The following is a 57,671-nucleotide window of genomic DNA, read 5'->3' as shown; positions in this document are numbered from 1 at the left end:
GCTGATCGCGGACTGGGTCGGCTTCCAGCCGGTGGGGGACTCCTCCGGGGTGGAGACGCTCGTCGGCGTGGACCGGATCCGCGACCGGCTGGCCGAGCTGAGCCGGCACGTCGACCACGAGATCATGGCGTTCGTCCCGGACGCGCCCGTCGAGAGCAACATCGAGGCGGCCAAACCGCTGGACGCGAGGACGCTCGCGCGCGGGATCCGGATGCGCACCCTCTACCCCGAGTCGATCCGCAACAGCCCGGCGGGCATGGCGTACGCGAACTGGCTCGCGTCCAAGGGCGGCGAGGTGCGCACCACCCCCGACGTGCCGGTCCGCATGACCGTCCTCGACCGCCGCGTCGCCGTCCTGCCGGTGTACGGCGAGAACAGCGGGCACAGCGCCGTGCTGCTCAGCGGCGACGGCACCCTCACCGCGCTGTGCACCCTGTTCGACCTCGCCTGGGACCGGGCCGACCGGCTCGGCGCGGCGCGCACGCGCGACCAGCGGGGGCTCACCTCGCAGGAGCGCGAGACCCTGCGGCTCCTGGAGCACGGCCACACCGACGAGACCATCGCGAAGCGGCTCGGCGTCTCCACCCGCACCACGCGCAGGACCGTGGCCGCGATCATGGACATGCTGGGGGCGCGGAGCCGCTTCCAGGCCGGGGCGATGGCCGCGCAGCGGGGCTGGATCGGCACCCCGGGGCACGCGCCGGACGGCCTCCCCGGCGCCCGGGACGCCCCTGCCGGCGGGCCCGCCGGCTGAGGGCCGCCCGGCGGCCTCCGGGCGACGGCGCGTCAGCTCGGCGCGTGGACTCGGGCCTTGCCGCTGCCGCGTCGCGAGCGTTCGACACTTTGGTCGGATAGCTTCCGTTCGTGAACATTCCTGTACGGAAACTGGCGGTGTTCGTTCTTCTGGGCGCCGCTCTCGTCGGCTGCGGCGACGGCGGCGCCCCGTCCCCCGCCCCCGCGCCCGCCCCCGCGGCGAAGACCGGGACCGCCTCCCGCGCCCCCGCGAGCCCCGCGCCCTCCGCGAGCGCCGCGGCCCGGCCGAAGCCCGGCGCCGGCCCCGCCGCGGCCCCGACCCTGGCACCGGCGGCCGGCGGACTCACCCCCGTCTACGCGCGCCGGACGGGCCGGAGCGCCGAGAAGGTCGTCGCGCTCACCTTCGACGCCGACATGACCGCCGACCAGGGCCCCCGGGCGGCGCGCGGCGAGCGCTTCGACAACCCGGAACTCATCGCCACCCTGCGCCGGCTGGAGGTGGACGCGACGATCTTCATGACGGGCCGCTGGGCGGAGGAGTACCCCGACCAGGCCCGGTCCATCGGCCGCGACCCCCGCTTCGAGATCGCCAACCACTCCTACAGCCACTACGCCTTCGCCGAGCCCTGCTACGGCCTCCCGACGGTCGCCGCACCGGACATGGCGGCCGACGTGCGGCGCGCCTTCGACTCCTTCCGCGACGCCGGCGCCGTCAACGTCGTGCCGTACTTCCGCTTCCCCGGCGGCTGCTACGACGACACCGCCCGCCGCGCGCTCGCCCCCGCCAGCGTCACCGCCGTCCAGTGGGACGTGGTCGGCGGCGACGCCTTCGCGAAGGACCCCGACGCGGTGGCCGAGCAGGTGCTCTCCGGCGTCCGCCCCGGCTCCCTCGTCGTGCTCCACTGCACCCGCAGCGCCGCCCCCGCCACCGAGCGGGCGATCCGCCGCGTGGTCCCCGAACTCCGGGCCCGCGGCTACCGCTTCGTGAAGGTGTCCGAGCTGATGCGCGCGGGCTGAGGGCCGGCCGGCTCAGCCGGAGCAGGCGTTGCGCTGGGCCTCCTGCCACTCGCAGACCGGGCACAGCACGATGCCCGGGGCCGACTCCGCGTACTCGGTCGGCTCCAGGCACAGCACGCAGCGGGCGTACGGCCCCTCGGCGGCCTTCGGCGGCCGGGGCGCGGGCTCGGGGGCACAGGAGGCGCCGGATTCCGTGGTCATGTCACCGAGGCTACTGCGGCGGCCCCGGGCGCTCACTCCAGCCGGGCGACGAACCGGCCGGAGAGGGCCGCCGTCACGGCGGCCAGGAGCACCGCCCCGGCGCAGGCCGCCCACGGCGCCGGGACCCCGCCGCCGGCCGTGACCAGGGCGGTGACCGCGTGCTTCGCCGGCGACCCGGTGGTCACCAGCGCGAGCAGGGAACCGAGGAGCAGCGCCGCGACCGACCGGCCCGGCGCCGCGACGAACGGCCGGGAGGCCAGCGCCCCGACGACCCCGCCGGTGAGCGCGCAGGCGGTGGTGGCGAGGAGGCCGGCGAGGGGCGCGGCCGCTCCGCCGGCGCCCGCCGGGTCGCCGGTGGCGGTCACCGCGGCGACCGCGGCCCCGCCCGCGAGCACCGGCCAGCCCGCGCCCGTGAGGAGGGCGGCCAGGTGCGCCCGGGACCGGCCGCCGGCCGCGGCGGTCACCGCCCGCGCGGCGGCCGGCTCCTGCGTCAGACAGATCCGCACCGCCCAGGCCGAGACCGGCACCAGCGCCGCCGCCGCGATCCCCAGCGACCCGGCCACCGGATCGCCCGGCCGGACGCCGACGGCGAGCACCGCCGCGTACAGCAGCAGCGGGGCGAGCCAGCGCTGGGACCGGAAGAAGAGCGCGGAGTGGTAGCGCAGCAGGGCGGTCACGGCGCCTCCCGGGGCGCGGCGGGGGCCGGCGCCGTCTCGGGCTCGACCCGGTGGACGTGCCAGGAGGCGGCCAGCAGCACGCGCAGCAGCGCGTCGGAGGCCGTCCCGTCCACCCGGAACAGCGTGCCCCCGCCGGTCGCCGCCGCCGTGGCCCCGCCGGGCAGCGGGTCGGGCAGCGGCAGGGAGCCGGAGGCGACGACGCGGACCGGCGCGGCGGGCGGCGCCCCCCGCGGCTCGGCCCGGACGCGGCCGGCCTCCACGCGGAGCGCCGTGTGGGCCTCGCCCGCCAGGCGGCGGGGGTCGTGGTCGACGAAGAGGACCGTGGCCCCGGCGGCGACCCGCTCGCGCACCGCGTCGTCGAGGACGGCGCGGGCGCCGGCGTCGAGCCCCGTCCACGCCTCGTCGAGCACCAGCAGGCCGGGCCCGGCGAGCAGGGCCTGGGCGACGGCCACCTTCTGCGCCGTGCCCTTGGAGAGGCCCGCGAGGGCGGTGCCGGCGTACGCGCCCGCGCCGAACCGCTCCAGCCACTCCCCCGCCCGGGCCCGGGCCGCGCCGGTGCGCAGGCCCCGGAGCCGGCCGAGGTGCACCAGGTAGCCGAGGGCCGTGAACGGCAGGGCGGGCGGGAAGCGCTCGGGGACGTACGCCGTCCGGGCCGGCCGGCCGGTGATCCGGCCCTCGGCGGGCGCGTCGACCCCGGCGACCAGCCGCAGCAGCGTCGACTTGCCGGCGCCGTTCGGCCCGCCGGCCCGGACGAGCCGGCCCGGCGGCAGCTCCAGGTCGACGCCGCGCAGCACCCACGGGCCGCGCGGGCCGTACCGGCGCCCGACGCCCGCGAGCCGCACGGGCTCCCGCTCTCCGACGTACGCGCTCATGGACGCGATCCTCGCCCGGCCGCACCCCCGGCCACAAGATCCCCCGGTCCCGGGCGGTGGCAGACTGGCCGGGTGAGCAGCAACGACACCGAGCCCCGCACCGATCCCCGCGACGAGAAGCCGCAGTTCGTCCTGCCCCTGGTGGTGCGCATCGAGAAGGACGCGCCCCCGGCCCGCACCGACGCCCTGGAGACCGCGGCCCGCGCCGTGCTCCGGCTCCTGACCGACGAGCGGGCGCACGGCGAGGGGGAATGGGCGCGGGCCGTCGCCGACTGGGAGGACGCCCGGATCCGCAAGGTCGTCCGGCGGGCGCGCGGCGCGGAGTGGCGGCGGGCCGGCGGCCTGCCCGGCATCACCGAGACCGGCGCGGCGGCGGAGGTGCGTGTCTTCCCGCCGATCCCGCTGGACGGCTGGCCCAAGGACCTGGCCAAGCTCCAGGTGTCGGGAACCGACCTCGACGACCCGGCGGAGCCCGGTCCGGTCCCGGAGGGCGCGGCGGTGCTCTGGATGAACCCCGGGCTCGGCATGTCGGCCGGCAAGGCGATGGCCCAGGCCGGGCACGGCGCGCAGCTGCTCTGGTGGGCCCTGGACGGGGCCGCCCGCACGGCCTGGCGGGAGGCCGGTTTCCCGCTCGCCGTCCGCACCGCGCCGGAGGCGGACTGGCCCGGCCTCGCCGCGAGCGGCCTGCCGGTCGTGCGGGACGCGGGCTTCACGGAGATCGCGCCGGGCAGCGCGACGGTGGTGTCGGCGTACCCCGGCGTCCTGGCCGCTCCGGGAAGCCGGTGACCGGGAACCTCAAATGAAGCTCTGAACCTCCTCCTCTTCGGGTTCGACCGGCTCCGCCGGGGTCATCACGTGGGTGACTGGGGACCGAAGGAGGGGGACATGACGGAACTCGGCATCGGCATCGGCTGGCGTCCCGAGATCGCGGACGCGGTCGAGGAGCTGCCCGGCGTCGACTGGGTGGAGGTCGTCGCGGAGAACGTGTGCGCCGGCCACCTGCCCGACTCGCTGGCCCGGCTGCGGGCCCGGGGCGTCACGGTCGTGCCGCACGGGGTGTCGCTGGGGCTCGGCGGGGCGGACCGGCCGGACCCGGAGCGGCTGGCCGCGCTCGCGGAGAAGGCGGAGGCGCTGGGGGCGCCGCTCGTCACCGAGCACATCGCGTTCGTCCGGGCCGGGGGGCCGCTGACCGCGAGCCCGCGCCTGGAGGCCGGGCACCTGCTGCCGGTCCCGCGCACCCGGGACGCCCTGGACGTGCTCTGCGAGAACGTGCGGATCGCGCAGGAGTCGCTGCCGGTGCCGCTGGCCCTGGAGAACATCGCCGCGCTCTTCTCCTGGCCCGGCGAGGAACTGTCGGAGGGGCGGTTCCTGGCGGAGCTGGTGGAGCGCACGGGGGTGCGGCTCCTCGTCGACGTCGCCAACCTGCACACCAACCACCGCAACCGCGGCGAGGACCCGGCGCGGGCGCTCGCCGAACTGCCGGTGGAGGCCATCGCCTACGTCCACGTGGCGGGCGGCGTCGAGCGGGACGGCGTCTGGCACGACACCCACGCCCACCCGGTCCCGCCGCCGGTCCTCGACATCCTGGCGGACCTCGCCGGCCGGGTCGCCCCGCCGGGCGTCCTGCTGGAGCGCGACGACCACTTCCCGCCCGCCGCCGAGCTGGCCGCCGAACTGACGGCGATCCGCGCGACGGTGACGGCGGCCCGGCGCCGTCCGGCACCCGCCGCCGCGCCGCACGACCGGTCCGCCTCGCGCCACGGCGCCGGCGCCGCCGCCCTGCGGACCGGCCGGGCCCTGACGGGCGGCGGCCCGCTCCTCATCGGCGCGGGCGCCCGCGTCTCCGGCGGCCTGATGCCGGCCGGGGCGCGTACGGCGGCCGCGGCCCCGCCCGCGCCCGCGCAGGCGCCGTCGGGCCGGGCCGCGGCGGAGAACGCTGCGGAGGGCACGCCGGAGGACACCGCCTCGTCCCCGGCCGGGGACGAGGCACGACAGAGAGTGGGGGTGGGGCAGGTGGCGGTGCTGTCGGCGCTGGTGGCGGGGACTCCGGTGCCCGAGGGCTTCGACGTGCGGCGGATGCGGGTGCAGAGCCGGGCGCTCGCGGGGAAGCGGGCCTCGGTCGTGGCGCGGATCGCGCCCGAGCTCCCGGAGATCCTCGGGGCGGGGTTCCGGCCCGCGTTCCTCGCGTACGCCCGGACCCGGCCCATGCCGGGGAGCTACCGGCGGGACGCGCTCGACTTCGTCGAGTCGCTGCTGCTGGACGAGCGGCCCGAACGGCGGGAGCTGACCCGCTGGTGGCGGGAGCGCACCGACAGCCGGCCGGCCGGCCTCGCCGGCCGCGTCGCGCGCGCCGCCCGGCTCGCGTTCGGGGGGCGGTGAACACCATGGGCCTCCTGCTCCTCGCCTTCCACCTGGCCGGTGCCGCCGCCGTCGCCCGGCTGGTGGTGCTCGCCCGCCGCGGTCGCGGCGGGTCCGGCGGTCCGGTCCGGGACGTCTACGAGGCGGCGTTCCTCGGCGGCGGTCCCGGCCGGGTCGCCGACACCGCGCTCGCCGCGATGCACCTGGACGGCCGGATCGTCATCGGCGGCCCCGGCGTGGTCGCCGTCGTCCGCCGGACCGCGCACGACCCGGTGGAGCGGGCGGTGCTCGACCTCCACGCGGCCGCCCCGAGCGGCTCGCTGCGCCTGCTGCGGCTCGGCGTGATGACCCACCCGGCGGTCCAGGAGATCGGCGACGACCTCGCCGCCCGCGGCCTGCTGACCGTGCCGGGCCCGCGCCGGGTCCTGCGGCGCTGGTGCGTCGGCGTGGCCCTGGCGGCGTTCCTGATGCTGCCGGTGTCGGCGGTGATCACCGTCGTGGAGTTCTCGTCGTCCGACGGGCCCTCGGTGCCGTTCTTCGTGAAGCTGCTGCCGCTGTTCTTCGTCTGCTTCGTCACGGCGCTGGTCTGCGGCACCACGTCCACCCGCCGGCTGAGCACGGCGGGGATCGAGGCGCTGGCCGCGTACCGGCGGGCGCACGGGTACGGCGGCGTCCACACCGTGGCGCTGGGCGGCATCCGGGCGCTGTCCGACCGGGACCTGTGGGAGCGGCTGCGGGAGGCGGCGCGCCCCCAGGGGTACGGCACGCCGCGCGCGGGCCGCGCCTCCTCCCCGTCCTCCTCCGACGCGAGCGCCGCCGCGGCCGTGGTGCTGTGGTGCGGGGGCGCGGCGACGGGCGGCGGGGACGGCTGGGGCCCGGACTCCGGGCCGGGGTGCGGCGGGGGCGGGTCGTCCTGCTCGTCCTCGTCGTGCGGCTCGTCCTCGTGCGGCTCCTCGTCGTCCTCGTGCGGCTCCTCGTCGTCCTCCTCGTGCGGTTCGTCGGGAGGCTCGTCCTGCGGGTCCAGCGGCTGAGCCGTACGGGTGGCGGGGGCGGCGGTCCTGCCGTACAACTCGATCATGGTGTGGATCCCGCTCCTCCTCCTCGCGTGCGTCGTGACCGCCGCCGCCTGCGCCCGGCTCTGCCGGGCGGCGATCGCCGCCGGCGGGACCGGCGCCGGGACGGCCGGGGACGCCCGGCTGACCCTGGGCGAGGCCGCGTTCCTCGCCGGCGGGCCGGGACGGGTGACCGATCTGACGCTGGTGTCGATGCACCGGGCCCGGCGGCTGCTGCTCGCGCGCACCGGCTGGGCCACCGTCGTCGACGGCTCCGGCGGCGGCGACGAGCTGGAGCGGGCGGTGCTCGGCGCGATCGGTCCGGAGGGACAGGCGCCGGTGCCGGGGCTGCGGCCCGCCGTGGCCGCCGCCGCGTGCGTGCGCCGGATCGAGGAGGGGCTGGTGGCGCGGGGGCTCGCGGTGCCGGCGCCGGGCCGGCGGGAGGTCGCGGCGGGGGCGCGGGCGGTGCGCGGGGCGTTCCTGCTGGCGCTGGCGCTGGGGGCGGTCGCGGTGCCGCTGGTGGCGGAGGCGGAGCGGATGCGGGTGCTCGCCGGGTTCGCGCTGCCGCTGACGGCCTCGGGGCTCTGTCTGCTGATCGGCCGGGCGGAGTCGTATCCGCGCAGCCCGTGGGCCTCGCACGCCGGTCAGCGGCTGCTCGCGGGGCTGTCGGCGGAGGATCCGCTCACGGCGCTCGCCACCCGGGGGCCGGCGGTGCTGGAGCCGGAGCTGCGGGCCGCGCTGGGGCCGCGGTGAGGGGAGGGGACGCCGGTGCGGCGCGCTCGCGCGCGCCGCACCCGGTGCCGGACCCGGTGTCGCTGGAGCGGCGGGCCATGGCGCGGCCGCCGTCTGATCTTCCGGGTCGAGAGGCGAACGCCCCGGCGGGGTGCCGGGGCGCCACCAGGTCGTGGGGCGGCCGTCAGGCCAGGCCCGCCACCAGGTCCGCGACGCTCTTGCGGCGGCCGGTGTAGAAGGGGACCTCCTCGCGGACGTGCATCCGGGCCTCGGAGGCGCGCAGGTGGCGCATGAGGTCGACGATGCGGTGCAGCTCGTCGGCCTCGAAGGCGAGGATCCACTCGTAGTCGCCGAGCGAGAAGGAGGCGACCGTGTTGGCCCGGACGTCCGGGTAGCCGCGGGCCATCTTGCCGTGGTCGGCGAGCATCCGGCGGCGGTCCTCGTCCGGCAGCAGGTACCAGTCGTAGGAGCGGACGAAGGGGTAGACCGAGACGTAGTCGCGCGGGGTCTCGTCGGCCAGGAAGGCCGGGATGTGCGACTTGTTGAACTCGGCCGGGCGGTGCAGCGCCATGTTCGACCAGACCGGCTCCAGGGCGCGGCCGAGCTTCGTGCGGCGGAAGAGGTTGTACGCCGCCTGGAGCTCGTCGCTCGTCTCGGCGTGCCACCAGATCATGACGTCGGCGTCGGCGCGCAGACCGGAGAGGTCGTACGTGCCCCGGACCGTGATGTCCTTCGCCGCGAGCTGGTCGAACAGCTCCTGGACCTCGTCGGCGTAGCCGGTCCGGTCGGCGGGCAGGACGTCGCGCAGCTTGAAGACGGACCACAGGGTGTAGCGGATGACCTCGTTGAGGTCCTTCGCCTTCTTACCGGCGTTCGGGATCTTTTCGGGCGCACTCATACGCCTATTCTCGCCCGTCACGAGGAGTGCCCCGCACCGGGGTGCCCCGTTTCCGGCGTGGCGATCATCTCGTCGGCCACGGCGTCCGCCGCGCGGTGGGCCGAGGCGACGCAGGCGGGGATGCCGACGCCGTCGTAGGCGGCGCCCGCGAGGCGCAGTCCGGGCAGGCCGGCGAGGGCGGAGCGGATCCGGGCGACCCGCTCCAGGTGCCCGACGGGGTACTGCGGCAGGCCGTCGGCCCAGCGGGTGACGGTGGTGGCGACGGGCCGGGCGGCGAGGCCGGTGGCGGCGGCGAGGTCCTTGAGGGAGGCGGCGGTCAGGTCCTCGTCGTCGCGGTGGAACTGCTCCTCCTCGCCGTGGCGGCCGACGGAGGTGCGGAGGACGAAGAGTTCGGGGGCGGCCTCGCCGACCCAGCGCCACTTCCGGCTGGAGAAGGTGGACGCCTTGATGGTGTGGCCGTCGACGGGCGGGACGAGGAAGCCGGAGCCGGGCAGCTCCGGGAGGTCGGCGCGGCGGAAGGCGAACGTGACCAGGGCCATGGAGGCGTAGTCGATCCCGCCGAGGAGCGCCGCGGCCTCGGGGGCGTGCCCGCCGAGGAGGCCCGCGGCGACGGGGGCGGGGGCGGCGAGGACGACGGCGTCCGCGTCGAGGGTCCGGTCCGGGGTGGCGACCCGCCAGCCGGTGGCGCCGGAGCGGAGCAGCGCGGTGGCCGGGGTGCCGGTGAGGATCGTGCCGCCGGCGGCGCGGACGGCGTCGGCGACGGCGCCGGGGAGGGTGCCGACGCCGCCGTCGAGGCCGGCGAAGACGGATCCGCCGAGGCCGGTGGCGGCGCCCGCGGCGTCGGCGGGGACGGCGGCGCCGGCCGCCTGCACGGCGCGGACGGCGGCGGTGAGGCTGGGGTGGCGGCGGGCGGCCTCGAAGAGGGCGGGGACGGCGGCCTTCATCGAGATGCGGTAGGCGTCGCCGGCGTAGACGCCGCCGAGGAGGGGTTCGACGAGCCGGTCGACGACCTCGTGGCCCATGCGTGCGGCGACGTACGCGCCGATGGCGGTGTCGTCGCCCAGCTCGGTGGGCGGGAGCTCCGGGTCCCGCCCGATCCGGCGCAGGGCCTCCTCGGAGAGGAGTCCCGCGACGGCGTCGGCGCTGCCGGGGACGCCCATGACGTGGCCCTTGGGCATGGGGACGAGCCGGCCGCGGGACCAGACGGAGGCGGTGGTGGTGGCGGGCGGCTGGAGCCGGTCGCCGAGGCCGACGCGCTCGGCGAGGGCGACGGCCTCGGGGCGGCGGGCGAGCAGGGACTCGGCGCCGAGGTCCACGGGGGCGCCGGCGATCTCCCCGGCGAGCAGCTTGCCGCCGAGCCGGCCGCCGGCCTCCAGGAGGGTGACGCGCGCGCCGGCGGCGAGCAGCCGGAGGGCGGCGGCGAGGCCGGTGATGCCGCCGCCGACGACGACGGCATGAGGTCCGGCGTGGGGGCCCGTGGTGTCCGCGTTCATGGCCCCACTCTCTCAAATCGCCTCCGAGCCCCGCTCCGGGGCGGGCGGGCGAGCGCGGCGGGGAGCCGCCGCCCGGCGGGGAGCCGGACGGGACGGCCCCGTAGCGTGGGCGCATGAGCGAACGACTGGTGATCATCGGCGGCGACGCGTCGGGCATGTCCGCCGCGTCGCAGGCGCGCAGGCTCAAGGGGCCCGGGGAGCTGGAGATCACGGCCTTCGAGCGGGGCCGGTTCTCCTCGTACTCGGCCTGCGGGATCCCGTACTGGGTCGGGGGCGACGTGGCCGGGCGCGAGGAACTGATCGCCCGCTCCCCCGAGGAGCACCGGGCGCGCGGGATCGACCTGCGGACGCGGACCGAGGTGACGGAGATCGACCTGGCCGGGCAGCGGGTTCTGGCCAGGGACCTGGCGGCCGGCACGGAGACGTGGACGGGCTTCGACAAGCTGGTGGTCGCGACCGGCGCGCGGCCGTCCCGGCCGGCGGTGCCGGGGATCGACGCGGCGGGCGTGCACGGGGTGCAGACGCTGGAGGACGGGCAGGCGCTGCTGGACTCGCTGGCCGAGGCGGCGGGCCGGCGGGCGGTGGTCGTGGGCGCCGGGTACATCGGCGTGGAGATGGCCGAGGCGCTGCTGAACCGGGGGTACGAGGTGACCGTCCTCAACCGGGGCGAGCAGCCGATGTCCACGCTCGACCCGGACATGGGCCGGCTGGTGCACACGGCGATGGACGGGCTCGGGATCCGGACGGTCGGCTCGGCGGCGGTGACGGAGATCCTCACCGGGGACGACGGGCGGGTCAGGGCGGTGGCCACGGACGACGGCGCGTACCCGGCGGACGTGGTGGTGCTCGGGACGGGCGTGGTTCCGGAGACCTCGCTGGCGAGGGCGGCGGGGCTGCCGGTCGGCGCGCACGGCGGGCTGCTGACCGACCTGGCGATGCGGGTGCGGGGGCAGGAGAACGTGTGGGCCGGCGGGGACTGCGTGGAGGTCCTCGACCTGGTGTCGGGCCGGGAGCGGCACGTGCCGCTGGGCACCCACGCCAACAAGCAGGGGCAGGTCATCGGCTCGAACGTGGGCGGCGACTACGCGACCTTCCCCGGGGTGGTGGGGACGGCGGTGTCGAAGGTCTGCGACCTGGAGATCGCCCGGACGGGGCTGCGCGAGAAGGACGCCCGGGAGGCCGGGCTGCGGTACGTGGCGGTGACCGTGGAGTCGACGAGCCGGGCGGGCTACTACCCCGGGGCGGCGCCGATGACGGTGAAGATGCTGGCCGAGCGGCGGACCGGGCGGCTGCTCGGGGTGCAGATCGTGGGCCGGGAGGGCGCGGCGAAGCGGGTGGACGTCGCGGCGGTGGCGCTGACCGCCGGGATGACGGTGGAGGGGGTGGCGGCGCTGGACCTGGGGTACGCGCCGCCGTTCTCGCCGGTCTGGGACCCGGTGCTGATCGCGGCCCGCAAGGCGGTGGCGGCGGTGCGCTCGTGGACGTACGCGACGAGGCGGGTGAGGGCGTCGGGGTCCATGGACGGCATGACGCCGTGGCCCAGGTTGAAGACGTGCCCCTCCAGGTCCTTCGCGGCGGCCAGGACCTCGTCCGTCTTCGCCTCGACGACCTCGGTGGAGGCGAAGAGGACGGCGGGGTCGAGGTTGCCCTGGAGGGCCTTGCCGGGGCCGACGCGGCGGGCTGCCTCGTCGAGCGGGACGCGCCAGTCGACGCCGACGACGTCCGCCCCGGCCTCGCCCATGAGGCCGAGGAGCTCGCCGGTGCCGACGCCGAAGTGGATGCGCGGGACGCCGTAGCCGGCGACCGCGTCGAAGACCTTGGCGGAGGCCGGGAGGATCGAGCGGCGGTAGTCGGCGGGGGCGAGGGCGCCGACCCAGGAGTCGAAGAGCTGGATCGCGGAGGCGCCGGCCTCGATCTGCACCCTGAGGAAGGCGGAGGTGATCTCGGCGAGGCGGTCGAGCAGGTCGGCCCAGAGCTGCGGGTCGCCGTACATGAGCGCCTTGGTGTGCTCGTGGTTGCGGGACGGGCCGCCCTCGACGAGGTAGCTCGCGAGGGTGAAGGGCGCGCCGGCGAAGCCGATGAGCGGGGTGTCGCCGAGCTCCTCGGTGAGCATGCCGATGGCCTCGGTGACGTAGTGCACGTCGTCGGGGGTGAGGTCGCGCAGCCGGTCGAGGTCGGCGCGGGTGCGGATCGGGTCGGCGACGACGGGGCCCACGCCGGGCTTGATGTCGAGGTCGAGGCCGATGGCCTTGAGCGGGACGACGATGTCGCTGAAGTAGATGGCGGCGTCGACCTCGTGGCGGCGGACGGGCTGGAGGGTGATCTCCTTGACCAGCTCGGGCCGCATGCAGGACTCCAGCATGGGGATGCCCTCGCGGACCTTCAGGTACTCGGGGAGGGAGCGCCCCGCCTGCCGCATGAACCAGACCGGGGTGTGGGGCACGGGCTCGCGCCGGCACGCCTTGAGGAACGCGGAGTCGTAAGTCCGCGACTGCTGCTTCGTCTGCTGGCCCGTCGGGCTGTTCATGGCGCTCACGCCCAAATCTTCGCATGTGGCCGGAAGCCGCTCGTGCCGGGCGGGTGTCCCTCCCCGCATGGCGGCCCCGTTCCGCCTACTCTTCCCCGCATGGCTGCGGCTCAGGGACATTTTTCCGATCATTCCGACGGCATGCGAGGGACGGGCGACGAGGCGGACAGTACGGCGGGGACCCCGGTGCCGCCGGCGTTCCGGCGGGCGGTGGACGCCCTGCGGACGGCACGGCTGCGGTCCGAGATGGAGGTCGAGCCGACCCGCCCGCCGCAGCGGCTCGCGCCGTACGCGTACGCGGTGGAGGCGGCGGTCGTCGACGGCGAGGAGGACCTCGCGGACGGGCGGCTCGTGCTGCTGCACGACCCGGCGGGCCACGAGGCGTGGAAGGGCACCTTCCGGCTGGTGACGCTGGTGCGGGCGGAGCTGGAGCCGGAGATGGCGGCGGACCCGCTGCTGCCGGAGGTGTGCTGGTCGTGGCTGACCGGGGCCCTGGAGGCGCGGGGGCTGGCGTACGGGGAGGCGAGCGGGACGGTCACGATGGCGGGCTCGCACTACTTCGGCGGGCTCGCGGAGCGGCGGCCCGCCACCCAGATCGAGATCCGGGCCTCCTGGACGCCCCGGGAGGGGCTCGGCGGGGTGCCGGACACGGCGGCGCACCTGGCGGCCTGGTCCGACCTGCTGTGCCAGATCGCGGGCCTGCCGCCGGCCCCGGCCGAGCCGCCGGGCGCGCCGGGGCCGGCGGGGTCGCCGGGTCCGGCGGGGACGGTGTCGGGGGCGGGGGTCGTCTCGCTGCCCCAGCGCCGGGGGCCGCAGGGGGCCTGAGCGCGGTGCGGACAGGTGTGTGAGAGGGGCCCTCCGGGGCCCCTCCTCGCGTTCGTACGGGGTCCCCCGTGGGGGTGAGGGAGCGGGGGCCGCTCGTAGGATGATCGATCGCTCGTCCGAATTGCCCTAATTGTTACTCACTAAATCGTGATCTTTCCCTAAAGGCGGGCGGCCCCTCTGCCGAAAGAGTCATTGACCCCTTCGGCAGCGGGGGTCCACCCCCGGCTTCTTCCCCGAGCCGACTCCGTCCCCTCCCCTCACCCTCAGGAGGCCGAGTGTCCGTTCTGCTCGAGCAGCCCGCCAGCCTGGTCGCCTACCGCCCGAACAAGCCGACGGCCATGGTCGTCGTGGCCGACCCGCGCGTCCGCTCCACCGTCACCCGCCACCTGTGGGCGCTCGGCGTGCGGGACGTGATCGAGGCGTCGTCCATCGCGGAGGCCCGTCCCCGCGTCGGCAACCCGCGCGACATCTGCGTGGCCGACGTCCACCTTCCCGACGGCAGCGGCCTCACCCTGCTGTCCGAGACCCGCGCCGCCGGCTGGCCCAACGGCCTCGCCCTCTCGGCCGCCGACGACATCGGCGCGGTGCGCAACGCGCTCGCCGGCGGCGTGAAGGGCTACGTCGTCACCGGCACGCGGACCAATATCGGCCACCCGACGCGCCCCGGCGCCGCGCCCATCGGCGCCGCGGCCGCCCGGCTCGGCCACCGCCGCCCCCCGGGTGCCCCGAGCCACCCGGGCGGCTACCGCGAGCTCTCCGGCCGCGAGGTCGAGGTGCTCCGACTGGTCGCGGAGGGCCAGTCCAACAAGGCCATCGGCGTCTCCATGGGGCTCTCGGCGCTCACCGTGAAGAGCCACCTCGCCCGGATCGCCCGCAAGCTGGGCACCGGCGACCGGGCCGGCATGGTCGCCGTGGCGCTGCGGACCGGGATCATCCACTGACGGCGGCGTGACGGAAACACGACGCCTGGCGACGGAACGTTTCCGTCGGCAGGCGTTCGCCGTCGGGACGTTCCGACGGCGGGCGCTTGCCGTCGGCGGATACCCTTGACAGGTGACCGACGCCCAAGAGACCGCAGCAGACACCGCACTGCGCACCACCGGGGGCGGCCCCCCGGACGACGACGTCCCTGTGAATGGGCTTCCGATCCCGTTGCTGGAGCCCAGGGAGGGCATCCCGCCGGTCGTCGCGAGCGACGAGGCCCTGGCCGGGGTGATCGCGGCCTTCGCCGCCGGGCGCGGACCCGTCGCCGTCGACGCCGAGCGCGCCTCCGGGTACCGCTACGGCCAGCGCGCCTACCTCGTCCAGCTCCGCCGCGAGGGCGCGGGCTCCGCGCTGATCGACCCCGTCGGCTGCCCCGACCTCTCCGGCCTGGGCGAGGCCCTCGGCGGCGCCGAGTGGATCCTGCACGCCGCCACCCAGGACCTGCCCTGCCTGCGCGACATAGGCATGCGCCCCTCCTCCCTCTTCGACACCGAGCTGGCCGGCCGGCTCGCGGGCTTCCCCCGCGTCGGCCTCGGCGCGATGGTCGAGTCCGTCCTCGGCTACGCCCTGGAGAAGGGCCACTCGGCGGTGGACTGGTCGACCCGCCCGCTCCCCGAGCCCTGGCTGCGCTACGCCGCCCTCGACGTCGAGCTCCTGGTCGACCTGCGCGACGCGCTGGAGAAGGAGCTGGACCGGCAGGGGAAGCTGGAGTGGGCCCGCGAGGAGTTCGAGGCCATCGCCGCCGCCCCGCCCGCCCCGCCGCGCAAGGACCCCTGGCGCCGCACCTCCGGCATGCACAAGGTGCGCCGCCGCCGCCAGATGGCGGTCGTGCGGGAGCTGTGGACGGCCCGCGACCGGGTCGCCCAGCGGCGCGACGTCTCCCCCGGCAAGGTGCTGAGCGACGCGGCGATCATCGAGGCCTCGCTCGCCGTGCCGGTGAACGTGGCCGCGCTCACCGCGCTGCCCGGCTTCGGGCACCGGATGGGCCGGCGCCAGCTGGAGCAGTGGCAGGCCGCGATCGACCGCGCCCGGGCGCTGCCCGAGAGCGAGCTGCCGCAGCCGGGCCAGCAGCCGGCCGGCCCCCCGCCGCCGCGCGCCTGGGCCGACAAGGACCCGGCCGCCGCCGCCCGGCTCGCCGCCGCCCGGGCCGGCGTCACGGCCCTGGCCGAGCGGCTGCACCTCCCGCAGGAAAACCTGATCACCCCGGACACCGTCCGCCGGATCTGCTGGGAGCCGCCCGCCGTCGCGGACCCGGACACCGTCGCCGCCGCCCTCGCCTCCCACGGCGCCCGCCGCTGGCAGGTCGGCCTGGTGACGCCCCTGCTGGTGGAGGCGCTGGCGGCGAAGGGCTGAGGCCCGTGCCCCGCCGCGTACGAGAAGCCCCCGGCACCCCCTCGGTGCCGGGGGCTTCGCCCTGCCCGGGGGTGTGACCTTCGCCGCTTGGCCCTCAGGGGGTGGGCAGCCTGGTTACCCACAAGTAGCATGGAGGAAGCAAGCGCACGCTTAGTGGTGTGCGCCGCAGCAGTGCCGTCCCGCACCTGGAGGAGAGCCATCGTGCCTCGTACCGTCAGGGACGTCGTCTTCGTCGACGGCGTCCGCACCCCGTTCGGCAAGGCGGGCCCGAAGGGCATCTACCACGAGACCCGCGCCGACGACCTCGTCGTGAAGGCCATCCGGGAGCTGCTGCGCCGCAACCCGGCCCTCGACCCGGCGAAGATCGACGAGGTCGCGATCGCCGCGACGACCCAGATCGGCGACCAGGGCCTCACCCTCGGCCGCACCGCCGGCATCCTCGCGGGCCTCCCGCAGTCGGTGCCCGGCTACTCCATCGACCGCATGTGCGCCGGTGCCCTCACCGCCGTCACCTCGGTCGCCGGCTCCATCGCCTTCGGCGCCTACGACGCCGTCATCGCCGGCGGTGTCGAGCACATGGGCCGCCACCCCATGGGCGAGGGCGTCGACCCGAACCCGCGCTTCGTCAGCGAGAAGCTGGTCGACGAGTCCGCCCTCTTCATGGGCATGACCGCCGAGAACCTGCACGACCGCTACCCGAGCATCACCAAGCAGCGCGCCGACGAGTACGCCGTGCGCTCGCAGGAGAAGGCCGCCAAGGCCTACGCGGACAACAAGATCCAGCCCGACCTGGTGCCGATCTCCGTCCGCCGCACCAACGCCGAGGCGGGCGAGACCGGCTGGGGCCTGGTCACCGCCGACGAGCCGATGCGCCCGGGCACCACCCTGGAGTCGCTGGCCAACCTGAAGACGCCGTTCCGCGTCCACGGCAACGTCACCGCGGGCAACGCGGCCGGCCTCAACGACGGCGCCACCGCCTCGATCATCGCCTCCGAGGACTTCGCCCGAGAGAACGGCCTCCCGGTCAAGATGCGGCTCGTCTCCTACGCCTTCGCCGGCGTGGAGCCCGAGGTCATGGGCTACGGCCCGATCCCGGCGACCGAGAAGGCCCTCGCCCAGGCCGGCCTGTCCATCGAGGACATCGGCCTCTTCGAGATCAACGAGGCCTTCGCGGTCCAGGTGCTCGCCTTCCTGGAGCACTACGGCATCGCCGACGACGACGCCCGCGTGAACCAGTACGGCGGCGCGATCGCCTACGGTCACCCGCTCGCCTCCTCCGGCGTCCGTCTGATGACGCAGCTGGCCCGCCAGTTCGAGGAGCACCCGGAGGTCCGCTACGGCCTCAACACGATGTGCGTCGGCTTCGGCATGGGCGCCACGGTCATCTGGGAAAACCCCCACTGGGAGGGCAAGTGAGCACCACCGCCGAGCTTCTGAAGGGCGCCGCCGAGCTCTTCCCGGACGAGGTCGTGACCTCGGCCCACGTGCGGCACTTCGAACTGCCCGCGGGCGCGGGCCGGTTCGCGCTGATCACACTGGACAACGGCTTCGACCACACCAAGCCGACCACCTTCGGCCCGCAGTCGCTGGCCAACCTGAACACCGCGATCGACCAGGTCGAGGCCGAGGCCGCGAACGGTGAGATCGTCGCCGCCGGCATCACCGGCAAGCCGTTCATCTTCGCCGTCGGCGCCGACCTCAAGGGCGTCGAGCTGCTGAAGAAGCACGACGAGGCGCTCGCCATCGGCAAGGGCGGCCACGACGTCTTCAAGCGGCTGTCCGCGCTCGCCGTGCCGACCTTCGCGTACTACAACGGCGCGGCCATGGGCGGCGGCGTCGAGGTCGGTCTGCACTGCACCTACCGCACCGTGTCGAAGGCCCTCCCGGCCTTCTCGCTCCCCGAGGTCTTCCTCGGCCTGGTGCCCGGCTGGGGCGGCTGCGCGATCCTCCCGAACCTGATCGGCGCCGAGAAGGCCGTCCAGGTCATCATCGAGAACTCGCTGAACCAGAACCGCCAGCTCAAGGGCAAGCAGGTCTTCGAGCTCGGCATCGCCGACGCCCTCTTCGAGGGCGCCGACTTCCTGGAGCAGTCGCTCGTCTGGACCGCCGGCGTGCTCAACGGCACCGTCGCGGTCGAGCGCCCGGAGATCGACCGGGGCGAGGGCTGGGACGCCGCCGTCGCCAAGGGCCGCGCGATCGCCGACTCCAAGGTGCACGGCGCCGCCCCCGCCGCCTACCGCGCCCTCGACATCATCGAGGCCGCCAAGGACGGCGACCTGCAGAAGGGCTTCGACGCCGAGGACCAGGCCCTCGCGGACCTGATCATGGGCGGCGAGCTCCGCTCCGGCATCTACGCCTTCAACCTGGTGCAGAAGCGCGGCAAGCGCCCCGCCGGCGCCCCGGACAAGTCGCTGGCGCGCCCGGTCACCAAGGTCGGCGTCGTCGGCGCCGGTCTGATGGCCTCCCAGCTCGCCCTGCTCTTCCTGCGCCGCCTGGAGGTGCCGGTCGTCCTGACCGACATCGACCAGGAGCGCGTCGACAAGGGCGTGGGCTACGTCCACGGCGAGATCGACAAGCTGCTCGGCAAGGGCCGCATCAACCAGGACAAGGCCAACCGCCTCAAGGGCCTGGTCTCCGGCGTCCTCGACAAGGCCGAGGGCTTCGCGGACGCGGACTTCGTCATCGAGGCCGTGTTCGAGGAGATGTCCGTCAAGCAGAAGGTGTTCGCGGAGGTCGAGGCGGTCGCCCCGGCGCACGCGATCCTCGCCACCAACACCTCCTCCCTGTCGGTCTCCGAGATGGCGTCGAAGCTGAAGCACCCGGAGCGCGTGGTCGGCTTCCACTTCTTCAACCCGGTCGCCGTCCTGCCGCTCCTGGAGATCGTCAAGGGCGAGCAGACCGACGACGCCTCCCTCGCCACCGCCTTCGGCGTGGCGAAGAAGCTGAAGAAGACCGCGGTCCTCACCAAGGACGCCCCGGCGTTCGTCGTGAACCGCATCCTGACCCGCTTCATGGGCGAGATCCAGAACGTCATCGACGAGGGCACCTCCGTCGAGACGGCGGAGAAGGCGGTGGAGCCGCTCGGCCTGCCGATGTCCCCGCTGGTCCTCCTGGAGCTCGTCGGCCCGGCCATCGGCCTGCACGTCTCCGAGACCCTGAACCGCGCCTTCCCGGAGCGCTTCACGGTCTCCCCCAACCTGAAGGCCGTCGTCGAGGCCGGCAAGCGCGGCTTCTACGTCTACAAGCCGGAGAACGGCTTCAAGCCGGAGCTCGACCCCGAGGTCGCCGCGCTGCTCGAGCAGGGCGACACCGTCCTCACCGAGCAGCAGGTCCGCGACCGCGTCCTCGACGCGGTGGCGCAGGAGATCGGCCTCATGCTGGAGGAGGGTGTCGTCGCCGAGGCGCAGGACATCGACCTCTGCCTGATCACCGGTGCCGGCTGGCCCTTCCACCTGGGCGGCATCACGCCGTACCTGGACCGCGAGGGCGTCTCCGAGCGCGTCAACGGCAAGCGTTTCCTGGCGCAGGGCGTGGCGAGCGTCCCGGCGGCGTAACGGGCCGCACGCACGAGAAGGGGCCGGTGGCACCACGCCACCGGCCCCTTCCGCCGTACCGGGACGCGCGTACTACCAGCGCCCGTCGAAGGGGTAGTGGTCGCACTTCTCGCCGCAGCGCTCGCGGCCGGCGGCGGAGGTGCGCAGGAAGCTGTCCTCCGGGACGCCGAGGACCCGGATGTCGACCGGGGCGGCGTCGGAGTGCCGTGAGCCGGAGACCGACACGAACTCGACGCGGTAGGAGCCGGGCCGCCAGCTGTGCGGGTGGCGCAGGGACCAGGTGCCGTCCTCGGCGACGGCGGCCTCGCCGATCAGCCGCTCGCCCTCCAGGGCCGCCACCTTGGTGACGCCGGGGGCGGCGGTACCGCTGAAGCGGGGGCGCGGGTTGACCCAGGAGCCGTTCACCGGGGCGGTCACCACGGGCGGCGGGACCCGGTCGGTGACCTCGAAGCGGAGCGAGGCGGCCGGGGTGACGCCGCCGGCCGCCGTGACCCCGACGACCTGCACGACGTGCTCGCCGGGCGGCCAGCTCAGCACCCGGCGCCAGAGGAAGCGGCCCCGGCCGTTGGCGGCGGCACCGCCCAGGTAGCCGCCGTTCTCGAAGAAGAGCAGGTACGTGACCTCGGGGCCGGCGTGGCCGGTGAACTTCTGGAGCCGGTCGGCGGGCCGGTCGGGGGCCGGGGCGGTGAGGACCGGGGCGGTTCCCACGCGTTCGGCTGCGTGCAGCGCGCCCTCGGGGCCCACCACCGTGAACTCGGCGGCGACCGGAGGGTACTCGCCCGGGGTGAGGGTGGCCGGTTCGATCGTGCCCGGGGGGACGCCCGGCGCCCGGTCGAGGGCGGAGGCCAGGATCCGGGCCACCTCGCGCGCGCCCTCCGCGTTCAGTCGCGTCGCGTCGGCCACCCCGTCCGGGTGCTCCTCGTACAGTCCGGCGTCGAACCAGCGGAAGTACCGCTTGGCCCGGGCCGGACCCAGCTCCTGGAGGAGCCGGGTGGTGTGCGCGTTCATGTCGACGAGGACCGCTCCGGTCTCGGCCGCTGCCTCCCTGACGGCCCGGGGGTGGCCGTCGCGCGTGTCCTCGACCCTGCCCTCGGCGTCGAAGACGCAGCGCGCGGCGGGGGTGAGCAGGACGGGGACGGCCCCTTCGGCCCGGATGCCCGCCACGAACAGCGCCAGGAACTCCCGGAGTTCCCGTCCGCCGTGGTAGCGGGCCGGGTTCCCGATCCGCTGCTCCGCTCCCCCGAAGTCGAGGACGACCAGGTCGCCCGGCTCCAGCAGGTTGAGCAGGGTGGCGAAGCGCTCGGTGTAGTAGGACCGGGCCGTCATCCCGTCCCGGGCGAAGTTCCGCACCTCCCAGCCGGGGGCGAGGAACTCGTGCAGGTACTGGCCCCAGCCGGCGACCGGCCCCTCGGCCGCCGTCCGCGAGGTGGCGACGGAGGCGCCGAGGACGCAGATCTTGTTCACGACGCGGACCTCCGGTTCACAGGGGCCAGGCGGGCAGCTGCGCCGCGTGGAAGCGCAGGTTGCGCGGCGAACCGGTCTCGAACTGGCTTGCTATGGGGAAGTAGCTGGGCAGGAAGGCGGCCAGGGTGGCGTCCTGCTCGTCCTCCGAGACGTCCCCGTCGTGGAAGTCGTTGAGGCAGAACACGTCGTTCGGGCGGGAGGCCAGCAGCACGTTGAGCTTCTTGACCTGCTCGCTCAGACCGACGTTGACGAAGCCGGAGGAGATCCGGCCGGGCACGCTGCGGCCGGTGTGGTAGCCGAAGTAGTGGTGGAGCGAGGAGGCGACGGAGACGTCGGTGGGGCTGCGCAGCTGGTTGTGGGCCGTGCGGGTCAGCGCCTCGGGGAAGTGGGTCTCCAGGTCCGCCATCACGCTGCGGCGCAGCGGGTGGGGGGCGTGGATGAAGGAGTTCACCAGGGTCTGCCCGAACATGCCCTCGATGAGTTCGCGGTTGTTCTTCGCGGCGATGCGGCTGAACTCGTCGCCCTCCATGGCCGGTCCCATCGGGATGGCGTTGGAGGACATGAAGTGCTTCGAGGCGCCGTTGCCGAGGAAGAAGAGCGAGGGCTGGAGCGGGCGGGCCGCGAACACGTCGTCGTTGAAGTAGAGGAAGTGCTCGGCGAGGCCCTCGATGTGGTGCAGCCGGCTCTCGATGGCGTGCGAGTTGTACGTGGGCAGGGCGCCCTGCCCGGCGAAGATCTCAGTGTGGTCGACCACCCGCACCCGGGGGTGCGAGGTGTCCAGCCACGGGGGCACCTGCCGGTCGGTGACCAGGTAGATGTTGCGGATCCAGGGGGCGTACATGTCGAGGGAGCGCAGCGAGTAGCGCAGCTCGTCGCGGTTGCGGAAGCGGGCGGCGCTGGTGGCGGCGTCCTCGGTGACGATGCCGAGGGAGGCGAGGACCGCGTTCTTGCGCTCCAGCCAGTTCACGTCGGAGCCGTCGACCCAGGTGTAGACGGCGTCGACCGGGAAGGGCACGTCGTGGTGGAGGACGTGGGTGTAGGGCTCGATGGTGGGGTACTGGCGGCCGCCGAGGACCGTCGGGCGGCGGCGCATGGCGTTGCGGGGGACCCGCTGGCCGATGAGGGTGCGGCGCGGCGAGAGGAAGAAGTCCGGCTCCTCCTCGTCGTTGTACCAGAAGGAGACGAGGCAGCCGTAGGTGGCGCCGAGCCGGAGCGTGCCGGTGGCGGAGACGGCCGGGGTGTAGACGCGGACGCCGGAGCACTCGGTGTTCACGTGGTCGCCGGCCAGGCCGGCCAGCGTGGTGACCACGGTGGTGTCGGCGTCGTTCAGCAGGCCCACGTAGACCAGGCCGTCCCGGTACCGGTCGGCGAGGGCCTTGAGGACGGGGCCGCGGTAGTCGGCGTGGACGGCGATGCTGTGCCGGATCTTGGTGTCCCGGACCAGGAAGTACGGGACCCCCGCGGCGTCCAGGGCCTCGGCGGTCATCACCAGGTTGGCGTAGGCGATGTCGAAGGGCGACTCGGAGTCGATCACCCGGCAGACCTGGCCGCCGTTGCGGACGAGGGTGCGGTCGCGCTTGAGCAGGCGCTCCTCCGCCTCCTTGAAGGCGCGGGCGCGGACGGTGCCCCGGGGGGCGGGGGCCGCCGCCCGGGCGGCCCCGTCGTTGCCGCCGAGGAGGGCCTGGGCGGCCGTCCGGGCGGCCCGGTCGCGGGCGCGGCGGCCCGCCGCGCGGTCGGCGGCGAGCTCCTGGAGGAGCCGCTCCCAGCCGGCGGTGGAGTCGGCGGGGGCGAAGCGTCCGGCGTGGCCCGCCGCCTCCGCGCCGAGGCCGAGGCGCAGCCGTTCGTCCTCCATGAGGCGCGTCAGGCGCTCGGCGAGGAGGTCGGTGTCGTCGGCGGGGACGAGCAGGCCGGTGCGGCCGTCGACGACGAGTTCGCGGACGACGCCGGGGGTGTCCTGCGCGAGGACCGGGACGCCGGCCGCCTGGGCCTCCATGAGGGAGTAGCCGACGGCGTCGGTGCGGGCGGTGCTGAGCGCGAGGGAGGCCTTGGCCCACTCCTCGGAGGGGTGCGTGGACTCGCCGACGAGCTGGACGCTGCCGTGCAGGCCGAGCTGGTCGCGGCGGCGACGCAGGGTGCCGCCGAGTGGTCCGTCGCCGAGGATCCGCAGGGTCCAGGTGGGGTGGAGGGGCGCGGCCTTGGCCCAGGCGGCGAGGGCCGTGTCGACGCCGGAGTTCTCCTCCAGCCGGGCGGCGAGGGTGACGATCCGGGTCTGCAGCGTGGAGCGCGGGCGGAAGCCCTCGGGGAGCGAGGGGGCGACGACGTGGAGGCGGGGGGCGGCGGCGCCGAAGGTCTCCTGGTACCACTCGTGGGAGGAGGGGCCGGGCAGGACGACGGCGTCGAAGCCCGCCGTGTGGCGCAGCAGCGGCTCGATCCCGGTGGCGTCCTCGGCGTGGGAGGCGGCCTGCTCCAGGTGGACGAGGAGGGTGTGGGCGGGGGCGAAGCGGGCCGCGAGGGCCATCAGTCCCGGGGTGGTGGTGACCAGGACGTCGGTGTCGAGGGTGGTGAGGGCGTACTCGGTCTCGATGTCGGAGAGCCGGTTGTGGCGGTCGTCCCAGCGGCGCTCGACGAGTTCGCTGGGGCGGGCGGCGAGCGCGGCGGCGAAGGCCTCGTCGGGGCCGTCGGGGCGGACCGCGCGCTGCTGCGGTCCCGCGGCCTCGACGAGGAAGGTGACGGGGACGCGTCCGTCGTACGGGGTGAAGCGGCGGCGCCGCGCCTTGAAGACGCTGAGGACGGCGACCTCGTGGCGCCCGGCGAGTTCGGAGGCCTGGTGGAGGACCGCGCGCTCGGGGTCACCGAGGACGTCGACGGCATGGAGCAGGAACGTTACTTTCACGATGTGCGCTTCCTCAGGCCGTCTCTTCGACACGACGGCAGGTGAAACGGAGGTTGCCCGCGGGGGTGTACCGGGGCTCCACCGACATCAGGCTGTCCTTCCGCGGCGCAACGACGACCGGGCGCATCGCCAGCACGCGCTGGGGGTCGCTCAGGTCGTGCAGCAGCCGTGCCACCCGGTGGGGGCGGCGCTCGCCGGCGTGCAGCAGCACGTCCCAGTGCTCGCGGCGGGCGGAGACGGGGTACATCTCCGCGAGCGGGACCTCCGCCTGCCAGACTCCGGGCCCGGTCTCGGCGAGGCCGACGGGGACCCGCCGGCCGGAGGCGACGAACTCGCACCACGGCTCCTCGGCCGCCATGCCGACCAGCCGGACGCTGACGTCGATCCGGGCGTGCTGGATGTCCACGTCCACGACCTCGGCGCCGGGCACCGCGGGCGAGCGGCGCAGCCGCGCGCTGCCGGTGACCGAGCGGCCGACCCGGTAGCGGTCGCCGCTGATCGGCGAGGCGGACATGGGGCGGGTGGCGCCCTGGTAGGTGTGCGGGCTCTCGACCAGCAGCAGCGCGTAGCTGCGCGAGCGCCGGCCGGAGCCGACGCGGAGCCGGAGCCGGGTGGTCCCGGTGGGGACCGGCACTCCCCCGGCCTCGCCGCCGAGGAGCACGGCGGCGTCGGCGAGGAGCCGGCCGGAGCGGTCCCGGTGGAGCCGGACCGGGCTCGTGTGCGCCGCCCGGCCGCGGCCGAGCAGCAGCTCGGCCCCGTCCGCCGCGTCCGCCGAGGCGGGGAGTTCGGCGTGCAGGTTCATGGTCTGCCCGTCGAGCACCGCCGCGTACAGCAGACGGGCGGAGCGCTTGCCCCGCAGCGGCAGGAAGATCCCCCGCAGCAGGCGTCCGCGCAGCGGTGCCAGCACCCGGAGCCTGGCGGCCCGGCGCACCCGGCCCAGGCGCCTTCGTATCGAGCCCATCAGTCGGTACGTCCTCGTTCGGTCAGTCGGCGGGTGGGGAGCCCCACGGCGTCCGTGCGCTCGTACGGGCTCGGCACCGGGAAGTAGTCGTCGAGGAAGCGCCGCACCATGCGCTCCTGTGCGGCGGGGTCCGCGGGCACGACGGTGTCGTTGATGCAGAAGGTGTCGTAGTCGCGCCGCGCGACGAGCCGGTCGAGGCGCTGCTGGGCCCCCCGGTCGCCGATGTCGATGTAGACGTAGCGCAGGTCGCCGACGGTGGCGCGGGCCGAGTGGTAGGCGAAGTAGTGGTGCAGCGAGGAGGCGATGGGCACGTCCTGCGGCGAGCGGAAGCGCGCGTGCTGGGTGGTCCAGTGGGCGCGCGGGTAGGTGTGCTCGATCTCGGCGAGGACGGAGCGGCGCAGGGCGTGCGGGGTGTGCTTCATCTTCTGCGAGACGAAGGTGCCGAACTGCTGGGCGATCAGGCCCCGGCTGTTCTTTCCTGCGGCGTTGACCGGGAGGTCGTCGGGAAGGGCGCGGCCGGTCGGGATGAGCGCCTTGGACATGAAGAACTTGCTGAGCCCGTTGGCGTGGAAGAAGTGCCCGAGGCCGGTCGGCCGGGCGAAGAACACGTCGTCGTTGAGGTAGAGGAAGTGCTCCGACAGGTCGTGGATGTGGTGGAGCTGGCTCTCGATGGCGTGCGAGTTGAAGGTGGGCAGCGCCGACGGGTCGGAGAAGATCTCCTGGTGGTCGACGACCCGGAGGCCGGGGTGGTCGAGGTCGAGCCAGCCGGGCACCTGGCCGGCCGTGACCAGGAAGACGTTGCGCACCCAGGGCGCGTACTGGTGGATCGAGCGCAGCGAGTAGCGCAGCTCGTCGCGGCTGGTGAAGCGGGCGTCGTTGGCGGCCTGCTCGTGCAGGGCGGGGCCGCCGGCCGTCTCCAGGCCGAGGAGGCGGCGGGTGCTGTCCTTGGTGCCGCGCCAGACCGGGTCGTCGGCGTCCACCCAGGTGTAGACGACGTCCACCGGGAAGGCGTGGTCCTCGGGCAGGTGGGCGGTGAACTCGGGCAGGGTGCGGGCCGTGCCGGTGGTGTACTGCGCGGGCACCGGGCTGAAGAGGGCCTGCGGCGCCTCGACGGTGTGCGGCTCGGCGGTGGTCTCGGTGACCACCCGGTTGGGGCGGGGGGCGACCAGCTCGCCGTCCTCCTCGGCCCAGAACTCCAGGTCGCAGCCGTGCTTGGCGCCGAAGACGAGGCGGCCGGTGGGGTCGCAGACGACCCAGGCGATCCGCAGGACCTTCGAGGAGCGCAGCCGCCGCCAGGTCGCGGCGGCCTCGCCGGGGCGGATGTCGCCGGCGCCCGCGCCGACGTAGCCGGGCTCCTGGCCGAAGGCGTACGCGAGGAGGTCCTCGGTCTCCTCGCGGAGCCGGGCGGGGACGGCGACGGCGGGCACGCCCTGGGCGGTGCCGCGGACGCAGAAGTACGTGATGCCGGCGTCCTCCAGGAGGCCGACGAGGAGGTGGAGGTTGCGGGCGCGGGCGGCCCAGGCGGTGATGCCGGGGACCTCCAGGGCGCGCAGGTGGCGGCCGCCGTCCTGGACCACGCGGAGGAGGCCGCGCTCGGTGTCCGAGCCGCCCCGGCGTCCGCCGATGGCGCGGGCGACGACGGCGGAGCGGGCGGAGTCGACGCCGGCCAGGGTGCGGGCCACCGACTGGCGGACGGGCTGCGGGATGCCGGCGACGATGCGGCGGCGCGCTCGCGCGGGCACGAGGCTGCGGTAGGCGGAAACGAGCGCACTGGACTCGGGGTTGCGAGAGGTCGCCACCGTGCTCAGCCCACCATTTCCACACCCAACGCATGCGAGGCATGCGCCCGGAACCACGCGCGCGCCCGGATCTGATTCAGTCCGGACTCAACGCTGAACTCCGGCCCCCCGAAGTCTCCGGACCACGGCAGGTCCGGAAGAACGTCCCTCGACGCAATCCGCATCGAGGCCGTTCGCACCGGATCTTCACATCCGAGCTACCCCTCAGACAACTTACAGAAGGCTTATTCGACCAGGTGTTATGCAGCTGAGATGTGCACGGCCCTCCCCGCGCACGGTCACCCCGCTTCGCACAGCCGTCCGATCTTCTGCCTATACTCCACGCTCTACCCGCGCGCCACCGTGCCCGCGTTACCGGAGGCGGGGGGCGCCGACGAAGGCGGGGGCGCCGAGGAGCGCCCCGAACCGGTCACCAGGATTCGAGGAACCGCACACGATGAGCCAGGACACCCGCACGCCCGAGGCCGTCGGCGGACGCCGTGGCGCCGCCACCCCGCGCAAGCGCCGCAGGACCGGACGCATCGTCCTCCTGACCCTCCTGGTCCTGCTCCTCGCCGCGGGCGGCACGCTGTACTGGATGTACAGCAGCATCGACGGCAACATCAAGGCCGTCGACATCGACAAGGCGCTGGGCGACGACCGCCCGGAGAAGCTGCCCACCACCGGCCAGAACCTGCTGGTCCTCGGCTCGGACTCGCGCGCCGGCGACAACGGCGACCTGGCCGGCGGCGCGGTCGGCGGCGGCCGCTCCGACACCACCCTCGTGGTGCACATACCCGAGGGCCGCACCCAGGCCGTCGCCGTCAGCATCCCGCGCGACACCCTGGTCACCCGCCCCGAGTGCGTCCGCGGCGACGGCACCACCGCCCCCTCCGCCAAGCGCGTCATGTTCAACTCCATCTACGCGCAGTACGGCCCCACCTGCGTGGCCAAGACCGTGGAGTCGATCTCCGGCGTCCGCCTCGACCACTTCATGGAGATCGACTTCTCCGGCTTCAAGGACCTGGTCGACACCATCGGCGGCGTCACCGTCGACGTGAAGGAGCCGATCGACGACAAGCAGTCCGGCCTCCACCTCGAAGCCGGCCCGCAGAAGCTCGACGGCACCCAGTCCCTCGCCTTCGTCCGCACCCGCCACGGCGTCGGCGACGGCTCCGACCTCGGCCGCATCTCGCTCCAGCAGCAGTTCCTCACCGCGCTGCTCACCGAGGTCAAGAAGCAGGACCTGCTCGGCAGCCCGGCCAAGAGCTACAAGATCGCCGACTCGGCGACCAAGGCGCTCACCACCGACTCCGAACTCGCCTCGCTGACCGCGCTCGGCGACTTCGGCCGCAGCCTCAACGGCGTCGACCCGCAGAACATGGAGACGATCATGCTGCCGGTCGCCTACGACAAGGTCGACCCCAACCGCGTCGTGGCCTACGAGCCCAACGCCTCCCGGCTGTGGAAGGCGATCCGCGAGGACGCCGAGATCCCCGCCTCCGCGAAGAAGTCCCCCGCCACCGGCGGCTGACCTCCCCATACGGCACAGACCGGTGCCCCGGCCCTCGTCCTGAGGGCCGGGGCACCGGTCTGTGCCGTACGGCTCAGAGCCGCTTCCACGGCTCCAGCGCGAGGCCCGGCTCCGCCGTCTGCCGGGTGACGATCACCCCGCCGTCGGCCGCCAGCGCCGCGACCACCGCCGCGCCGCCCGCGTCGGCCGTCAGGGTCGGCGGGCCGAGGACCGGCGGTCCCGACGGGGTCCAGTACAGGCCGGTGTCCTCGCGCTCGGTGAGGTAGGCCGCCAGGGCGGCGCCGCCCTGGCCGTCGCACTGGGCGAGCAGCGTGCAGTCGTACCCGTCGATCAGGCACCGCCCGGCGGTCAGCGGACCCGTGCCGGCCGCCGAGGCGAAGGGCGTGGGCGGCAGGCCGCGGCCCGGGGACCAGGCGCAGATCCGCCCCGAACCGTCCACGTAGTAGGCCGTGACCTGGCCGGACGCGCCGGTCACCGCGGTGAGCGTGCCCGGGACGACCGAGGTCTGCACCAGCGGTTCGACGACCGGACGGGCGCCCGGCTCGGCCTGCGCGTACCGCAGCAGCCCGCGGTCGCTGGACGTGTACAGCTCGACCAGACCGGCGCCGTTCACCGCCGCCACCGGGTTCCGGTCGGTGCGGCCGCCCTTCAGGTCCCACCAGGGGTGCCAGCCGCCGGCGTCCTTCTGGACCCGGGCGCTGACGCCGCCGCCGCGGTTGCGCACGAAGACGTGGGCGCGGCCCTGGCCGTCCACGGCGAGGGCCGGATTGCCGCACCACTCGGCCTTGCCGTTGGAGTGGCCGATGGACTTCCACTCCACGTTGGGCCGGCCGGTCTGGAACTGCACGCTGTGCACCAGCTCGACGTGCGGCTCGCCCGACTCCGCGGCGGTGCCGGTGTGCCGGAGGCCGATCAGGTGCACATAGCGGTCGGGGCCCTGCGCGGCGGCCAGGAAGGGCAGCAGCCCCCCGCCGCCGAGCACGGCCGGGCCGTCGAACCGGCGGTCGGGGCCCTCGGTCCAGCGGAGCACCTCACCGTCCCGGGGGACGTACACGCTGAAACGTCCCTCCACGCCCCGGGCCAACCAGCCGCCGTGCATTCTCGGGGCGCGCGGGGAGGCGTGGGAGGGGTCGGCGGGTGCCTGGGATGGGTTCACCATGGGAGGATCCAGCGCTCCGGGTCGAGTGGGGACGGTTCGCACCGACTGTATCCGCCCGGCCCGGCCGCTCTCCGCGCGCCCGCCGCTTCCCGGTCAGGAGCGCGGGCTCGCGCCCTCCAGACCCAACCGGCTGTGTCGGCGCCCGTACGCGAAGTACACGACGATGCCGATCGCCATCCAGACCGCGAAGCGGAACCAGGTCTCGCCCGGCAGGTTGAGCATCAGCCACAGCGAGGCGGCGATGGAGACGATCGGCAGCACCGGCACCCACGGGGTGCGGAAGGCGCGGTGCAGGTCGGGGCGGGTACGGCGGAGGATGATCACGCCGACGGCGACCATCACGAAGGCGAACAGGGTGCCGATGTTCACCAGCGTCGCCAGCTCGTTGATGCTGGTGAAGCCGGCCACGACCGCGATGATCACGCCGAGCAGGATGGTCGGGCGGTAGGGCGTCTTGAACCGGGGGTGCGTCTTCGAGAAGAAGCGCGGCAGCAGCCCGTCGCGGCTCATCGCGAAGAAGACGCGGGTCTGGCCGAGCAGCAGGATCAGACAGACCGTGGTGAGGCCGACGGCCGCGCCGAAGCTGATCACGCCCGCGTAGAAGGGATGGCCGGCGGCTTTGAAGGCGTCGGCGAGCGGGGCGCTCACGGACAGCTCGGTGTAGTGCTGCATGCCGGTGACGACCAGGGCGACCGCCACGTACAGCACGGTGCAGATGAGCAGCGAGCCCAGGATGCCCCGGGGCATGTCCCGCTGCGGCAGCTTGGTCTCCTCGGCGGCGGTGGCGACCACGTCGAAGCCGATGAAGGCGAAGAAGACGATGGAGGCGGCCGTGAAGATGCCCATGACGCCGAAGTTGGTGGGCTCGTACCCGAAGAGCAGCTGGACGAGCGGGGAGTCCCAGTTGGAGCCGCCGCCCTCCGGGGTCACGGCCGGCGGGATGAACGGCTTGTAGTTGTCGCCGACGATGAAGAACAGGCCCGCGACGATCACGATCATGACGACGGTGACCTTGATCGCCACCACGACGGCGGTGATCCGGGCGGAGAGCTTCATGCCGACGACCAGGATCGCGGTGAGCACCAGGACCAGCAGGAAGGCGAGGATGTCGAAGGTGCCGCCCGGCGCGTCCGGGCCCTCCAGCGAGGCCGGTAGGTGCCATCCGATGTTGTCCATCAGCGAGCGGACGTAGCCGGACCAGCCGACCGCCACCACCGCCGTGCCCAGCGCGAACTCCAGGACCAGGTCCCAGCCGATGATCCAGGCGGGCAGCTCGCCGATGGAGGCGTACGCGAAGGTGTACGCCGATCCCGCCACCGGCACCGTCGAGGCGAACTCCGCGTAGCAGAGGGCGGCCAGGGCGCAGACGATGCCGGCCGCGACGAAGGCGAGGGCGGTGGCCGGCCCGGCGTTCTCCTTGGCGACCTTGCCGGTCAGGACGAAGATGCCGGTGCCGATGATGACGCCGACGCCGAAGACCGTGAGGTCCCAGGCGGAGAGGGACTTGCGGAGCCCGTGCTCCGGTTCCTCGGTGTCCCTGATGGACTGCTCGACCGACTTGGTCCGGAAGATTCCGGAGCTTGCCCTGGGGGGGCGCTGGTCCGTGCTCACCGTCGTACCTCCGCGTCGTCCTTGACGTCGGTATCGCGGCCCCCGCGGACGGGGGGTCGAGGGGACGCTGCCCGCATGGAAGCCAGCATGCACGCGAAAGGGCCGGTCGGCACCCCGGAGGGTGAACCGACCGGCCCAATGCTGACGCGGAGTGACCGTGCCGCCGGGGGCGGGGGTCAGTCGCGGGCGGGCTCCACGGCCTGCCGCGCGGCCTCGAACCGCCCGTCGAGGCGCGAGACCAGGCCGGTGACCTGGCGCGCGATGTCGGGGGCGGTCAGCCCGATCTCGGCCAGGACCTCGCCGCGGGAGGCGTGGTCGAGGAAGACCGGCGGGATGCCGAAGTCACGCAGCGGTACGTCGACGCCGGCGTCGCGCAGCGCCTGGGCGACGGCCGAGCCGACGCCGCCGACGCGGCTGTTGTCCTCGACCGTGACGACGACCCGGTGGTCGGCGGCGAGCGGCGCGAGGGCCTCGTCGACCGGCTTCACCCAGCGGGGGTCGACCACGGTGGTGGAGATGCCCTGCCGGTCGAGGAGGCCGGCGATCTCCAGGCACATCGGGGCGAGCGCGCCGACCGACACCAGGAGGACGTCCGGGCGCTCGGTGCCCGCCTCGCGGAGCACGTCCATGCCGCCGACCCGGCCCACGGCGGGGACGGCGGGGCCGACCGCGCCCTTGGAGAAGCGGACCACGGTGGGCGCGTCGGTGACCTCGACGGCCTCGCGGAGCTGGGCGCGGACCTGGTCGGCGTCGCGCGGGGCGGCGAGCCGCAGACCGGGCACGACCTGGAGGATCGACATGTCCCACATGCCGTTGTGGGAGGCGCCGTCGGTGCCGGTGACGCCGGCCCGGTCGAGGACGAAGGTGACGCCGCACCGGTGCAGGGCCACGTCCATCAGGACCTGGTCGAAGGCGCGGTTGAGGAAGGTCGCGTAGACCGCGAAGACCGGGTGCAGGCCGCCGGTGGCGAGGCCGGCCGCGGAGACGGCGCCGTGCTGCTCGGCGATGCCGACGTCGAAGACCCGCTCGGGGAAGGCCTTGGCGAACTTGTCGAGGCCGACGGGCTGGAGCATGGCCGCGGTGATGGCGACGATGTCCTCGCGCTCCTTGCCGAGCGCCACCATCTCCTCGCCGAAGACGCTGGTCCAGTCGGCTCCGGAGGAGGCGATGGGCAGACCGGTGTCGGGGTGGATCTTGCCGACGGCGTGGAAGCGGTCGGCCTCGTCCTGGAGGGCGGGCTGGTAGCCGCGGCCCTTCTCGGTGAGGCAGTGGACGATCACCGGGCCGCCGAAGCGCTTGGCGCGCGTCAGGGCGGACTCCAGGGCCTCGATGTCGTGGCCGTCGATGGGGCCGACGTACTTGAGCCCGAGGTCCTCGAACATGCCCTGGGGGGCGATGAAGTCCTTGAGGCCCTTCTTGGCGCCGTGCAGGGTCTCGTACAGCGGCTTCCCGACGACCGGGGTGCGCTCCAGGATGTCCTTGCCGCGGGCGAGGAAGCGCTCGTAGCCGTCGGTGGTGCGCAGGGTCGCCAGGTGGTTGGCGAGGCCGCCGATGGTGGGCGCGTAGGAGCGCTCGTTGTCGTTGACGACGATGACGAGCGGGCGGTCCTTGGCGGCCGCGATGTTGTTGAGCGCCTCCCAGGCCATGCCGCCGGTGAGGGCCCCGTCGCCGATGACGGCGACGACGTGGTCGTCCTTCTTCAGGATCTGGTTCGCCTTGGCGAGGCCGTCGGCCCAGCCGAGGACGGTCGAGGCGTGCGAGTTCTCGATGACGTCGTGCTCGGACTCGGCCTGCGAGGGGTAGCCGGAGAGGCCGCCCTTCATCTTGAGCTTCGAGAAGTCCTGGCGGCCGGTGAGCAGCTTGTGCACGTAGCTCTGGTGGCCGGTGTCCCAGAGGACCTTGTCCTTCGGGGAGTCGAAGACGCGGTGCAGGGCGATGGTCAGTTCGACCACGCCGAGGTTGGGGCCGAGGTGGCCGCCGGTCTTGGAGACGGCGTCGACGAGGAAGGTCCGGACCTCCGCGGCCAGCTGGTCCAGCTGTTCCGGGGAGAGCCGGTCCAGGTCGCGCGGTGTCCTGATACGGGTCAGCAGGGCCACCCGTGCCTCCTTGCGTTCTGAGCTGGTCGAGCTTGCCGATTTTGCCGAGTCTAATGTTCCGTCTTGGATCGTGGGCATCGGGCCGGGCGGAGCGGCGTCACCCTCACGGGGGACGTACTGCTCCGGACGCGACGGTGCCCGGCACCGGTTCACCGGTGCCGGGCGATGTGGCCCGTGCCTCATTCGCGCCCGCCGGGGGCTGCGGGTCAGGCGCGTCCCGCGGACTTCTGGGTCTTGCGGGAGACGGAGTCGATGATCACGGCGATGAGGAGCACCGCGCCGGTGATCATGTACTGGATGGCGTTGGACTCCAGGTTGAGCTGGTTGAGGCCCTGGACGATCGACTGGAGCACCAGGATGCCCAGGAGCGCCGACCAGACCTTGCCGCGGCCTCCGAAGAGGGAGGTGCCGCCGATGACCGCCGCGGCGATGCACATCATGAGCTGGTTGCCGCCGCCGAGCGAGCGGTCCGCGCCGCCGGTGGCGGAGGCCAGGAAGAGGCCGCCGACGGCGCCCAGGGTGCCGGAGATCATGAAGACGGAGGTCCGGATCCAGGCGACGTTGATGCCGGCCCGGCGGGCCGCCTCGATGCCGCCGCCGACCGCGAAGACCTGGCGGCCGTAGGTGGTGCGGCGCAGCACGAAGTCGGTGACCAGCAGGATCAGCAGGAAGATCACCAGGGAGAGCGGGAGGCCCTTCTCCTGGTTGAAGCCGTACGCGGCGACCAGGACGAGGACCGCGAGGACGCCGGTGCGCAGCAGGATCTCGCTGTGCGGGCGGTGCGGCAGCTCGGCGGCCCTGCGGCGGCGGGAGTCGCGCAGCTGGGCGAGGTAGAAGGCGGCGATCACCGCGGCGGCGAGGCCGTAGGCGGCGATGACGTCGGAGAAGTAGTACTTGGTGAGGTCGCCGACGAAGCTGCCGATGGGGGTGGGGATGGTGGACCGCTCGCCCATCACCCAGGTCTGCAGGCCGGCCCAGCCGAGGAAGCCGGCGAGGGTGACGACGAAGGCGGGGACGCCGATCTTGGAGAAGACCAGGCCGTGGAAGGCGCCCAGGAGGGTGCCGGAGAGGATGCCGAGGAGGATCGCGAGGGAGTCGGGCATGTCGGTGGCGAGCACGCCCCAGACGGAGCCCGCGAGGCCCGCGACGGAGCCGACGGCGAGGTCGATCTCGCCGAGCAGCAGCACGAAGACGATGCCGACGGCCATGATGCCGGGGCCGGCCGCGTACAGCGTGATCTGGTCGAGGTTGTACGAGGTGATGAAGTTGCCGGTCAGCGCCTGGAAGACGACGCCGATGACGATCAGGCCGACGACGACCGGCAGGGAGCCGATCTCGCCGGAGCGGATCTTGCGCTTGAACTCCTCGACGTAGCCCTTGAAGCCCTGCTCGCGGACGAGCAGGCGGGGGTCGACGGCGGGGATCGCGGCGGCGGCCGGGGTCTCGGTGGCCGCGTCCTCGGAGGTGCGGGGCTCGGGCACGGCCGCCTCGCCGGTGGCCTTGGGGGTGGTGCTCACTGGGCTGCCTCCGCGGTGCGGGCCTGCCGGCGGGTCACGGCGTTGTCCGTGGCGCCGGTGATCGCGGCGATGATCTCTTCGTGCGTGGTGGTGGCGACCGGGAAGGTGCCGTTGTTGCGGCCGAGCCGCAGCACGGCGACGGTGTCGGCGACGGCCTTCACGTCGGCCATGTTGTGGCTGATGAGGATGACGCCGAGGCCCTGCTCGCGGAGCCGCTCGACCAGGTCGAGGACCTGGGCGGTCTGCTCGACGCCGAGCGCGGCGGTCGGCTCGTCCAGGATGACGATCTTGGGGTCGCCGACCAGGGCGCGGGCGATGGCGACGACCTGCCGCTGGCCGCCGGAGAGGGCGGCGACGGGGATGCGGACGCTGGGGATGCGGATGGAGAGCGTGGACAGGAGGTCCTTGGCGCGCTTCTCCATGGCGACCTCGTCGAGGACGCCGCCCTTCTTGAGCTCGCGGCCGAGGAAGAGGTTGGCGACGACGTCGAGGTTGTCGCACAGGGCGAGGTCCTGGTAGACGGTGGCCACGCCGAGGTTCTGGGAGTCCTGCGGGCGGGAGATCTCGACCGGGCGGCCCTCCCACTCGATGACGCCCTCGTCGATCGGGTGGACGCCGGCGATCGTCTTCACCAGGGTGGACTTGCCGGCGCCGTTGTCGCCGACCAGGGCGACGACTTCGCCCGCGTGGACTTCGAGGTCGACGCCGGAGAGGACCTGGACCGCTCCGAATCGCTTGAAGATCCCGCGCAACGCCAGGACAGGCGTCTGGGACACGTGAACCAACTCCTTCGCCGCCCGTGGACGGGGGCAGCGGCATGTCGCGCCGTGGGGCGCCGAGTTCGAGGGGGGCTGTGCTCGTCCGGCCCCGGACCGACAGCGGGGTCTGGGTCGGCCGGGGCCGGACGGGTCTGGGGCGGAACCGCGTCACGGGGACGGGCGCGTTCCGCGTCCCGCCGGGGCTGACGGTCCGGCAGGGGGGTTGCTTGGCCCGGGTTTTCGGGCTGGTGGGGCCTGTCCGGCGGACAGGCCCCGAGGGCTTACTTGATGCCCAGCTCGGCGCACTTGGCGGCGAGGTCCGCGGAGCAGATGTCGGCGGCCTTGTAGATGCCGTCCTTGATCACCGTGGACTGGATGTTGGTCTTGTCGACGACCACCGGCGGGAAGAGGGTGGACTTCACGCCGTCCGTCTCGCCCTGGGCGCCGAGGTCCTTGCCCTGGAGCAGGTTGACCGAGAACTTGGCGGCCTCGGGGGCCAGCTGGAGCGGGCTCTTGTAGATGGTGAAGGTCTGGGTGCCGGCGACGATCCGCTGGATGCCCGCGACCTCGGCGTCCTGGCCGCCGACCGGGATGCCCTTGATGCCGGCGTTCTCCAGGGAGGTGACGATGCCGCCCGCCATGCCGTCGTTGGCGGAGTAGACGGCGCCGATCTTGTCCTTGCCGACGGAGGAGATGGCGGCGGCCATCTTCTCGCCCGCGACCTTCGGGTCCCACTCGCCCGAGGCCTCGTAGGCGATCTTGCCGACCTTGCCGTCGAGGGCGGTGTGCGCGCCCTTCTTGAAGAGACCGGCGTTCGGGTCCTTCTCGTCGCCGTTGATCATGACGATCTGGGCGGAGGCGGCCTTGTCGCCGAGGGCGGCGAGGAGCGCCTGGCCCTGGAGCTCGCCGACCTTGTTGTTGTCGTGGCTGACGTAGGCGTCCGCGCCCTCGATCGCGCGGTCGTACGCGACGACCTTGACGCCCTTGCCCTTCGCCTCGGCGACCCAGCCGGCCGCCTTGGCGGAGTCGACCGGGTCGAGGGCGATGACCTTCACGCCGTCGGCGATGAGCTGGTCGAACTGCTGCTTCTGCTTCACGACGTCGGAGACGGCGTTGTTGTAGACGACCTCGCAGGTGTCGCAGGCGGCCTTGACGGCCTTCTCGAACTGCGGCTTGTCCAGCGACTCGTACCGGGCGGTCTTGTTCTCCGGGAGGAGCAGACCGATCTTGCTCGAACTGCCCTTGTCCTCGCTGTCCCCGCCGCCGGCCTTGCCGCAGGCGGAGAGGGCGAGGGCCATGGAGACCGCGGCCGTACCTATGACGACACGACGGGTCATTGCGTTCATGTTGGAGTGCCTCCCTGACGAGGCCGCGACGGTGCGGCCGAGGTGTCACGAAGTCAACTCGGCCGCAACACCGTCGTCAAGAAGTGAAAACTTAACGAGATGACAACGGTGGTTATTGTTTTCTAAGTGAAGGCAGGCACGGCGGCCGGACCGGCCGCCGGAAACGCCCCTTCTGTCCCGTTGAGCAGGGTCGAATCGCCCATTTCGCTCAGCACCAGGGCCAGCGCGCCCAGGACCTCGGCCCGGCCGCCCAGGGCCCCCTGCACCAGGGAGAGCCGCCGGGCGGCGCTCGGGATCGCGTACCGGCCGACCGAGTCCCGGATCGGGGCGAGCACCAGCTCCCCCGCCTCGGCGAGGTCGCCGCCGAGCACGACCCGGCTCGGGTTCAAGAGATTGCAAAGGTTGGCGACGCCGCTGCCGATGTGGCGGCCCACGTCGGCGATGACCCGGCGGCAGCCCGGATCGCCCTCGCGGGCCAGCTGCACCACGCGCTCCATGGTGAGGTCCGGCCCGTGGCTCGGCTGGAGCAGCGGCAGCACGTACCGGGCGGCCGTGAAGGTCTCCAGGCAGCCGCGGTTGCCGCAGCGGCAGACCGGGCCCGACTCGTCGAGCGTGATGTGGCCGATCTCGCCGGCCGTGCCGCCCGGGCCCCGGTAGACCCGCCCGTCGATCACCAGACCGGCGCCGACGCCGCTCGCCACCTTGATGTACGCCAGGTCCTTGACGCCCCGGCCGCTCCCCCACACCAGCTCGCCGAGCGCGCCCAGGTTGGCGTCGTTGTCGACGTGGACGGGGACCCCGAGCCGGGCGGACAGCTCCTCGGCCGGGTTGATCCCGCTCCACCCCGGCAGGATCGAGGTCGAGCCGAGCGTCCCGGAGGCGACGTCGATGGGCCCCGGCACGCCCAGACCGACGCCGATGACCTTGTCCCGGCCGATGCCGGTGGCCTCGATCAGCCGGTTGACCAGCTGCTCCGCCCGGTCGAAGCCCTCCGCGGCGGAGGCGTCCACGTCGAGCGGCTCGGACTCCTCGGCGAGCACCTGGTGGGCGAGGTTGCCGACCGCGACCCGCAGGTGGGTGTGGCCGAAGTCGACACCGATGACGATGCCCGCGTCGCCGGAGAGCGACACGCTGCGGGCCCGCCGGCCGCCCGCCGAGGTGGGGGTCACCTCGACCGTGCCGCCGTCCTTCAGCTCCCGGACGATGTTGGAGACGGTCGCCGCCGACAGTCCCGTCGCCCGGGCGATCTCCGCCTGGGTCAGCGAACCGGCCATCCGGACGGCCCGCACGACCCGTTCGAGATTGGCCCTGTGCAGAGACGTCTGCGACCCCGGAGTCTCCATCGACTCTTTCACTCCCACCGTTTTCTCCAACATGTGAACTCTAAGGGGACGCTTTCGCCTTCGCTCCCGTCAAGACCCGGAACGGCCGGAGGCCCCCCGCACGCGGACGCGTGCGGGGGGCCTCGGGAGCGTGGGAGCGCTCCAGCTACTTCACGGCGCCGGCGGTGAGTCCGGCCACCACCTGCCGCTGGAAGACGACGTACGCGGCGAGCACCGGGAGCATCGCCATCACCAGGCCGGCGAAGAGCCCGGACCAGTCGCCCTTGTAGCCCTGGCTGACCGCGAGCTGCACCAGGCCCTGCGAGAGCACCTTCTTGTCCGGATCGGTGTTGAGCACCGTCGGCAGCAGGTACTGGTTCCACTGGCCGAGGAAGTTGAAGATGCCGACGCTGATCAGGCCCGGCTTGGCCATCGGCAGCATCACCTGGAAGAAGGTGCGGGTGTGCGAGGCGCCGTCGATGAAGGCCGCCTCCGCCACCGAGGTCGGCAGCGTCCGGAAGAAGGCGGTGAGGAAGAAGACGGTGAAGGGCAGCGAGTACGCGATGTAGACCAGGATCAGGCCGTGGACGGTGTCCAGCAGGGCCATGTTCTGCATCACGTAGAAGAGCGGCACCAGCGCCAGGATGATCGGGAAGCTCATCCCCCCGATGAAGAGGAAGTAGAGGAAGCGGTTCCCGGGGAACTCGAAGCGGGCCAGGACGTACGCCGCCATCGAGCCGAACAGCAGGGTGCCGATCAGCGAGCCGCCGACCACCAGGACCGTGTTCAGGAAGTACTCGCTCATGTGCGCCTGGGTCCAGGCACGCGACCAGTTGTCGAAGTGCAGCGCGTCCGGCAGCGACCAGGGCGAGGTGAAGATCGCCCGGTCGGTCTTGAAGGAGGTCATGACCGCCCAGAGCAGCGGCAGCACCACCATGATCGCCCAGATGATCAGCACGCCGTGCGAGAAGACGTTGAGGACGCCGCCCTCGCCCTTCTCCTCGACCGGGGCCGCGGCCTTGGTCACCGCGGGGCCCCCGGCCGCGCGGGGGGCGGGGATCTGCGCGTCGCCGGTCGGCGGGGTGTCGGTGGTCTTCATCAGAACTCCAGCCGCTCGCGCCGGCCCAGCTTCATCACGACCGCCGCGAAGGCGAGCGTGACGAGGAGGAGCGCGACGCCGATGGTCGTGGCGTAGGCGGCCTGGCCGTCCCGGAACGCCTTCTGGTACACGTACAGCGGGAGGACGATGGTCGAGTAGTCGGGCCCGCCGCCGCTCGGTCCGACGGTCATGATCTGCACCACCGCGAAGGACTCGGCGCCGAGCGCGAGGATGCCCATGTAGATCCACCCCGACTGCACGGTGTCCCAGAGCAGCGGCAGGGTGATCTTGAAGAACGTGGTGAAGCGGTTGGCGCCGTCCAGCAGCGCGGCCTCGTAGAAATCGCGCGGAATGGACGCCATGCCCGCCGAGAAGAGCACCACGAAGAAGCCGACCGTCGACCAGACCAGCACCACCATCACGCAGATGAGGGCGAGGTCGGGATCGCCGAGCCAGTTCGGCTGGACGCTGCCGAGGCCGACCGCCCTGAGGAACGAATTGATGGCCCCGCTGTTCGGGTTGTAGGCGAACTGGAAGAGCAGCGCGACGATGACGATCGACAGCACCTGCGGGAAGAAATAGACGATCTTGTAGAAAGACGAGCCGCGGACGCCCGTGACCGCCGCGCCCTTACGCCGCCGGCCTCCGACATTCAGCATGAACGCCAGGAAGAGCGCGAATCCGACCGTCACCAGGGGAAGGACGACCGCGAAGGTCAGACTGTGCTGGAGCGACTTCCAGAAGATCTCGTCGTCGAGCAGTCTGGTGTAGTTGTCCAGGCCGACGAATCCGAATTCGGGACTCAGACCGCTCCAGTCCGTGAGCGAGTAGTAGATGGACTGGATGAACGGCCATATGACGAAGAGCGCGTAGAGCGCCAGGGGCACCACCAGGAACCCCGCGATGAAACGGTACTTGCCGTGCTGCATTCCGAACCGACCCCGATCTCCGGCGAAGGACGCGCGCCGCGGCGCCGCGCGCCGAGGGGCCGGGGCCCGCTCCCGGTCGGCGGGAAGGGGCCCCGGCACTGCTCACTGGTGCTTGTAGTGCTTGATGTTCGGGTCCTTGGCCGCCTCGTCGGCGAACTTCTGGATCTTCTTGATCGTCTCCGCGGGGGTGGCGCGGCCCGCCATCATCTCGCCGATGCCGGCGACGCCGATCTTCTCCTTCTGGAGCGCGACGTACCAGTCCTGCAGACGGGGGTTGACCACGTTGGTGCCGGCCTTCTCCAGCGCCGCCACACCGGACTTGAGGCCCGGGGACAGCTCGATGCCGGAGGTGCCGCCGTTGAGCGCGCTGAGCGACTTCACGGACTGGGTGAAGCTCTTGGAGGACGCCTCGCTGAGCATGATGCGCAGCTGCTCCATGGCGGCCTCGGGGTTCTTCGCCTTCGCCGGGACGATGAAGGGCTCGCCGCCGGCCGCCCAGATGGTGCCGAAGGGCAGCTTGTCGGAGGAGTCCAGGCCGGTCGGGGCGGAGACGGCCAGGCCGAAGTCGGCCGGCATGGTCTTCGCGGCCTCGTTCTCGACCCAGGAGCCGTTCGGGATGAAGAGCGCCTTGCCCTCGGTCCAGGCGGTCTGCGACTGGATGTGGTCGAGGCCGGGGGTGCCCTGGAGGATGTAGCCCTTCTTGAAGAGCTCGTAGTACGCCTCGAAACAGGCCTTGACGGCCGGGTGCTCCCAGGCCTTCGGCTCCAGGTTGTCGATGGCGTCGAGGACCTCGCGGCCGCCGACCTTGCCGATCATCGGGTAGAGCGAGAAGGGCAGGTAGTACGGGTGCTTGCCGGCGTACGTCCAGGGCGCGATGTTCTTCTTCTTGGCCTTCTCGCAGACCGCCAGCATCTCGTCCCACGTCTCGGGGTACGTGGCGTCGAGCGAGTCGAGCAGCTTCTGCGAGTACCACACGCCGTAGACGGTGTAGGCGTAGTTGAGCATCCAGCAGGGCTCGCCGTCGAACTGGCCCATCTCGATGATGCCGGGGCGCAGGGTGTCGCGGACCTTCTTGCTCGGGTCGTCGATCGAGGGCGCGTCCAGGAGCGGGGTCAGGTCGGTGAGCTGCTTCTGGCCGACGAGGACGCCCATGTCCATCTGCTCGGCGCCGGAGTTGTCGATCAGGTCCGGCGGGGTGCCGCCGTTGAACCGCGGCTGGAGCTCGGTGGTGATCTTCTGCGTCGGGGTGAACTTGACCTTGGCCTTCGGGTAGCTCGCCTCGAAGAGCTTGATCGCGTCCTTGGCGTACTGCTGGCCGAAACCGCCGTCGAAGAGGACGAAATCGAGCTCGGCCGACTCATTCACCCCGAGCGGGTTCTTGTCGGACTTGACGCCCTTCTCGACCTTGTCGTTGGTCTTGCCGCCACCGCTGGCGCAGGCGGAAAGGAAGCCCATCGCCGGGACGGAGATCAGACCGACAGCGGCGGAACGCTTGATCAGATCACGACGGCCGAGGCCGCCCTCGTTCGAGTGGGCGGAGGTGGATCCCATGCTCAAGTCCTCGCCTTCATTCAGGACTCAGGCGGTGTACCGGTCGCCCGTACTTCGTCTCGCCACCGGCGAAGGGCCCCGCCACCGCGGTCATTTGCAGCTGGGTCGTGCAGGCGTCGGGCCGTCGCCGGAAGGAACCGACGGGCTGGACGCCGACAGGTATAGTCCACTTCCCTCGGCGGGAGCAAGATCGAAAGCAGCATTCCTCGGGCATCTTTCCCGAGTTGAGACCTCGGGGATTTCTCCGGACCCCGCGACGGGAGACTGCCCCGTGCCACCGGAACGCACCCTTCCATCATGCGTTCACAAGCTGAATGGTCCATTCGCAATCCGGCGAAACGGACGGGCCGCGAAGGAAGTCGCGGGATGGCCGGAACCGCGGGGGCGCGGCCGGCGTCTTCCTGTCATGTACGGAGGCACTGCCGGGCGGGCGGAAACGGGGGAAAACCCGCCGAACCGGGCCGAGTTCGGTGGTGTTTCGTGCAGTTCTGTTCTCGATTCTGATCTGGAGATCACGTGGCCAAGACTTCTGGCCTGAACCGCACGGGCGTGCTCGCCCGTGTCACGGTCGCCGCGGTGACCGCCGCCCTGGTGGGCACCACGACGGCCGCGGTGGCGGCGGAGCCGGGTCCGACCTTCGTCCCCCGCCAGTCGGGGAACGCGTCGGCCCTGGCGGCGAACGTCACCCCGTACAACAACCTGTACGGCGTGAACAGCGCGGGCGACATCTGGGGCTACACCCCGGTCGGCGGCGGCGCCATCCAGCGCCTGGCCGACAAGTCCGGCTGGGGCTGGACCTCGTACAAGCACTTCACCCAGGCCGACATGGACGCCGACCGCGGCTCCGACGGCTTCTACGCCGTCCGCAGCGACGGCCGGCTGAACTACACCGACGGCGGCCCGGTCCGCGACATCGGTGGCGGCTGGAACATCTACAACAAGGTGTTCTCCGCCTCCAACACCGGCGGTGGCGCGGCCGACGACATCCTGGCCCGCGACAGCGCCGGTGTGCTCTGGCACTACCTGGGCTACGGCAACGGCGCGCTGACCCAGCGCACCCGGATCGGCTCCGGCTGGGGCGCGTACACCCAGATCGCCGGCAAGGGCGACGTGAGCGGCGACGGCAAGGCCGACATCGTCGCCCGCGACCGCAACGGCGTCCTGTGGCTGTACAAGGGCACCGGCAGCCGCACCGCGCCGTTCACCTCCCGCACCCGGATCGGCGCGGGCTGGAACACGTACAACCTGCTGGTCTCGTCCGGCGACCTGACCGGTGACGGCCGGGCGGACCTGGTGGCCCGCGACGGCTCCGGCGCGCTGTGGCTGTACAAGGGCAAGGGCAGCTCGTCCTCGCCGTACTCCGGCCGCGTCAAGATCGGCACCTCGGGCTGGAACGGCTTCCGCGCGATGTTCTGATCCGCCGCGCGCGTTCGTCCCGGTACGACGGAAGGGCCCCGCTCCTCGTGAAGAGGAGCGGGGCCCTTCCCGCCTGCTGCCGGATCAGCGTGTTCAGCCGCGGATCAGGTTGCGGAGCACGTACTGCATGATGCCGCCGTTGCGGTAGTAGTCCGCCTCGCCGGGGGTGTCGATGCGGACGACCGCGTCGAACTCGACACCGGTGTCGGTGGTGACCTTCACCGTGCTGGGGGTGGTGCCCTCGTTCAGCTCGGTGATGCCGGTGATGGAGAAGGTCTCCTCGCCGGTCAGGCCGAGCGAGTCGGCCGACTGGCCGGCCGGGAACTGGAGCGGGAGGACGCCCATGCCGATGAGGTTCGAGCGGTGGATGCGCTCGTACGACTCGGTGATGACGGCCTTGACGCCGAGGAGCGCGGTGCCCTTGGCGGCCCAGTCGCGGGACGAGCCGGAGCCGTACTCCTTGCCGCCCAGGATGACCAGCGGGGTGCCGGCGGCCTGGTAGTTCTGCGAGGCGTCGTAGATGAACGACACCGGGCCGCCGTCCTGGGTGAAGTCGCGGGTGTAGCCGCCCTCGGTGCCCGGCGCGATCTGGTTGCGCAGGCGGATGTTGGCGAAGGTGCCGCGGATCATGACCTCGTGGTTGCCCCGGCGCGAGCCGTAGGAGTTGAAGTCGCGACGCTCCACACCGTGCTCGGTGAGGTACTTGCCGGCCGGGGTGTCGGCCTTGATGGCACCGGCCGGGGAGATGTGGTCGGTGGTGACCGAGTCGCCGAGCTTCGCGAGCACGCGGGCGCCCGTGATGTCGGTGACCGGGGTGGTCTCCATCGTCATGCCCTCGAAGTACGGGGGCTTGCGGACGTAGGTCGACTCGGCGTCCCACTCGAAGGTGTTGCCGGTCGGGATCGACAGCGCCTGCCACTGGGCGTCGCCGGCGAAGACGTCCTGGTAGGACTTGGCGAACATGTCCTCGCCGATCGCGTTGGCGACGACGTCGTTGACCTCGGACTCGGAGGGCCAGATGTCCTTGAGGAAGACCGGGTTGCCCTCGGTGTCGGTGCCCAGCGCGTCCTTGGTGATGTCCACCTTCATGGAGCCCGCGATGGCGTACGCGACGACCAGCGGCGGGGAGGCCAGGTAGTTCATCTTGACGTCGGGGTTGATGCGGCCCTCGAAGTTGCGGTTGCCCGAGAGGACCGAGGTCACGGCCAGGTCGTGCTCGTTGACGGCCTTGGAGACCTCCTCCGGCAGCGGGCCGGAGTTGCCGATGCAGGTGGTGCAGCCGTAGCCGACGAGGTTGAAGCCGACCTTGTCGAGGTACGGGGTGAGGCCCGCCTTGTCGAAGTAGTCGGTGACGACCTTCGAGCCGGGGGCGAGGGTGGTCTTGACCCACGGCTTGCGGGTCAGGCCCTTCTCCACGGCCTTCTTCGCGACGAGCGCGGCGGCGACCATGACGTACGGGTTCGACGTGTTGGTGCAGGAGGTGATGGCCGCGACCGTCACCGCACCGTGGTCGAGGGTGTAGGTCGAGCCGTCGGGGGCGGTGACCTCGACCGGGTTCGACGGGACCGTGCTGGAGACGGCCGGGGCGTCGGAGGCCGGGAAGGACTCCTTGCCCGCCTCGTCGACCGAGTCGACGTAGTTGCGCACGTCCTGGGCGAACTGCGCGGCGGCGTTCGCGAGGACGATGCGGTCCTGCGGGCGCTTCGGGCCGGCGATGGACGGGACGACCGTGGAGAGGTCGAGCTCCAGCTTCTCGGAGAAGTCGGGCTCGGCCTTCGGGTCCAGCCAGAGGCCCTGCTCCTTGGCGTACGCCTCGACGAGCGCGACCTGCTGCTCGGAGCGGCCGGTGAGCTTGAGGTAGTTCAGGGTCTCGTCGTCGATCGGGAAGACCGCGGCGGTGGAGCCGAACTCCGGCGACATGTTGCCGATGGTGGCGCGGTTCGCCAGCGAGGTGGCGGCGACGCCCTCACCGTAGAACTCGACGAACTTGCCGACGACGCCGTGCTTGCGCAGCATCTCGGTGATGGTCAGCACCAGGTCGGTGGCGGTGGTGCCGGTGGGCAGCTCGCCGGTCAGCTTGAAGCCGACGACGCGCGGGATCAGCATGGAGACCGGCTGGCCGAGCATGGCGGCCTCGGCCTCGATGCCGCCGACGCCCCAGCCGAGCACACCGAGGCCGTTGACCATGGTGGTGTGGGAGTCGGTGCCGACGAGGGTGTCGGGGTACGCCTGGCCGTTGCGGACCATGACCGTGCGGGCCAGGTGCTCGATGTTCACCTGGTGGACGATGCCGGTGCCCGGGGGGACGACCTTGAAGTCGTCGAAGGCGGTCTGGCCCCAGCGCAGGAACTGGTAGCGCTCCTTGTTGCGGCCGTACTCCAGCTCGACGTTCTGCGCGAAGGCGTCGTTGGTGCCGAACTTGTCGGCGATGACGGAGTGGTCGATGACCATCTCGGCCGGGGAGAGCGGGTTGATCTTCGCCGGGTCGCCGCCGAGCGCGGCGACGGCCTCGCGCATGGTGGCGAGGTCGACGACGCAGGGGACACCGGTGAAGTCCTGCATGATCACGCGCGCCGGCGTGAACTGGATCTCCTGGCTCGGCTGGGCCTGCGAGTCCCAGTTGCCGAGGGCCCGGATGTGGTCGGCGGTGATGTTCGCGCCGTCCTCGGTGCGGAGCAGGTTCTCCAGGAGGACCTTCAGGCTGTAAGGGAGGCGCGCGGAGCCCTCGACCTTGTCCAGCTTGAAGATCTCGTACGACTCGTCGCCCACGCGCAGCGTGCTGCGGGCGTCGAAGCTGTTCGCCGACACGACAGTCTCCTTCATCAATGTGCGCGTACTACCGTCATGCTGCCGCCACGGCTTCTCGCCGATCCGCTAAGGTAAGGCTAAGTTAGGTAACCCTTACCGGGGAGGCGGCCGCAGTGCGCCGTCAGCAGTTATCTCGATGTCGAGATAACTCTAGTGCATCCCCGGCCGTCGGTCATGCCCGGCCGCCCCTCGATCTCACGTGGCGGCCCCTCCGCGCCCGGCCCCGCGACCGCGGCCGGCGGCGGCCGACGGCGCCTGCCCGGGCCCTCCCGTGGCCGGGCGGGCGCCTCTCGTCCGGGTCCGGCCGGTCGACCGCCTCCGGGCCGGGGCGATCGGCCACCTCCCGGCCGGGGCGGCGGGATCTCCACGAACCGGCGGGCGCCGGGAGTGGCGCCCGCCCTTACGATCACCCGCATGACCGACGGTGTGGTGGGGGCGATCCGGGGCCTGTTCCGAGGACGCGGACGCGCGGAGGAGACGGACCGGCCGGACCGGACGGGCCGGGCGGAGGCAGACCTGGCCCGGGTCGACGCGGAGATCACCGCGTTCGGGGAGACGCTCGCCGCACACCCCTTCGTACCGGACCACGACCTGCACGGTCCCGCCCTGCTCGACGACTACCAGCGGGCGCTGGACGCGTACGAGCGGGCCAAGCGGGACTTCGTCGGCGACCGGGACCTGCGGGACGCCGCCGACGTGCTGCGCGCCCTCGACGCGGGCCGGCACGCCCTGGCCTGCCTGGACGCGGCCCTCGACGGCCGTCCCCGGCCGCACCGCCTCCCCCTCTGCTTCTTCGATCCCCGCCATGGACGCGCCGCCGAGGAGGCGCAGTGGGCGCCGGCCGGCGGCACGGTCCGGACCGTCGCCGTGTGCGCGGCCGACGCCGTACGGCTCATGGAGGGCCGGTCGCCGATCGAGAGCGGGCTGCGGGAGCCGGAACGCCCGGCCGCGCCGGCCCCCCGGAGCCGTACGAGCACCGCTCCCGCCCCCCGCACGCCGCCGGCCCCCGAGGCGTACGAGGCGTGGCCGGCACACACCGGGGAGCGGCAGCGACGGGAGGGCCGGGGCGGGGCGGAGATCCTCCTCCACCGCACCGGCGCGAACGAGCCGGCGGTGCTCGTCGTCCACCTGGAGCGGCCGGAGGGCTCCTGGGTGGAACTGGACGGCCCGCCCGGCGAGGGAAGGCCCAGGCAGCCCCTCACCCACGCCTCCGTGCTGACCAGGGCCGTCGTCCCGGTCCCGGCCGACGGACAGCCCGGGATCCGCCTCCGGATGCACACCGGGAAGAGGTGGCGGGCCTGGCTGCACCCGGTCGACGCGCTCCCCTCCCTGGACCCCCTGTTCCTGGACGACGGGCTCTCGTCGGCCGGTTCGTACGTCCTGCGGCACCCCGGCGGCCGGGAGCGGTTCCGGGTCACCCAGCATTCCGGTTCCGCCTTCGCGCTCCACCTCCTGCGCCCCGACTTCCGTCCCGGGGAGGCGCTGTGCGAGGGGGAGGACGCCTTCACCCGCACGGTGGTCACGCCGAGGAAGCCGGGCCTGCTGTACGTGCGGTCGCGCGGCACGTGGACGCTGACGCCGGCCGGCGGGCCGGGGAAAAGGGCGGGGAGCTGAGAACCGGAGGAGCCGTACGCCGCCACCCACACCCACACCGGCACCAGCCCCGCCACCGGCTCCGGCTCCGGCTCCGGCTCCGGCTCCGGCTCCGCGGGACTCCGTTCGGGCGCGCCCGCGTTGCCCGCGGCTCCGGACCGGCGGAGGCTCGGAGCATGTTCAGCGGCGCGCACATCACCCTCTACAGCCGGGACGCGGAGGCCGACCGGGCCTTCCTCAGGGACGTCGCCGGCTTCCCGTACGTGGACGCGGGGCGGGGGTGGCTGGTGTTCCGGCTGCCGCCCGCGGAGGTCGCGGTCCACCCGGCCCCCGAGGAGGGCTCCACGCGGCCGGAGGTCTACCTGACGTGCGAGGACCTCACCCGCACCCTCACCGCCCTGGAGGACAGGGGCGCGGAGATCTCACGGGCCATCACCGAGGAGCGCTGGGGGCTGCTGGCGGCGGTACGGCTGCCGAGCGGCACGGAACTCCCCCTCTACGAGCCGCGACACCCCACGGCCTTCGACCTCCCCCAGTAGTCCGAATCGGTCATATAGCATCATAAGTAACGACACGTCACCCGAATGCCGCACCCCAGTGATCGACTCATCTCATATCTGAGATAACGTGACGGCATGGCAGACGACTACCTCGTACGCATCGGCAAGCTCATCCGTGACGCACGGCAGCACCGCGGCTGGACCCAGACGCAGCTCGCCGAAGCCCTGGCCACCAGCCAGAGCGCGGTCAACCGGATCGAACGCGGCAACCAGAACATCAGCCTTGAGATGATCGCCCGCATCGGCGAGGCCCTCGACAGCGAGATCGTCTCCCTCGGCTACGCCGGCCCGATGCACCTCCGCGTCGTCGGCCGCCGCCGCCTCTCCGGCTCCATCGACGTCAAGACCAGCAAGAACGCCTGCGTCGCGCTGCTCTGCGCCACCCTCCTCAACAAGGGCCGCACGGTGCTGCGCCGGGTCGCCCGCATCGAGGAGGTCTTCCGCCTCCTCGAAGTGCTCAACTCCATCGGCGTCCGCACCCGCTGGATCAACGACGGCGTGGACCTGGAGATCGTGCCGCCGGCCGAGCTGGACATGGAGTCCATCGACGCCGAGGCCGCCATCCGCACCCGCTCCATCATCATGTTCCTCGGCCCGCTGCTGCACCGCCTGGACCGCTTCAAGCTGCCCTACGCCGGCGGCTGCGACCTCGGCACGCGCACGATCGAGCCGCACATGATCGCGCTGCGCCGCTTCGGCCTGGACATCACCGCCACCGAGGGCCTCTACCACGCGCAGGTGGAGCAGGGCGTGGCTCCGGTCCGCCCGATCGTCCTGACCGAGCGCGGCGACACCGTGACCGAGAACGCGCTCCTGGCGGCCGCCCGCCACGACGGCGTCACCGTCATCCGCAACGCCTCCTCCAACTACATGGTCCAGGACCTGTGCTTCTTCCTGGAGACCCTCGGCGTCCGCGTCGACGGCGTCGGCACCACCACCCTGACCGTGCACGGCGTCCCGGAGATCGATGTCGACGTCGACTACTCCCCCTCCGAGGACCCGGTCGAGGCGATGAGCCTCCTCGCCGCGGCCGTCGTCACCGAGTCCGAGCTGACGATCCGCCGGGTGCCGATCGAGTTCCTGGAGATCGAGCTCGCGGTCCTGGAGGAGATGGGCCTCGACCACGACCGCTCCGCCGAGTACGCCGCCGACAACGGCCGCACCCGCCTGGTCGACCTGACGGTCCGCCCCTCCAAGCTGGAGGCGCCGATCGACAAGATCCACCCGATGCCCTTCCCGGGCCTCAACATCGACAACGTCCCCTTCTTCGCGGCCATCGCGGCCACGGCCCAGGGCCAGACCCTCATCCACGACTGGGTCTACGACAACCGCGCCATCTACCTCACGGACCTCAACCGCCTCGGCGGCCGCCTCCAGCTCCTGGACCCCCACCGCGTCCTGGTCGAGGGCCCCACCCGCTGGCGCGCCGCCGAGATGATGTGCCCGCCCGCCCTCCGCCCCGCCGTCGTCGTCCTCCTCGCCATGATGGCCGCCGAAGGCACCTCCGTCCTCCGCAACGTCTACGTCATCAACCGCGGCTACGAGGACCTGGCCGAACGCCTCAACTCGGTGGGCGCCCAGATCGAGATCTTCAGGGACATCTGACGGCTCCCCCGCTCCGTGCCGGCCGCTCCGCGCCGGTACGGAGCGGTCGGCACGGTTCGCTCCGTTCTTTCCGCCGGGGGCGGGTCCGGCAAGGGGCGGGCACGGGTCCGGCGGTGGGGTCAGACGCGCTGCAGGGTCGCGTTCTTGCCCCACTCGGCGCCGCCGAGGAGCAGCGCGTCCCCGACGAGGACGAAGTCGATCTGCGCCTCTTCGCGGCACCTTTCCTCGGGGTCGCGTGTGATGACCTCGTGGACGACCAGCTTCTCCTCCATGACGGCGAGCAGGGTGAGCTCCCCCCGGCACGACGACACGGGCCATTCGATCGTCCCGACCGGCTGCCCCTCGCTCCCCGCCCGCAGCTTCACGATGATCAGCTCTTCACCGCTGCTCGTGGATCCGCGCCACGTCCCCGCCCAGCCCTCGGGGGTCCGGCCGCTGAGGGCCGGGGGCAGGCTTGCGGCCGACGGGGACTCGGCCGACGGAGACCGGGCCGGCGGAGAATCGGCCGGCGTCGACGTGGTCGACGCGGGCACGGTCGGCGTCCCGGTGCGGGCGGCCTCGCCCTCCCGCGTCCCGGACCCGGCCGCCCCGCCGGAGCGCCGGGCTTCCGGCTCCGCTCCACCGGCCACCGGGAACAACCAGGCCAGCAACCCGACGAGGACCCCCAGGCCCGTGACTCCCAGGCTCACGAAGATCGGCCACGTCGTCCTGGACTCGGCCATGCGCCCCTCCCCCTCCCCCGCCCCACGCACCGGTACGACGACCGGCGCGAAAACATGATGCCTCGTCAATCCTGTTCTTTTACAGGGTCGTTCCTCGTCTTCACCGAGGCGCCCGGGGGCAGGAGCGTCGGGGACCGGCCGGCCTATCCGCCCGGCATCATCCCGCCGCCGCCCTTGAGGCGTTCGATGTCGGAGGGGCGGACCTTGATGACGAGGAGGGCGATCAGGAAGGACACGATGGCGAAGGCGGCGGCGACGACGAAGCCGGCGGAGACGCCGGAGGTGAGGACCTCGTCGCCCCAGGGGGGCGGCAGCTGGCCGGTCTCGGCGAAGCGGGCCTTCTCCAGGGGGCCCGCCTGGGCCAGGAAGGCCGGGACCTGTTCGTCGGCCTCGTTGCGGCTGGCGGTGCCGAAGACGGTGACCAGGATGGAGAGGCCCAGCGAACCGCCGACCTGCTGGGTGGCGTTGAGGAGGCCGGAGGCGGCGCCGGACTCGGCGGGCCGGACGTTGGAGAGGGCCATCAGGGTCAGCGAGACGAACATGAAGCCCATGCCGGCGCTGAAGACCAGCATCGGCCCGAGGATCGAGCCCGCGTAGGTGGAGTGGACGTCCGTCAGGGTCAGCCAGGAGAGGCCCACCGCGAGGCAGAGGGAGCCGAGGACCATGAAGGGCTTCGGGCCGTACTTCGGCAGCAGCTGGGAGGTGAGACCGGCCACGACCGCGATCACGGCGCTGACCGGCAGGAAGGCCAGGCCCGCCTCCAGCGGGCTGAAGCCGAGCACCTGTTGCACGAAGAGGGTCAGGAAGAAGAACATCCCGAAGATCGCCGCCGCCAGGCAGAGCATCATGCCGTACGTGCCCGCCCTGTTGCGGTCGGCGAACATGTGCAGCGGGGTGATCGGCTGCCGGCTCCGGCGCTCCACCAGGACGAAGACCACGAGGAGCACCACCGCCGCGCAGAACGAGGCGATCGTCCAGGGATCGCTCCAGCCCTCCTGCGCCGCGCGGATGAAGCCGTACACCAGCGCCACCATGCCGAGGGTCGACGTCAGCGCGCCCGCCAGGTCGAAGTGGCCCGGATGGCGTTCGGACTCCTTGACGTGACGCGGGGTCAGGACCGCGATCATCACCGCGATCGGCACGTTCACGAAGAAGATCCAGCGCCAGTCGAGCCATTCGACGAGCACGCCGCCCGCGAGCAGTCCGATCGCGCCGCCGGCCGCCGACACGCCCGCGAACACGCCGAAGGCCCGGTTGCGTTCGGGCCCTTCCTCGAAGGTGGTCGTGATCAGGGAGAGCGAGGTCGGCGAGGCGATCGCGCCGCCGACGCCCTGCAGGGCGCGGGCCGCGAGGAGTTGCCACCCCTCCTGCGCGAACCCGCCGAGCAGGGAGGCGAATCCGAAGAGCAGCACGCCGAAGACGAAGACGCGGCGCCTGCCGAGGATGTCGCCGGCCCGTCCGCCGAGCAGGAGGAGACCGCCGAAGGTCAGCGTGTAGGCGTTGACCACCCAGGAGAGGCTGGTCGTCGAGAAGTCGAGATCGCTCTGGATGTGTGGCAGCGCGATGTTGACGATGGTGATGTCGAGGACGACCATCAGCTGGCAGGAGGCGATGACGAACAGGGCGATGCCCTTGCCGTCGCCCTTGCCGGCGGGAGTGGGGTCCACCGCCGGGGTCGTCGGCTTCGGTGTACTACTCATGATTCGTTCATGGCGCGTCGCGCCCTCACCGCAGGAGCCGTGGGCCGGTCGGTCCACCTTTCGACCCTAAGCCCGCCGTTCTGAGGCGACCAGTCGATCAAGCACCGCCCGGTTCCTCCAGCACGGCGATGCCGTCGAGTTCGACGAGCGCCCCCTCCTCCCGGAGCCGCACGACCTCGACGACCGTCATCGCCGGATAGTCCCGGCCCGCCATCCGGCGCCAGATCCGGCTCAGTTCGGCGGATTGCGCCCCGTGGGCGGCCACGTCGGTCGTGTACACCGTGACGCGGGTCAGGTCGGCCGGGCCCCCGCCCGCGTGCCGCAGGGCGACGAGGAGGTTGCCGAGCGCCGTGGCGAACTGCTCGGCCAGGGTGGTGCCGACGACGGCGCCGGTGCTGTCGAGCGCCCTCTGCCCCGAGAGGAAGACCAGCCGGCTGCCGTTGGCGGTGACCGCGTGCGAGAACCCGGCCGGCGGGGCGAGTTCCGCGGGGTTGTGACGGTGCAGGCTCATCGGGGCGGCTCCTCACGGTCGGGATCCTCGCGGTCGGGGACGCTCAGGGGACCGGGGCCCCGCGGTCGGGATCCTCGCGGGACGGACGGGGGGTTCCTCGCGGCTGCCCCTGCCGGTGGGGCCGGTCCGCGCTTCCGCCGTCCGTGCTTCCCACCGTGCCGCCTGGCCGCCCCGGCCGCACGCCGAGCCGCCGGGCGGCCACCACGAGGCGCTGACCGCCGGGCCGCAAAATCCACCCGGACCGCACGTCGGGTCGGACCGCTCACCGTCCCGGACCGCACGCCGTCCCGGACCGCACGCCGGGTGGGACCACGCGCACCCCGTCGGACCGCGCACCGCCCCGGACCGCACACCATCCCGGACCGCACACCGGACCGGACCGCACACCGTCCCCGATCTCACCCCGGGTCGGACCGGCCGGATCGGGTGAGAATGCGGGCATGTGGTCCCTCTCCTACGCCTCCGGGCGTCCCGGTCGCCGCCGGACCGGGCCGGGTGACGCGGCGACGCCGCCTCGTCGCGGTCGTGCGACGGCCGTCGCCCGTGCGGCGTCCTCCTGGAGCGGGGGGCCGGGATCGTGGAGCTGACGCCCTCGGGGCACGTCGACGGCTTCGCCCGCGAGCGGCTGCCCCCGGCCGCGCAGTGGCCCCGGCTGGTCTTCGAGCTGCCCGCGCTCGACTACCCCGAACGGCTCAACTGCGCCGCCGAACTCCTCGACCGGACGGCGGAGCGGTACGGCGCCGGGCGGCCCGCCCTCCACGACGGGGAGGGCGGCACCTGGAGCTACGGGGAGCTGCGCGAGCACGTGGACCGGATCGCCCGGGTGCTCACCGGCGAGCTGGGGCTGCGGCCCGGCAACCGCGTGCTGCTGCGCGGGCCCACCACGCCGTGGCTCGCCGCCTGCTGGCTCGCCGTCGTGAAGGCCGGCGGGATCGCCGTCGCCGTCCCGGTCCAGCAGCGGGCCGCCGAGCTGGCCGTGGTGGGGGGGACGGCCGCCTGCTCCCTCGCCCTGTGCGACGCCGGCGCGCTCGGCGAGCTGCGGGCCGCCCGCGTCCCGGGCCTGGCGGTCGTCCCGTACGGCGGCGACGGGCCCGACGACCTCCTCGCCCGCGCCGGGCGCCTGCCGGCCCGCCCCTACCCCGCGGCGGACACCGCCGCCGACGACGTGGCCCTGATCGCCTTCACCTCCGGCACCACCGGCCGCCCCAAGGGGTGCGTCCACTTCCACCGGGACGTCCTGGCCGCCGCCGACACCTTCTCCGCGCAGGTCCTGCGGCCCCGCCCGGACGACGTCTTCGCCGGCTCCCCGCAGCTCGCCTTCACCTTCGGTCTCGGCGGGCTGCTGGTCTTCCCGCTCCGCGCGGGCGCCAGCGCCGTCCTGCTGGACCGTGCCGGGCCCCAGCAGCTGCTCGCGGCGATCGGCCGGCACCGGGTCTCGGTGCTCTTCACCGCTCCCACCGCCTACCGGGTGATGCTCGGCCTCCTCGACGGCGGCTCCGCCGGCGACCTGTCCTCGCTGCGGCGCTGCGTCTCGGCCGGCGAGAACCTCCCGGACGCCGTCTGGACCGGCTGGTACGCCCGGACCGGGCTCCGGCTCATCAACGGCATCGGCGCCACCGAACTCCTCCACATCTTCGTCGCCGCCGCCGACGCCGACAGCCGCCCCGGCACCACCGGCCGCCCGGTGCCGGGCTGGCAGGCCGCCGTCCTCGGCCCGGACGGCCGGCCCGTCCCCGACGGGCGGGAGGGGCTGCTCGCCGTGCGCGGCCCGGTCGGCTGCCGCTACCTGGCCGACCCCCACCGGAACGATCCCCACCGGGCCGGCCCCCGCGCGGCCGACCCCCGGCAGACGGAGTACGTGCGGAACGGCTGGAACGTCACCGGCGACCGGTACGTCCGGGAGCCCGACGGCCGGTTCCGGTACGTCTCCCGCGCCGACGACATGATCATCTCGGCCGGGTACACGATCGCCGGACCCCAGGTGGAAGAGGTGCTCCTCGGCCATCCGGACGTCGTCGAGACGGCGGTCGTGGGCCGCCCCGACCCGCTGCGCGGCCAGGCCGTCGTCGCCTACGCGGTGGTGCGGGAGGGGGTCCCGCGCGACGCGGCCACCGCCGCCGCGCTGCGCTCCTTCGTACGCGCCCGCCTCGCCCCGTACAAGTCGCCCCGCGCGGTCGTCTTCGTGGACGCGCTCCCCCGCACCGCCACCGGCAAGCTCCAGCGCCACCGGCTGCGCGGCTGACCCGGACCGGACCGCCGGGGCGGCACGACACGGCCTAAAGTGATCACGTGGCCGAGCAGCACACCCCCCGTTCCCTGATCGTCTCGCTCTACGGCGCCTACGGCCGACCGTCGGAGGAGACGCCGATGCCGGTGGCCGCGCTCATCCGGCTGCTCGCCGCGGTCGGCGTGGACGCCCCCTCGGTGCGCTCCTCCGTGTCGCGGCTCAAGCGGCGCGGGCTGCTGCTCGCCCGCCGGACCCCGGACGGCTCGGCCGGCTACGCGCTCTCCGACGACGCCCGCCGGCTCCTGGAGGACGGCGACCGGCGGATCTACGCCCGGACGGAACCTTCCCTGGCGGACGGCTGGGTCCTCGCCGTCTTCTCCGTCCCCGAGCAGGAGCGGCACAAGCGGCACCTGCTGCGCTCCCGGCTCGGGCGGCTGGGCTTCGGGACGGCGGCGCCGGGCGTCTGGATCGCGCCGGCCCGGCTGTACGAGGAGACCCGCCACGCCCTGGAGCGCCTGGAGCTCTCCTCGTACGTGGACTTCTTCCGCGGCGACCACCTCGGCTACACGGCGACGGCGGAGGCGGTGGCCCGCTGGTGGGACCTGCCGGCGATCGCGCGGCTGCACGAGGAGTTCCTGGCCGGTCACGAGCCGGTCCTCGCCGCCTGGCGGGCGGCCCCCGGCACGGTGGAGGACGCCTACCGGGACTACCTCCTCACCCTCGACGCCTGGCGCCGGCTGCCGTACGCGGACCCGGTCCTGCCGCCCGAGCTGCTCCCTCCCGACTGGCCGGGACAGCGCTCGGCGGAGGTCTTCGCCGAGCTGCACGCGCTGCTGTGGGAGCGGGGCGCGGAGTACGTCCGGGCGGTGGAGAAGGACCTGTAGGGGCCGGGGAACGTCCCCGCCCCGCGCGGGGAACGCCCCGTCCGCCCCGCCCGGGGAGCGGGCCGGCGGCTCCTCCAAGGTCCCGGGCAGGAGGGTCCTCCAAGGTCCCGGCCCGGAGGGGACCTGGGTCCCGCGAGGCCGGGCTGGGGGCCTCTGTGGCCGGTTTTCGCCCCCCTATAGGGTGGAAACCGGACGTCCCCCGGATCCCCCCTTCCTCCGTCCGGCGAAGGAACCCGCCCCCATGCCCGAACCCACCGGCCCCGCACCCGCCGCCCCGGTCGCCGCGCCCGTCGCGCCCGGGGCCGTCCGGCGCGTCCGCCTGCCCCGTACCACCGCCGCCGTGCCGATGGCCCGCGCCCTGGTCCGTACCGCGCTCGGCGATGCCGACCCCGACGGGCCCGGCGGCCCCGGCGGGCCGGACCGGACCGGGCGGCCCGACCGCGACACGGCGGAGCTGCTCACCGCCGAGCTGGTGGCCAACGCGGTGGAGCACACCTCGGGCGAGGGACCGATCGAGCTGGTCGTGGAGCTGCTCGCGGCGCCGGGCGGCTGTCAGATCGAGGTGCACGACCCCGATCCGGCCCGCCCCGGGCAGCTGGTCTGCCCGGATCCGGACACCGAGGTCGACCCCTGGCAGGAGCACGGCCGCGGACTGCTGCTGATCCGGGCGCTCAGCAGCGACTGCGGCCATCGCCCGACCGCGCGCGGCAAGGCGGTCTGGTTCACGTTCCCCCGGGTGCCCGCCCAGCGGCGTCCGTCGCGGGCGTGAGCGCGAGGCGGGAGCGGCGGCGCCCGTAGACCGCGTACAGCGTGGCGCCGACGGCGAGGAAGCAGGCGAAGACCAGCCAGGTCCGCGGGCCGGTGCCCCAGATGAGGTAGAGGCAGAAGCCGATGCCGAGGAGCGGGCTCAGCGGGTGGAGCGGCACCTTGAAGGAGCGGTGGAGGCCGGGCTCCCGGCGGCGCAGCACCATCACCGCGAGGTTGACCACGGCCATGACGGCGAGGGTGCCGATGGTGGTGAGGTCCACGACGACGTCGAGCGGCGCGAAGGCGGCCGGGACGGCGAAGACGGCGGCGACGATCCAGGTGTTGGCGACGGGGGTGGAGGTCTTCGGGGAGACCCGTTCGAGGATCCGGGGCATCAGGCCGTCGCGGGACATCGCCATGAGGATGCGGGTCTGGCCGTACATCACGGCGAGGACGACGGAGGCGATGGCGACGACCGCGCCGAAGGCGATGACGCCGCCGCCGACGGAGGATCCGGTGACCCGGTCGACGACGAGGGAGAGCGCGGCGGGCTTGCCGGCGACCTCGTCGGCGCCGATCGCGCCGATCGCGGCGAGGGCGACCGCGCAGTAGAGCACGGTGACGAGGCCGATGCAGACGAGGATCGCGAGCGGGATGTTCCGGCGCGGGTTCCTCACCTCCTCGCCCGCGGTGGTGATGGCGTCGAAGCCGATGTAGGAGAAGAAGGCGACCGAGGCGCCGGCCGTGACGCCGGCCATGCCCTCGGTGGCGAACGGTGAGAGGTGGCCGGCCTCGAAGGCGGAGAAGCCGATCGCGCAGAAGACGATCAGGACGCCGATCTTCAGGACCGCCATGGCGGCGGTGGCGCGGGCGCTCTCGCGGACGCCGCGGACCAGGAGCGTCGCGGCCATCAGGATGACGGCCACGGCGGGGAGGTTGATCACGCCGCCCTCTGCGGGGCCGGCCGCGAGCGCCTCGGGCAGCCGCAGGCCGGTGACGCTGTGGAGGAGTTCGTCGAGGTACTGGCTCCAGCCGACGGCGACCGCCGAGACGGAGACGCCGTACTCCAGGAGCAGGCACCAGCCGACGAGGAAGGCGGCGCGCTCGCCGAGGCTCGCGTAGGCGAAGGAGTAGGACGATCCGGAGACCGGGATCGCGCCGCCGAGTTCCGCGAAGGAGAAGGCGGTGAAGACGCAGGTGATCGCGGCGAGGACGAAGGAGACGACCACCGCGGGGCCCGCCTCGGCGACGCTGTCGGCGAGGCCGACGAAGATGCCGGTGCCGACGATCGCCCCGACGCCGAAGCACACCAGCTGGAAGAGGCCCATGGTGCGCGCGAGGCTGTGCCCCTCCAGGTCGGCGCCGGATTCGGCGATCAGCTGCCGGGGGGACTTGATCCGCGAAAACATGCGGTGCTTCTCGTCTCTGGTCTTGCGTGTCCGGTCCGTCGTGCATGCGTCAGGGGGGTGCGGGGGGGGGTTGCCGGGCCCCCCCCAACCAAGCGAAAGGAGGCCAGGGGGTTATACAAAAAAAAGAGCCCCCCACACCCCGTTTAATAGCGGGTTGCGGGGTGTGGGTTTTTAA

43 protein-coding genes and 2 pseudogenes (1 of these 45 running past the window's edge) are annotated in these 57,671 nt (G+C 73.2%); 20 read left to right on the top strand and 25 right to left on the bottom strand.

Features of this window, described 5'->3' with window-relative positions; translation table 11 throughout:
* Positions 1–754 carry the 3' portion of a helix-turn-helix transcriptional regulator gene (locus tag ACFW6A_RS33605; protein WP_351853519.1) on the top strand. The gene continues 248 nt to the left of window position 1, outside the view, so only the last 754 of its 1,002 coding nucleotides appear in the window; its start codon lies beyond the left edge, outside the window; it ends in the stop codon at positions 752–754.
* Positions 755–885: 131 nt separating this feature from the next.
* On the top strand, positions 886–1,770 hold the full coding sequence (locus tag ACFW6A_RS33600) for a polysaccharide deacetylase family protein (RefSeq protein WP_386645320.1): 885 nt from the start codon (positions 886–888) through the stop codon (positions 1,768–1,770).
* A gap of 12 nt (positions 1,771–1,782) precedes the next feature.
* Here the strand turns inward: ACFW6A_RS33600 and ACFW6A_RS33595 are convergent, their stop codons facing one another.
* Genes ACFW6A_RS33595 through ACFW6A_RS33585 form a run of 3 tightly spaced genes read right to left on the bottom strand, consistent with a single transcriptional unit; the run spans position 1,783 to position 3,520 of the window.
* Positions 1,783–1,971, bottom strand: a complete 189-nt coding sequence (locus ACFW6A_RS33595; protein ID WP_200428624.1) for a hypothetical protein — start codon at positions 1,969–1,971, stop codon at positions 1,783–1,785.
* 32 nt (positions 1,972–2,003) lie between these two features.
* Positions 2,004–2,648 (bottom strand): ABC transporter, encoded by a 645-nt coding sequence (locus ACFW6A_RS33590; RefSeq protein ID WP_351853521.1) that lies wholly within the window; start codon positions 2,646–2,648, stop codon positions 2,004–2,006.
* Positions 2,645–3,520: an ABC transporter ATP-binding protein gene (locus ACFW6A_RS33585; RefSeq protein WP_351853524.1), complete on the bottom strand. Its 876-nt coding sequence runs from the start codon at positions 3,518–3,520 to the stop codon at positions 2,645–2,647. The genes ACFW6A_RS33590 and ACFW6A_RS33585 overlap by 4 nt, the downstream gene beginning before the upstream one ends.
* A 72-nt stretch (positions 3,521–3,592) precedes the next feature.
* On the opposite strand from ACFW6A_RS33585, the gene ACFW6A_RS33580 reads away from it, so the two are divergent.
* The 4 genes from ACFW6A_RS33580 (at position 3,593) to ACFW6A_RS33565 (ending at position 7,683) form a co-directional block, all read left to right on the top strand.
* Entirely contained in the window at positions 3,593–4,306 is a 714-nt protein-coding gene (locus ACFW6A_RS33580; RefSeq protein ID WP_386645312.1) for a peptidyl-tRNA hydrolase, read from the top strand.
* A 99-nt stretch (positions 4,307–4,405) separates the two neighbouring features.
* Positions 4,406–5,899: a DUF692 family multinuclear iron-containing protein gene (locus ACFW6A_RS33575; RefSeq protein WP_386645309.1), complete on the top strand. Its 1,494-nt coding sequence runs from the start codon at positions 4,406–4,408 to the stop codon at positions 5,897–5,899.
* A gap of 5 nt (positions 5,900–5,904) precedes the next feature.
* Entirely contained in the window at positions 5,905–6,909 is a 1,005-nt protein-coding gene (locus ACFW6A_RS33570) for a TIGR04222 domain-containing membrane protein (RefSeq protein WP_351853533.1), read from the top strand.
* Positions 6,910–6,954: 45 nt separating this feature from the next.
* The gene (locus ACFW6A_RS33565) at positions 6,955–7,683 is read left to right on the top strand and encodes a TIGR04222 domain-containing membrane protein (protein ID WP_351853536.1); all 729 of its coding nucleotides are present in this window, start codon (positions 6,955–6,957) and stop codon (positions 7,681–7,683) included.
* Between the two features lie 163 nt (positions 7,684–7,846).
* Here ACFW6A_RS33565 and hemQ read toward each other — a convergent pair whose 3' ends face one another.
* Both hemQ and hemG read right to left on the bottom strand, forming a co-directional pair.
* Positions 7,847–8,560: a hydrogen peroxide-dependent heme synthase gene (gene hemQ / locus ACFW6A_RS33560; protein ID WP_351853539.1), complete on the bottom strand. Its 714-nt coding sequence runs from the start codon at positions 8,558–8,560 to the stop codon at positions 7,847–7,849.
* Between the two features lie 17 nt (positions 8,561–8,577).
* A complete protein-coding gene (gene hemG, locus ACFW6A_RS33555; RefSeq protein WP_351853542.1) occupies positions 8,578–10,053 on the bottom strand; it encodes a protoporphyrinogen oxidase in 1,476 nt (491 codons plus the stop codon).
* A gap of 113 nt (positions 10,054–10,166) precedes the next feature.
* Here hemG and ACFW6A_RS33550 point away from each other — a divergent pair.
* Positions 10,167–11,531, top strand: a pseudogene (locus tag ACFW6A_RS33550) (FAD-dependent oxidoreductase); the annotation flags it as partial.
* Here the strand turns inward: ACFW6A_RS33550 and hemE are convergent.
* Positions 11,519–12,589: pseudogene (gene hemE / locus ACFW6A_RS33545) on the bottom strand (uroporphyrinogen decarboxylase); the annotation flags it as partial. The pseudogenes ACFW6A_RS33550 and hemE sit on opposite strands and share 13 nt — an antisense overlap.
* A gap of 90 nt (positions 12,590–12,679) precedes the next feature.
* On the opposite strand from hemE, the gene ACFW6A_RS33540 reads away from it, so the two are divergent.
* The 5 genes from ACFW6A_RS33540 to ACFW6A_RS33520 all read left to right on the top strand — a co-directional run bounded on the left by ACFW6A_RS33540 (position 12,680) and on the right by ACFW6A_RS33520 (position 19,296).
* On the top strand, positions 12,680–13,405 hold the full coding sequence (locus ACFW6A_RS33540) for a DUF3000 domain-containing protein (protein WP_351853549.1): 726 nt from the start codon (positions 12,680–12,682) through the stop codon (positions 13,403–13,405).
* Between the two features lie 275 nt (positions 13,406–13,680).
* On the top strand, positions 13,681–14,346 hold the full coding sequence (locus ACFW6A_RS33535; RefSeq protein WP_015037008.1) for a response regulator transcription factor: 666 nt from the start codon (positions 13,681–13,683) through the stop codon (positions 14,344–14,346).
* Positions 14,347–14,458: 112 nt separating this feature from the next.
* The gene (locus tag ACFW6A_RS33530) at positions 14,459–15,742 is read left to right on the top strand and encodes a ribonuclease D (protein ID WP_351853552.1); all 1,284 of its coding nucleotides are present in this window, start codon (positions 14,459–14,461) and stop codon (positions 15,740–15,742) included.
* 201 nt (positions 15,743–15,943) lie between these two features.
* Positions 15,944–17,158 carry an acetyl-CoA C-acyltransferase gene (locus ACFW6A_RS33525; RefSeq protein WP_351853555.1) on the top strand — a complete coding sequence of 405 codons (1,215 nt, stop codon included), beginning with the start codon at positions 15,944–15,946 and terminating at the stop codon, positions 17,156–17,158.
* Positions 17,155–19,296 (top strand): 3-hydroxyacyl-CoA dehydrogenase NAD-binding domain-containing protein, encoded by a 2,142-nt coding sequence (locus ACFW6A_RS33520; protein ID WP_351853557.1) that lies wholly within the window; start codon positions 17,155–17,157, stop codon positions 19,294–19,296. Before ACFW6A_RS33525 ends, ACFW6A_RS33520 begins: the two co-directional genes overlap by 4 nt.
* Before the next feature lie 72 nt (positions 19,297–19,368).
* On the opposite strand, the gene ACFW6A_RS33515 is transcribed toward ACFW6A_RS33520, so the two are convergent.
* The 4 genes from ACFW6A_RS33515 to ACFW6A_RS33500 are packed head-to-tail and all read right to left on the bottom strand — an operon-like array spanning position 19,369 to position 26,356.
* A complete protein-coding gene (locus ACFW6A_RS33515; RefSeq protein ID WP_351853560.1) occupies positions 19,369–20,760 on the bottom strand; it encodes a GDSL-type esterase/lipase family protein in 1,392 nt (463 codons plus the stop codon).
* A 16-nt stretch (positions 20,761–20,776) separates the two neighbouring features.
* Positions 20,777–23,653, bottom strand: coding sequence for a stealth conserved region 3 domain-containing protein (locus ACFW6A_RS33510; protein ID WP_386645304.1), 2,877 nt, complete (start codon positions 23,651–23,653; stop codon positions 20,777–20,779).
* Between the two features lie 13 nt (positions 23,654–23,666).
* Positions 23,667–24,614, bottom strand: coding sequence for a hypothetical protein (locus tag ACFW6A_RS33505; protein WP_351853565.1), 948 nt, complete (start codon positions 24,612–24,614; stop codon positions 23,667–23,669).
* Entirely contained in the window at positions 24,614–26,356 is a 1,743-nt protein-coding gene (locus tag ACFW6A_RS33500) for a stealth family protein (protein ID WP_351853568.1), read from the bottom strand. The genes ACFW6A_RS33505 and ACFW6A_RS33500 overlap by 1 nt, the downstream gene beginning before the upstream one ends.
* A gap of 493 nt (positions 26,357–26,849) precedes the next feature.
* On the opposite strand from ACFW6A_RS33500, the gene ACFW6A_RS33495 reads away from it, so the two are divergent.
* A complete protein-coding gene (locus ACFW6A_RS33495) occupies positions 26,850–27,926 on the top strand; it encodes an LCP family protein (RefSeq protein WP_351853571.1) in 1,077 nt (358 codons plus the stop codon).
* A gap of 73 nt (positions 27,927–27,999) precedes the next feature.
* Here the strand turns inward: ACFW6A_RS33495 and ACFW6A_RS33490 are convergent, their stop codons facing one another.
* From ACFW6A_RS33490 to ngcE, 10 genes are all read right to left on the bottom strand, one after another.
* A complete protein-coding gene (locus ACFW6A_RS33490; protein WP_351856914.1) occupies positions 28,000–29,085 on the bottom strand; it encodes a hypothetical protein in 1,086 nt (361 codons plus the stop codon).
* 93 nt (positions 29,086–29,178) lie between these two features.
* Positions 29,179–30,696 (bottom strand): amino acid permease, encoded by a 1,518-nt coding sequence (locus tag ACFW6A_RS33485; RefSeq protein WP_351856916.1) that lies wholly within the window; start codon positions 30,694–30,696, stop codon positions 29,179–29,181.
* Positions 30,697–30,872: 176 nt separating this feature from the next.
* Positions 30,873–32,792: a 1-deoxy-D-xylulose-5-phosphate synthase gene (gene dxs, locus ACFW6A_RS33480; protein ID WP_351856918.1), complete on the bottom strand. Its 1,920-nt coding sequence runs from the start codon at positions 32,790–32,792 to the stop codon at positions 30,873–30,875.
* 206 nt (positions 32,793–32,998) lie between these two features.
* Positions 32,999–34,309: a sugar ABC transporter permease gene (locus tag ACFW6A_RS33475; RefSeq protein WP_386480488.1), complete on the bottom strand. Its 1,311-nt coding sequence runs from the start codon at positions 34,307–34,309 to the stop codon at positions 32,999–33,001.
* Positions 34,306–35,085, bottom strand: a complete 780-nt coding sequence (locus tag ACFW6A_RS33470; protein WP_351856920.1) for an ATP-binding cassette domain-containing protein — start codon at positions 35,083–35,085, stop codon at positions 34,306–34,308. Before ACFW6A_RS33470 ends, ACFW6A_RS33475 begins: the two co-directional genes overlap by 4 nt.
* A 263-nt stretch (positions 35,086–35,348) precedes the next feature.
* Positions 35,349–36,413, bottom strand: a complete 1,065-nt coding sequence (locus ACFW6A_RS33465) for a substrate-binding domain-containing protein (RefSeq protein ID WP_351856922.1) — start codon at positions 36,411–36,413, stop codon at positions 35,349–35,351.
* 122 nt (positions 36,414–36,535) lie between these two features.
* Positions 36,536–37,756: an ROK family transcriptional regulator gene (locus ACFW6A_RS33460; protein WP_351856924.1), complete on the bottom strand. Its 1,221-nt coding sequence runs from the start codon at positions 37,754–37,756 to the stop codon at positions 36,536–36,538.
* A 145-nt stretch (positions 37,757–37,901) separates the two neighbouring features.
* Positions 37,902–38,834 (bottom strand): carbohydrate ABC transporter permease, encoded by a 933-nt coding sequence (locus tag ACFW6A_RS33455; protein ID WP_351846540.1) that lies wholly within the window; start codon positions 38,832–38,834, stop codon positions 37,902–37,904.
* Positions 38,834–39,763, bottom strand: coding sequence for a carbohydrate ABC transporter permease (locus tag ACFW6A_RS33450; RefSeq protein WP_386645297.1), 930 nt, complete (start codon positions 39,761–39,763; stop codon positions 38,834–38,836). The genes ACFW6A_RS33455 and ACFW6A_RS33450 overlap by 1 nt, the downstream gene beginning before the upstream one ends.
* A gap of 102 nt (positions 39,764–39,865) precedes the next feature.
* Positions 39,866–41,314 carry an N-acetylglucosamine/diacetylchitobiose ABC transporter substrate-binding protein gene (gene ngcE / locus ACFW6A_RS33445; protein ID WP_351846545.1) on the bottom strand — a complete coding sequence of 483 codons (1,449 nt, stop codon included), beginning with the start codon at positions 41,312–41,314 and terminating at the stop codon, positions 39,866–39,868.
* A 516-nt stretch (positions 41,315–41,830) separates the two neighbouring features.
* Here ngcE and ACFW6A_RS33440 point away from each other — a divergent pair.
* Positions 41,831–42,730 carry a VCBS repeat-containing protein gene (locus tag ACFW6A_RS33440; protein WP_351846548.1) on the top strand — a complete coding sequence of 300 codons (900 nt, stop codon included), beginning with the start codon at positions 41,831–41,833 and terminating at the stop codon, positions 42,728–42,730.
* 93 nt (positions 42,731–42,823) lie between these two features.
* Here the strand turns inward: ACFW6A_RS33440 and acnA are convergent, their stop codons facing one another.
* The gene (gene acnA / locus ACFW6A_RS33435; protein WP_351846550.1) at positions 42,824–45,553 is read right to left on the bottom strand and encodes an aconitate hydratase AcnA; all 2,730 of its coding nucleotides are present in this window, start codon (positions 45,551–45,553) and stop codon (positions 42,824–42,826) included.
* A 399-nt stretch (positions 45,554–45,952) separates the two neighbouring features.
* Here acnA and ACFW6A_RS33430 point away from each other — a divergent pair, with 399 nt between their 5' ends.
* From ACFW6A_RS33430 to ACFW6A_RS33420, 3 genes are all read left to right on the top strand, one after another.
* Positions 45,953–47,152, top strand: a complete 1,200-nt coding sequence (locus tag ACFW6A_RS33430; protein WP_386645294.1) for a hypothetical protein — start codon at positions 45,953–45,955, stop codon at positions 47,150–47,152.
* A gap of 155 nt (positions 47,153–47,307) precedes the next feature.
* The gene (locus ACFW6A_RS33425) at positions 47,308–47,670 is read left to right on the top strand and encodes a VOC family protein (RefSeq protein WP_351846556.1); all 363 of its coding nucleotides are present in this window, start codon (positions 47,308–47,310) and stop codon (positions 47,668–47,670) included.
* A 96-nt stretch (positions 47,671–47,766) separates the two neighbouring features.
* On the top strand, positions 47,767–49,296 hold the full coding sequence (locus ACFW6A_RS33420) for a UDP-N-acetylglucosamine 1-carboxyvinyltransferase (protein ID WP_351846558.1): 1,530 nt from the start codon (positions 47,767–47,769) through the stop codon (positions 49,294–49,296).
* Positions 49,297–49,415: 119 nt separating this feature from the next.
* On the opposite strand, the gene ACFW6A_RS33415 is transcribed toward ACFW6A_RS33420, so the two are convergent.
* The 3 genes from ACFW6A_RS33415 to ACFW6A_RS33405 all read right to left on the bottom strand — a co-directional run bounded on the left by ACFW6A_RS33415 (position 49,416) and on the right by ACFW6A_RS33405 (position 52,229).
* The gene (locus ACFW6A_RS33415) at positions 49,416–50,018 is read right to left on the bottom strand and encodes a hypothetical protein (RefSeq protein WP_386482734.1); all 603 of its coding nucleotides are present in this window, start codon (positions 50,016–50,018) and stop codon (positions 49,416–49,418) included.
* A gap of 143 nt (positions 50,019–50,161) precedes the next feature.
* The gene (locus tag ACFW6A_RS33410) at positions 50,162–51,718 is read right to left on the bottom strand and encodes an MFS transporter (RefSeq protein ID WP_351846562.1); all 1,557 of its coding nucleotides are present in this window, start codon (positions 51,716–51,718) and stop codon (positions 50,162–50,164) included.
* Between the two features lie 97 nt (positions 51,719–51,815).
* Positions 51,816–52,229: a RidA family protein gene (locus tag ACFW6A_RS33405; RefSeq protein WP_351846565.1), complete on the bottom strand. Its 414-nt coding sequence runs from the start codon at positions 52,227–52,229 to the stop codon at positions 51,816–51,818.
* Between the two features lie 577 nt (positions 52,230–52,806).
* Here ACFW6A_RS33405 and ACFW6A_RS33400 point away from each other — a divergent pair.
* The 3 genes from ACFW6A_RS33400 to ACFW6A_RS33390 all read left to right on the top strand — a co-directional run bounded on the left by ACFW6A_RS33400 (position 52,807) and on the right by ACFW6A_RS33390 (position 56,109).
* A complete protein-coding gene (locus tag ACFW6A_RS33400; RefSeq protein ID WP_386645290.1) occupies positions 52,807–54,471 on the top strand; it encodes an AMP-binding protein in 1,665 nt (554 codons plus the stop codon).
* Positions 54,472–54,518: 47 nt separating this feature from the next.
* On the top strand, positions 54,519–55,340 hold the full coding sequence (locus tag ACFW6A_RS33395) for a PaaX family transcriptional regulator C-terminal domain-containing protein (RefSeq protein WP_351846569.1): 822 nt from the start codon (positions 54,519–54,521) through the stop codon (positions 55,338–55,340).
* A gap of 241 nt (positions 55,341–55,581) precedes the next feature.
* Complete coding sequence (locus ACFW6A_RS33390; protein WP_386645287.1) at positions 55,582–56,109, top strand: ATP-binding protein; 528 nt, start codon at positions 55,582–55,584, stop codon at positions 56,107–56,109.
* Here ACFW6A_RS33390 and ACFW6A_RS33385 read toward each other — a convergent pair.
* Positions 56,063–57,496, bottom strand: a complete 1,434-nt coding sequence (locus ACFW6A_RS33385; RefSeq protein ID WP_386645284.1) for an amino acid permease — start codon at positions 57,494–57,496, stop codon at positions 56,063–56,065. The two genes, ACFW6A_RS33390 and ACFW6A_RS33385, sit on opposite strands and share 47 nt — an antisense overlap.
* Positions 57,497–57,671: the final 175 nt, after the last annotated feature.

The sequence above is a fragment of the Streptomyces sp. NPDC058758 genome (genome assembly GCF_042746075.1).
Taxonomy (GTDB): domain Bacteria; phylum Actinomycetota; class Actinomycetes; order Streptomycetales; family Streptomycetaceae; genus Streptomyces.
Note: the sequence above shows the minus strand (reverse complement) of the source record. Positions and strands in the feature narration are given on the sequence as shown.

What these genes read in the sequence shown, in the direction of transcription:
- ACFW6A_RS33595 (WP_200428624.1), bottom strand. Translation starts at nt 1,971, where the DNA reads ATGACCACGGAATCCGGCGCCTCCTGTGCCCCCGAGCCCGCGCCCCGG.
- ACFW6A_RS33585 (WP_351853524.1), bottom strand. Translation starts at nt 3,520, where the DNA reads ATGAGCGCGTACGTCGGAGAGCGGGAGCCCGTGCGGCTCGCGGGCGTC.
- ACFW6A_RS33575 (WP_386645309.1), top strand. Translation starts at nt 4,406, where the DNA reads ATGACGGAACTCGGCATCGGCATCGGCTGGCGTCCCGAGATCGCGGAC.
- ACFW6A_RS33570 (WP_351853533.1), top strand. Translation starts at nt 5,905, where the DNA reads ATGGGCCTCCTGCTCCTCGCCTTCCACCTGGCCGGTGCCGCCGCCGTC.
- ACFW6A_RS33565 (WP_351853536.1), top strand. Translation starts at nt 6,955, where the DNA reads ATGGTGTGGATCCCGCTCCTCCTCCTCGCGTGCGTCGTGACCGCCGCC.
- hemQ (WP_351853539.1), bottom strand. Translation starts at nt 8,560, where the DNA reads ATGAGTGCGCCCGAAAAGATCCCGAACGCCGGTAAGAAGGCGAAGGAC.
- hemG (WP_351853542.1), bottom strand. Translation starts at nt 10,053, where the DNA reads ATGAACGCGGACACCACGGGCCCCCACGCCGGACCTCATGCCGTCGTC.
- ACFW6A_RS33540 (WP_351853549.1), top strand. Translation starts at nt 12,680, where the DNA reads ATGGCTGCGGCTCAGGGACATTTTTCCGATCATTCCGACGGCATGCGA.
- ACFW6A_RS33505 (WP_351853565.1), bottom strand. Translation starts at nt 24,614, where the DNA reads ATGGGCTCGATACGAAGGCGCCTGGGCCGGGTGCGCCGGGCCGCCAGG.
- ACFW6A_RS33495 (WP_351853571.1), top strand. Translation starts at nt 26,850, where the DNA reads ATGAGCCAGGACACCCGCACGCCCGAGGCCGTCGGCGGACGCCGTGGC.
- ACFW6A_RS33490 (WP_351856914.1), bottom strand. Translation starts at nt 29,085, where the DNA reads ATGGTGAACCCATCCCAGGCACCCGCCGACCCCTCCCACGCCTCCCCG.
- ACFW6A_RS33465 (WP_351856922.1), bottom strand. Translation starts at nt 36,413, where the DNA reads ATGAACGCAATGACCCGTCGTGTCGTCATAGGTACGGCCGCGGTCTCC.
- ACFW6A_RS33460 (WP_351856924.1), bottom strand. Translation starts at nt 37,756, where the DNA reads ATGGAGACTCCGGGGTCGCAGACGTCTCTGCACAGGGCCAATCTCGAA.
- ACFW6A_RS33455 (WP_351846540.1), bottom strand. Translation starts at nt 38,834, where the DNA reads ATGAAGACCACCGACACCCCGCCGACCGGCGACGCGCAGATCCCCGCC.
- ACFW6A_RS33450 (WP_386645297.1), bottom strand. Translation starts at nt 39,763, where the DNA reads ATGCAGCACGGCAAGTACCGTTTCATCGCGGGGTTCCTGGTGGTGCCC.
- ngcE (WP_351846545.1), bottom strand. Translation starts at nt 41,314, where the DNA reads ATGGGATCCACCTCCGCCCACTCGAACGAGGGCGGCCTCGGCCGTCGT.
- acnA (WP_351846550.1), bottom strand. Translation starts at nt 45,553, where the DNA reads ATGAAGGAGACTGTCGTGTCGGCGAACAGCTTCGACGCCCGCAGCACG.
- ACFW6A_RS33430 (WP_386645294.1), top strand. Translation starts at nt 45,953, where the DNA reads ATGACCGACGGTGTGGTGGGGGCGATCCGGGGCCTGTTCCGAGGACGC.
- ACFW6A_RS33425 (WP_351846556.1), top strand. Translation starts at nt 47,308, where the DNA reads ATGTTCAGCGGCGCGCACATCACCCTCTACAGCCGGGACGCGGAGGCC.
- ACFW6A_RS33420 (WP_351846558.1), top strand. Translation starts at nt 47,767, where the DNA reads ATGGCAGACGACTACCTCGTACGCATCGGCAAGCTCATCCGTGACGCA.
- ACFW6A_RS33415 (WP_386482734.1), bottom strand. Translation starts at nt 50,018, where the DNA reads ATGGCCGAGTCCAGGACGACGTGGCCGATCTTCGTGAGCCTGGGAGTC.
- ACFW6A_RS33410 (WP_351846562.1), bottom strand. Translation starts at nt 51,718, where the DNA reads ATGAGTAGTACACCGAAGCCGACGACCCCGGCGGTGGACCCCACTCCC.
- ACFW6A_RS33405 (WP_351846565.1), bottom strand. Translation starts at nt 52,229, where the DNA reads ATGAGCCTGCACCGTCACAACCCCGCGGAACTCGCCCCGCCGGCCGGG.
- ACFW6A_RS33390 (WP_386645287.1), top strand. Translation starts at nt 55,582, where the DNA reads ATGCCCGAACCCACCGGCCCCGCACCCGCCGCCCCGGTCGCCGCGCCC.
- ACFW6A_RS33385 (WP_386645284.1), bottom strand. Translation starts at nt 57,496, where the DNA reads ATGTTTTCGCGGATCAAGTCCCCCCGGCAGCTGATCGCCGAATCCGGC.